We start from the raw sequence: 54341 nt of genomic DNA, 5'->3' as shown, positions 1-54341 counted from the left end.
CGCCGTTCCGCGGAATCGGGGCCAACACCGCGCTCCGGGACGCGGAGCTCCTCTGCGGGCGGTTGGTCGCCGCTTCGCGCGGTGAGTTGCCGCTCTCCCAAGCCATCGAGGGTTACGAACGGGAGATGCGCGACTACGGGTTCGCCGCCGTTCGGGCTTCAGCGCGCAGCGCGGAGCAGTTCGTCTCCGAGAACGCGGCCGGCCGGATGCTGTACAAAGGCATGTTGCGCTTCTTCAACGCCGTTCCGCCGCTGAAGCGCCGGGTCTTCGCCGACTAGCGTGCGAACTAGAGTGAGGTTGTGTCCGAGAACCTCCTGGGTCGCGCCAACCTGCTGGCAGACTGCCAGAACTGCTTCGGGCTGTGCTGCGTCGCGTTGACCTTCACGGCTTCGGCGGACTTCGCGATCGACAAGCCGGCCGGCGAACCCTGTCCCAACCTCGAACCTGACTTCGGCTGCGGCATTCACGCGAAGCTACGGTCGAAGGGGTTCCCAGGCTGCACGGTCTACGACTGCTTCGGTGCCGGGCAGAAGGTTTCCCAGGGCACGTTCGGCGGCCGGGACTGGCGCCAGGAACCGAAGACGGCGAAGCAGATGTTCGCTGTTCTGCCGGTGATGCGACAGCTGCACGAACTGCTTTGGTACCTGACCGAAGCGTCGACGTTGCCGCAGGCTCGTTCACTGCACAGCGAAATAGCGCTGGCGCTCAAGGAAACCGAAACGCTGACCGAGCGCAGCGCGGAGGCCCTCGCCGAGCTGGATGTCGCGGAGCATCGCCAAGGCGTCAACACTTTGCTGCTCCGGACGAGCGAACTCGTCCGGGCCGGTGCGCCTGGCAAGAAAAAGGACCGCCGGGGAGCGGACCTCATCGGCGCGAAGCTGAAGGGTGCCGATCTGCGGGGCGCCAACCTGCGGGGCGCGTACCTCATCGGCGCGGACCTGCGCGGCGCGGACCTGCGGCTGGCTGATCTCATCGGCGCGGATTTCCGGGACACCGACGTCCGCGGCGCAGACCTCACCGGCAGCATCTTCCTCACCCAGTCCCAGCTCAACGCGGCGAAGGGCGACGGCGAGACCTTGGTACCGCCGTCGCTCACCCGCCCGTCGCACTGGCGCTAGAGCTGTTGGGGCGCTTCGATTCCGAGCAGGGACATGCCGAGTGTCAAGGCGTCCGACGTCAGGCTCGCCAACGCCAGCCGTGAGGCCCGGACGTCTTCGGGCACCTCCGAACGCAGGATCGGGCAGTGCTCGAAGAACCCGGAGAACGCGGTCGCCGTCTCGTAGAGGTACGTGCACATCTTGTGCGGCGAGTAGGTCTGGGTCGCCGACGCCAGCGCGGCCGGGAACTGGACAAGTTTCAGCGCCAGCTCGCGTTCGGCGGGGGCGTCCAGCTTGACCGGCGCGCCGCCGGCTTCCCGGCCAGCCTTGCGCAGGATGGACCGGATCCGGGCGTTGGCGTACTGGAGGTAGACCGAGGTGTTGCCTTCGGTCGCCAGCATCCGGTCCCACTCGAAGGTGTAGTTCCGTTCGCGGTCGCCGGAGAGGTCGGCGTACTTCACCGCGCCGATGCCCACCGCCCGCGCGACATCGGCTTGCGCTTCGGGCGCGAGGTCGCTTCGCTCGGCCATGACCGCGGTCGCCCGTTCGACTGCCTCGGCGAGGAGGTCGGCGAGCTTCACCGTCTCCCCGGACCGGGTCTTCATGGCCTTGCCGTCCTCGCCGAGGACCGTGCCGAAACCGATGTGCTCGGCGTGTTGGGCGTCGGTGATCCACCCAGCCGCGCGGCTGACGGCGAAGACCATCTCGAAATGCTGCGCTTGCGGCAGGCCGACGACGTAGAGCAGGTCCGTGGCGCCGCGTTCCGCCGTCCAGTAGCGGGCTGTCGCCAGGTCGGTGATGGCGTAGCCGTAGCCGCCATCGCGTTTGCGGATGATCAGCGGCAGCCGGTCGCCTTCGCGGTTGGTGAAACCGGTCGGGAAGACGCAGACCGCGCCGTCGCTGATTTCGGTGAGTCCCTTTTCTTCCAACTCGGTGACTACCTGGGCCAGGTAGGGGTTGTAGAAGCTTTCGCCGTAGATGTCGTCTGTGGTCAGGCCGATGCCGAGCAGGCCGTACACCTTGTCGAAATGCCGGGTCGACTCGTCGACGAGATGTCGCCACAACGTCAGCGTTTCCTCGTCGCCGCCCTGCAGCAGGACGACACGTTTGCGAGCCAGTTCGGCGAAGTCCGCGTCGGAGTCGAAGCGTTCGCGGGCCCTTTTGTAGAACCGGTCGAGATCGCTGATCGTCTGCTCGCCGCCGCCGCCCTGGGCGAGGAAGTACTCGATGAGCATCCCGAACGGGGTGCCCCAGTCGCCGAGGTGGTTGTGCGGGATGACCTCGTGGCCTTCGAACCGCAGCAGCCGCGCGATCGAGTCGCCGATGACCGTCGACCGAATGTGCCCGACGTGCATCTCCTTGGCGATGTTGGGACTGCTGTAGTCGATCGCGATCCGGCGGGGGACCTCGACCGGCGCGACCCCGAGCCGGTCGTCGTCGGTCAGCGAGGTCACCTGCCCTTCGAGCCAGGCGACGGACAGTTCGAGGTTGATGAACCCGGCCCCGGCGACCTCCGCACCCTGCAGGAGGTCGTCGGAGTCCAGGTGCTTCACGATCAGTTCGGCGACTTCCCTGGGCGCTCGGCCGAGTTTCTTGCCGAGGCTCATCGCGACGTTGCACTGGTAGTCGGCACCGCGCCGGGACGAGGTCCGGATGAGCGTCTCGGCCGGTGTCAGCTCGATGCCCAGCGCGGCTTCGAGCGCGGCCGCGACCCGGCGGCCCAACTCGATACCTACGTCACCCCGTACCACGGTGTTCTCCCTGCGTTTCGTCCGAAGATGGTCGGCGTCAGGGTAACGAGCAGGTCAGGATGTCCGCGAGCGGATTTGGGTCGAGGACAAACCCGAGGTGGCTCACTGCCGGCTCGTGCACGGCGAACCGGTTGTGCGGGGTCAGTGCGTCCGCGTCGGTGATGAACCGGTTCTGCAGCGGGACCGGAGTCGCCAGGTCGAGGGTGAATTTGACGAAGGTGCGGGTGATCCGGCCCCAAGTCTGTTTGTCGACCGACGAGTCGTCGATGGAGAACCGCAAGGACTCGTGCCGAGGAACACCGGGTCCGCCGAGCGTCACCGTCACCATCGAAGACGTCTCGGTGGCCATCGCCGCGAGGTCCTGAGGTGCGCCGAACCAAGCCGCGATCCCGGTGGCCGCCAGCGCGCCGGCGCGGAGCAAGTTTCGTCGGGTAGTCATGGCTGCTTTCCTGTTCAGACGGTGGTCGGCGCAGGTTTGCCGGAGCTGAAGTGGTTTCGCACGTCGCGGCGGGTCACGGCGAACAGCAGACCGAGCAGGACCAGCGCCTGGACGACCTGGCCGACTCGCATCCACATCGGGAACTGCGCGCTCGCGACGAGATAGGCGAGGGCGAGAAAGCCCGCGACGGCGATGACCAGCACGCGGATGTAGGTGCGGCGCCTGCCGAGGTGCAGTCGGCTCGCGAGGCGCACGTAGATCACCGAGATGAGGAGTACCGAGATCGGCCTGATCCAGAGGATGTCTGCCAGGGTCCGGCGGGACGAGGCCGCGTCGGCCGGGGTCATGGTGCCGATCCCGGGCAGGTTCGCGACCTGGTAGTCGAGGATGTTGTTCTTCAGCAGGAACGTCAGCGCGGCCAGGACGAAACTGATCGCCAGGTTGAGGTAGAGCACGGTGATGACCGGTTTGAGCAGGGTGTTGGTGGTGGTAGACACGAGATCCCCCAGGGAGTCGTCGAAGGTGATTGCTTGGCTGAGCTGTTTGTTGCTCGCTTGAGCAAAACTTAGCCCGTCCGGGATCTCGCGGCAATCAGGGGCATCCCTGAGATTCGGGTCAGGTGAGCTCGGCGCCCCGGGTTTCGGGCAGGCGGAGGATGACGAAGAACGAGATCGCGGCACAGGCGGCGACGTAGTAAAAGAAGACCGTCGACGCCCCGGCACCGGCGAGGGCGCTGATCACCAGGGGCGCGGTCCCGCCGAAGACGGCGACCGTCAGGTTGTACCAGGCGCCGATCCCGATACCGCGCAGTTCGGTCGGGAACAGCTCGCTCATGATCGCCGGCGCGACCGAGGTCATCGCCGTGTACAGCACCAGGCCCACGCAGAACACCACGAGCAGGCCGCCCAGCCCGGGTTTGACCAGGTACGACAGCGGCACGATCACGATGGCCATGGCCGCCGACCAGACGAGGAGCTGGGGTTTGCGGCCGATGCGGTCGGCTAGTGCGCCCATCGGGTACTGCAGGAGCACGAACAACGCCGTCGCGATGGACAGCGCGAGGAAGACGTCGTCGGCGTCGGCCTTGCGGGTCTTCACCGCGAACGGCGTCAGCGCGCTGAAAAACGTGTAGTAGCAAAGGGTCGAGAGCATGGTGAAGCCGACGAGCTGGCCGACGGCCTTCGGGTGCTCACGCACTGTCGTCAGCAGGGGGCGGCGCACTTTCTGGGCTTTCACCTTGTTCTGTTCGAACTGTTCGGTCTCGGCCAGGCTCCGGCGAAGCCAGAACCCGGCGAAACCGAGCATCCCGCCGACGACGAACGGGATCCGCCAGCCATAGGAGTTCAGGTCGGCCTTGTCCATCGTCTTCGACAGGACGAAGCCGATCACCGAGGCCAGCAACACCGCGGAACCGGTGGAAATGTAGAAGAACGCCGAGTACCGGCCCCGACGTGCGGCCGGCGCGATTTCGCCCAGGTACGCCGACGCGTTCGAAACCTCCCCTCCCAGCGAGAGTCCCTGCGCGACTCTCGCGAGGAGCAGCAGAATCGGTGACAGCCAACCAACCTGGCCGAACGTCGGTAGGACGGCGATCGCGAGGGAACCGCCCGCCATCAGCACGATGGTGAGCAGCATCGCCGGTTTCCGGCCCTTCAGATCGGCGAATCGGCCGAGCAGCAACCCGCCGAGCGGGCGGAAGAAGAACGCCAGCGCGTACGTGGCGAAGGTGTTGATCTGCGCGAGGGTGTCGTTGCCAGACGGGAAGAAGGCCGTGGCGAAGTAGATGCTGAACGTCGCGTAGATCGTCCAGTCGAACCACTCGAGCGCGTTGCCCGCGCTCGCCGCGACCAGGATGCGGACCGGCAACCGGTGCCGGGCCGGTTTGATGGCGATCGACTCGGCCACAGGCACCTCCACGCTGGTGATCAGTGTGACGGCACCCTGCCAGAAACCGGCCTCGCGCGGAAGGTGATCCCGCCCGGCGTGCCCGGCCTCACCTCATGACGTGCTCGCGAGGGCGAACGGCAGCACTGCGGACGCTCCCGCCCGGCGGAGCAGCCGCGTGGCGACCGTGACGGTCCAGCCGGTGTCGACCAGGTCGTCGACCAGGAGGACCGGCCCACCGGCTTCGGCGACCGCTGCCGCGACGTCCGCGGGCAGGGTCAGCCGCTGTGTGAGGTCGGCCAGACGTTGTGCGCTGTTCGCGCGCCGGGGCGCGCCGCCTGCCGACTCGAGCGTGCCGAGGAACCGCAGCCTGCCGACGTCCGCTAGCCGGTGGGCCAGATCCCCGACCAGTTCGGGACGGGTGGCCGACGGGACGCCGACCACCGCCACCGGCCGTTCGGCCCAGTTCCACGAGGCGAGGACCGCGATGCACGCCTTGAAGACCGAGTCGGGTACGGGTGCGTCCTTGGCGTTGGTGCCGACGAGCTCGCGCAGCCGGGTACCCCAGCCGACGTCGGTCAGCCTGCCGAGGGTGCGCCCCGGCTCCGCCTGTTCGCCCGCGGCGATCTTGCCCGACAAGGAGACCTCGAGCTTCGCCATGCCCGTCGGCCACTGGCGGCGGGCCGCGACCTCGATGCCCGGCCGCTGCAGCTTTTCGGCGGTGGAGTCCACGACCGCCGCCGAGACCTCGGTGGACCAGCGCTGCCCGGTGCAGTTGTCGCACCGGCCGCACGGGACCGCCTCCGGATCGTCGAGCTGACGGCGCAGGAACTCCATCCGGCAGCCTTCGGTGGCGACGTACTCCAGCATTGCGGCCTGCTCGGTGGACCTCGCCTGCCGAACGCGTTCGTAGCGCTCCGCGTCGTAGTGCCAGTCCTGGCCGGTGCTTTCCCAGCCGCCGCGCACCCGGCGCACCGCGCCGTCGACGTCGAGCACCTTGAGCACCATCTCGAGGCGCGACCGGGACAGTTCCACCGTCGGCTCGAGCGCGGCCGTCGAAAGTGGACGGTCCGCATAGGACAGTGCGTTGAGGACCTGGGTGACCCGCGACTCCGGGGGGAAGGCGAGCGAGCCGAAGTACTCCCAGATCTCGGCGTCTTCCCGGCCCGGCAACAGGATCACCTCGGCCCGGTCCACGCCGCGCCCAGCACGCCCGACCTGCTGGTAGTAGGCGATGGGGGAGGACGGCGCGCCGAGGTGGATCACGAAACCGAGGTCCGGCTTGTCGAAGCCCATGCCGAGCGCGGAGGTCGCGACGAGTGCCTTGACGCGGTTGGCCAGCAGATCGTCCTCGGCCGCCTGCCGCTCGGCGGGCTCGGTCTTACCGGTGTAGGCCGCGACCGGGTAGCCGCGGTCGTTAAGCAGGGACGCGACGTCGTGCGCGGCGGCGACGGTCAGCGTGTAGATGATCCCGGAGCCCGGGAGCTCGCCGAGGTGCTCGGCCAGCCAGGCCAGCCGCGCCTGCGCCGTGGGTAGCCGGCAGACCGCCAGGTGCAGGCTCTCCCTGTCCAGCGTGCCCCGCAGCACCAGGGTGTCCGAGCCGTTGCCGATGCCCAGCTGCTCGGCGACGTCGGTGGCCACCCGGTCGTTCGCGGTGGCCGTGGTGGCCAGTACCGGGACGCCTTCGGGAAGTTCACCCAGCAGGGTGCGCAGGCGGCGGTAGTCCGGGCGGAAGTCGTGCCCCCAGTCGGAGATGCAGTGGGCTTCGTCGACCACCAGCAGCCCCGCGCTCGCGGTCAGCTTCGGCAGCACGGTGTCGCGGAAGTCGGGGTTGTTCAACCGTTCCGGGCTGACCAGGAGCACATCCACCTCGCCGGCCGCGATGGCGGCCTGGACCTCGTCCCAGTCCTGGGCGTTGGCCGAGTTCATCGTGGCGGCGTGGATGCCCGCGCGGGCCGCGGCGGAGATCTGGTTGCGCATCAGCGCCAGCAGTGGCGAGATGATCACCGTCGGCCCGCCGCCCTGCTCGCGGATCAGCGCTGTGGCGAGGAAGTACACCGCCGACTTGCCCCAGCCGGTGCGCTGCACCACGAGGGCGCGGCGGCGGTGCGCCACCAGCGCCTCGATCGCGGTCCACTGGTCTTCGCGCAAGGTCGCCGCGTCGCCGGCCAGTTCACGCAGCTTGGATTCGGCTCGTTGCCGCAGAGAATCTATGTCCACGGGTCAACCTCTACCGCATGGGACCGACGATTCGGGCATCGGCGGGCGAAGTCGCGGCGCGAAAGGGCGAGTCGTGCGATCCAGCGGTCATCAGTGTGACCCAGGTCACTTAAGAACCCGTCTGGCTGGGAACGCTCCGGCGTCGTTTCGCCGATGTATAGGCTGCTCATTCATGTCACCACGCCGGATCGGGGTCATGGGCGGCACCTTCGACCCCGTGCACCACGGCCACCTGGTCGCCGCGAGCGAGGTCCAGTCCCGGTTCGCGCTCGACGAGGTGATCTTCGTCCCGACCGGGCAGCCGTACCAGAAGACCGATCGGATGGTCACCCGCGCGGAGGACCGGTACCTGATGACGGTGATCGCCACCGCGTCCAACCCGGTGTTCTCGGTCAGCCGCGTGGACATCGACCGCGACGGGCAGACCTACACCGTCGACACGCTGCGCGAGCTGCACGCCCGGTATCCCGAAGACGAGCTGTTCTTCATCACCGGCGCCGACGCGCTCGAGCAGATCCTCACCTGGCACAACGCCGACGAGCTGTTCACCTTCGCGCATTTCATCGGCGTCACCCGGCCGGGTTACCGGCTCAACAACAACCATCTGCCCAGCGGCAAGGTCAGCCTGGTGGAGGTCACCGCGATGGCGATCTCCTCGACGGCGTGCCGCGACCGGGTCGAACGGGGTGAGCCGGTCTGGTACCTCATGCCCGACGGCGTGGTCCGCTACATCGACAAACTCCACCTCTACAGTGCGCCGGCCGCACCGGGCCGAACGGATGGACGGTGAGCCCGGGTACTCTCAACGGGCGAATCCCCCTATTCGAAGGAGCACTGTGGTAGCCACGTCCGAGGCACGAGAGCTGGCCATAGCCGCCGCACACGCGGCGGCGGAAAAGAAGGCCAGCGACGTCGTCGTGCTGGACGTCTCCGACCAGCTGGTGATCACCGACGCCTTCGTCATCGCCTCCGCGCCCAACGAGCGCCTGGTCGGCGCGATCGTCGACAACGTCGAGGAGAAGCTCCGACTGGCCGGGCACAAGCCGGTCCGCCGCGAAGGAGCCCGCGAAGGGCGCTGGGTGCTGCTCGACTACATCGACGTCGTCGTCCACGTGCAACACCAGGAGGAGCGGTCCTTCTACGGCCTGGAACGGCTCTGGAAGGACTGCCCGCCGATCGAGGTCGAAGGCCTGGAGCTCATCGCGGACGGAGAGGACGAAGGGGAAGACCTGCCATGACCCCGCGCCGGCTCGTGCTGTGGCGGCACGGCGAGACCGACTACAACGCGGCCGGCCGGATGCAGGGCCATCTGGACTCGGCGCTGACGCCCGTCGGCTGGAACCAGGCGCGGTTCGCCGCGCCAGCGCTCGCACGGTTCTCGCCGGACCTGGTGATCGCCTCCGATCTGCACCGCGCCACCGACACCGCGACGGTGCTCACCGAGGCATTGGGCGTTCCGCTGCGCATCGACAAGCGCCTGCGTGAGACCCACCTAGGCGAGTGGCAGGGGCTGACCGGCGAGCAGGTGGACGAGCGCTGGCCAGGCGAGCGGAACACCTGGCGTGTCGACTCCACCTGGGCGCCACCGGGCGGCGAGTCGCGGATCGACGTCGCGGACCGGGCGCAGGAGGTCGTGCTCGATCTGGCCCACCCGGACGAGGAACCGGCCGAGACCGTGCTGCTCGCGACGCACGGCGGCCTGATCATCGCGTTGACCGGCCGGTTGCTGGGCCTGCCGGTGGAGCTCTGGTCCTCACTCGGCGGCATCGTGAACTGTCATTGGGTCGAGCTCGGTCTCCGCGACGGCACTTGGCGACTGCTCGCCTACAACGCGGGGATGACCGGCTGACGTATGGACTCCCCGCGGCTGCTGGTGTTCTCCGACTCGCTCAGTTTCCACGGCCCGGCCGATGGTCATCCCGCCGACGATCCGCGGATCTGGCCGAACCTCGCCGCGGCCGGTCTCGATGGCAGCGCGGAGCTGTTCGCCGGCATCGGCTGGACAGCACGGGACGTGTGGTGGTCGTTGACCGGTGACCCGCGCGTCTGGGCCGAGGTGCGACGTGCCGACGTCGTCGTCCTCGCGGTCGGCAGCATGGAGACCTTGCCCTCGCCTCTGCCCACCTACCTTCGGCAGGGGCTACGATACCTGCGCCCGGACCCGTTCCGGCGCTGGGCGCGCCGTACTTACCAGTTCGCTCAGCCGCGTCTCGCCGTCGCCATGCGCGGACGGCCCACGGTGCTGCCGGCGAAGCTGACCGTGCGTTACCTCGACGACTGCGTCTCGGCCTTGCGGGCGCTGCGTCCGTCGTTGCCGATTGTCGGCACCCTTCCCGCGGTGCACCGGGCGGCCTCCTACGGCTACGTGCACACGGCGCGGGCTCAGGCTGCGGCGGCCATGGCGTCGTGGGCGCGACGCGCGGATGTCCCGCTGCTCGACCTGGCCGAAGTGGTCGGCCCGCATGTGCTGAGCGGTCAGGGAAACCCCGACGGCATGCACTGGGGCTGGGCCGGTCATGCCGAGGTCGGTGCCGCGATGGCGGCGATGATCGCCCCGCTCCTGCCCACCACCGCCCCCGGCCCCGCCACGTAGGCTGACCGCGTGCCGGTCGCCGTAATCACGGATTCCACCGCCCACCTGCCGGAGGGCTTCGCAGACCGGCATCACATCCGAGTGGTGCCCCTGCACGTCCTCATTGACGGCGTCACCGCCCTCGACGGGGTCGAGGTGGGCCCGGCCGCGCTCGCCGAAGCGCTGGGACAGCGGCGGATCGTCACCACCTCCCGGCCGACTCCGGCCGAGTTCGTGGCGGAGTTCCGCGCCGCGCTCGACGCGGGGGCGGAGGCGGTCGTGTCGATCCACCTGTCCCGTGAACTGTCCGGGACGTGGGAAGCCGCCGTCCTGGCCGCGCAGGAGGTCGGGCAGGACAGGGTGCGGATCGTCGACTCGCGCACCACCGCGATGGGGCTCGGGTTCGCCGCCCTGCACGCCGCGGCCGCGGCGATGGGTGGCGCTTCGGGCGAAGAGGTCGAAGCCGTCGCCGTGGAGACGGCGAAACGTTCGGAGACGTTGTTCGTCGTGGAAACGCTTGAGCACTTACGTCGTGGAGGCCGCATCGGTCCCGCCGCGGCACTGCTCGGTACCGCCCTCGCGGTCAAACCCGTGCTGCACATGTCCGACGGCCGGATCCTGCCACTGGAGAAGGTCCGCACGATGAACCGGGCGGTGGGGAGGCTGGTGGAACTGGCCGTTCTCGCGGGTGCGGACGAGCCGGTCGAGCTCGCCGTGCACCACCTCGCGTCGCCCGAGCGCGCCGTCGAACTGGCGAACCGGCTGGAAGCGCGCATGCCGTCGGCGTCGGGCTGCGTGGTGTCCGAGATTGGCGCGGTAATCGGGGCGCACACCGGGCCGGGTGTACTCGCCGTAGTCGTTCAGCGGTGAGGCTCCTCAGCCTGACCTCGTCGGACCGTGCTGTCACGGTCGCGGCGGGCGTGTTCAAGGCAACCCTCCAGACTCGCACACACCCCCGACAAGAACGGCTGTTGCGGCTCGTTCGTCCCCGGTTTGTCCACAGGGGGCGACCTGTCCACAGTTCGCGCAACTGCCCCTGCCGGTGACCGCGCCGAACGCCTAGCGTCGATCGTGTGTTCGAGTCATCCGCCCGTGATCCGGGCCCCTCCGCAGGCGTCGCGTCCAAGGTCAGGCTGAGCTATCTGGTGGACCACGGCCTGCCGGACGGTGAACCGGTCGAACAGCGCTCCACCAACCCGCCCCCGGCACGACTGGGCAGGCTGGTGGAGCGCTGGGTACCCAGCTCGCTGCTGGGCGGGGCGGGTTCCGTCCGGCGCCGGCGGCTCGCGATCGTGGCAGGAGCCTCCGGGGTCGCGGTAGTCGTGCTCACGACCGCGTTGCTGCTCGGCGGCCGCCCCGCGGTGGAGAGTCCACCGCCGCTGCCTCCAGCCCGGTCGACGGTCGCGCCGGCCGCTGCCGCGCCTTCGTCCGCGAAGGCGGTGCCGCTTGTCGTGAGTGTCGTCGGCAAGGTCCGGAACCCCGGTCTCGTGACCTTGTCTGCCGGAGCGCGGGTCGCCGACGCGCTGCGCGCGGCCGGTGGTGCGGAGCCCGGGATCGACCTCGGCACGCTGAACCTGGCGCGTCACGTCGTCGACGGCGAGCAGGTAGCCGTAGGTATCCCGGTGGCCCCGGCGCCGCCGGCGGACGGAGATCCGGCGGTGGCCGGGGCGCCGGCCGCCAAGGTCGACCTGAACTCCGCGAGCGCCGACCAGCTCGACACGCTGCCCGGAGTAGGTGAAGTCACGGCCAAACGGATCATCGACTGGCGCACGCAGCACGGCCGATTCACCACGGTGGAACAACTTCGCGATGTCGACGGCATCGGCGAAAGCAAATTCGCGAGATTGAGAACTCAGGTGACGGTGTCGTGAGCACGGATCCTTCGGGGACCACGCCGCCGGCCCGGTGGCAGGACTATCGGCTCGTGCCCGCCGCGTTGGTCGTCTGGAGCGGTGCGTTCGGCGGGCTGATGTGGGGCTGGTGGGCGGCACTGGTCTGCGGGGCCGTCGCCGTGTCCGGCGGGCTGGTGGCGTTGGCGTGGAAGCGTTCGCAGGTTCTCCCGGCCGCGGCCGCGGTGCTCGTGTGCGGGTTTCTGGTCGCCTGCCCGATGGCGGTCCGGCTGGTCCACGCGGAAGAGGACGCGCTCAGGCAACCTGCGACGCACGGCGCCCCCGCCGTGTTGCGGGTGACCGTCAGCGAACGGCCACGGCCGGTCGCCGGCGCCGGGTACGCCGATCAGCAAGCCGGTGCGCGGTCGGTGGTGATCACGGCAGACGTCGAGCAGGCCGTGGCCGATGGGATCGCGGTCGCTTCGACCGGTCGGGTGCTGCTGATCGCGCCGGTCGATCGTTGGTCTCGGGTGCTTCCCGGGCAGGAGGTCACCGCGACGGGTTCGTTGGCGCCGGCCGGAAAAGGTGAGCTGACGGCGGCCGCGCTGTATGTGCGCGGGCCACCGGCAGGACTCGGCACAGCGCCGTGGTTCCAGCGGGTTGCCGAGTCGATGCGGGCCGGGCTGCGCGCCGCGTGTTCCGGGCTCGACGAAGAAGCCGCGGGGTTGCTGCCCGGCCTCACTATCGGCGATACGAGTGCGTTGTCCCAGCGGGTCGAAGAGGACTTCCGTGCAGCCGGTCTGTCACACCTCACGGCGGTCAGCGGAAGTAATCTAACCATCACCTGCGGCACGGTTTTGTTGCTGCTGAGGCTGTTCCGCGTGGGACCCCGGTTGTCCGCGACGGTCGCGGGCTTGGCGCTGGTCGGGTTCCTCGTACTCGTCGGGCCCGATCCGAGCGTGCTTCGGGCCGGGGTCATGGGCTACGCGGCCTTGCTGGCGATGGCGTTGGGCAGGTCGGGCTCGGCCTTGTCCGCGCTGTCGGTCGCGGTGTGCGGGTTGGTGCTCTACGACCCGGAGATGGCGATGAGCTTCGGCTTCGCGCTGTCCGTACTGGCCACCGCCGGGCTGGTGCTGCTGGCTCCGCGCTGGGCTGCCGCGCTGATCCGGCGGGGCGTTCCGCCCGGCTTCGCCGAAGGTTTGGCCGTGCCGCTCGCGGCGTTCGTCGTGACGGCTCCGGTGATCGCCGGGATGGCGGGGAAGCTCAGCCTGGTTTCGGTGGTGGCCAACGTGCTCGCGGCACCGGTGGTCGCGCCGGCAACCGTGCTCGGGGTGCTGGCCACCGCCTGTGCGACATGGTGGCCGTTCGCCGCTCAGGTACTGGTGTCGATGGCAGGTCCGGAGGCGGACTGGCTGATCTGGGTGGCTCGCCACTCAGCGAGGCTGCCCGGCGCGGTCGTCGACTGGCCAGGCGGCTGGTGGGGCGGTCTGCTGGCCGCGATGGTTGTGGTCGTGGTGGTGCTGGTCCTGCGCCACCGCAAGCTGCGGTTGGTCGTGGCGGTCGTCCTGGTGGTCGTGCTGCTCGTGGTGGTACCGGTGCGGGTGATCGCGCCTTCGTGGCCGCCGGGCGGCTGGGCGATGGTGGCTTGTGACGTCGGCCAGGGTGACGCGCTCGTCCTCGCGACCGCTGAACCCGGTCGCGCCGTCGTCATCGACACCGGCCCCGAACCTGGTCCCGTGGACGAGTGCTTGAACCGCCTCGGGGTGACGCGGATTCCGCTGCTGGTCCTCAGCCACTTGCACGCCGACCACATCGGCGGCCTGCCGTCGGTGTTCGACGGACGGTCCGTCGGCGCCATCGCGGTAGGCCCGGGCCGGGCGCCCTCGTGGGCGTGGCGTCAGGTGTCCGAAGAGGCGGCGAAGAGGTCGATCCCGCTGCTCGAACTCGATTCCGGAGAGCGGCTGGGGTGGCCAGGGCTCGCGCTGACCGTGCTGGGCCCGCGCTATGTCTCGGCGAAGGCCGCCGATACGCAGGACGGCACCGCGATCAACAACAGCTCGGTGGTCGTGCGCGCGGACACCTCGGCGGGGCGTGTCCTGCTCAGTGGCGATGTCGAACTGGCGGCTCAGGCCGATCTGCTGGCCGACGGCGCCGACGTGCGGGCGGACATCCTGAAAGTTCCCCACCACGGTAGCCGCTATTCACTGCCGCAGTTCCTGGAACAGGTCTCACCGAGGATCGCCCTGGTCAGCGTCGGGCAGGGCAATCCTTACGGCCATCCGAGCAAGACCACTTTGGACACACTGGCCGCGGGAGGAGTACTGGTCGCCCGTACGGACACCGACGGAGACACCGCCGTGGTGCCCGGTACGCAGGGTCCGTCGGTGGTGCGCCGGGGCGATCCACGGGGTCCACCGCGGTGACGAGAGTCGCCGGGCCGTCGTTCACCAGGAAACGGGACAAACTTTGGCGCCTTCGTCGAATGGGAAGCCTTTGCCGAGGGCACCGTGATCGTCGCGGTGATCACCCGCTGAAGGTGCGCGGAATTCACCAGCGCATGGCGGTGAAATCGATCGGTTGGGGCGACATTTTCCGGGTTCGTTCGACCAGGTTCTGGAGGCGTTCGGTCATCTTGTCGGCGGCGAGTCGGTGACGGTCGCCGTGGCCCGGCAACACCCATTCGAACCGAATACGTGGCGCCGTCCGCGCGAGCGAGGCGGCCAGTTCCGTGATCGAGTACCAGGTGACGTTCTCGGCCACCTCGACGTCGCTGGTGGTCCGCGACCAGTAGAAGCTGTCGCCGCTGAAGCAGTACCTGTCGTCGGCCAGGTAGCGCACGCTGCCCTCGGTATGTCCAGGCAGCGGGTGCGCGATCACGCCCTTAGCGATCTCGATCGGCTCGATGCCTCGAATGACCACGTCGGCATCGGGCGCGGCGTCCAGGTCGCCCTCGTGAATCCACAGCCGCGCGCCGAAGCGGTCGGCGTATCGGCGGCCGTGCGCGGCATGGTCGCGGTGGGTGAGCAGCACCTCGGTCACCGGGCCGAGTGCCGCGTACTTCGTGGCCAGCGGTTCGCTCCAGCGCGGCGTGTCGATCATCAGGTTTCCACTGGGACGCTCAAGCAGATACGAGTTGGCGCCCGCGGTCTGCCGAGAGTTGTGGCCACAGAAGTACAGGCCTTCGTCCAGCGGCAACGGGAACGGGTCCAGCGTCGCGTCCAGGTCCCGCGATATCGGTCGGATCGAACGCGTTGGGCAGGCGAACGCCGCGGTGAGCATGGTTGCTTCCTCCGCATCGGTGCGCGGCTGCCGAGTGACGACCGAACGGCCGTCGACCTCGCTGATCAGGTCCGGCGCGAGTTGCCGGGCGACGTCGCAGTTCGTGCACCGCTGGTCGATGTCCCAAACGGCAGCGGTCGGCTGGCTGTTCATGGCGTGATCCCCCACCTGACGTATTCGCGATCTGTAGCTATCGGCATGAAGAGGTTGCGGATCGAAAGTGGTGTGACGTGAAGAACCCCGGGGACCACCGCGTCAGGTGATCCCCGGGGTTCTCGGAGCAGGGTTGCTGCTTCGGTTAGCGGCCGTGCTCGGCGAGCACCTTGCGGACGGCTTCGGCCGACGGCGGGATGGTGGCCATCGGGCCGACCTTGCCGTCGATCGCGTCGAGCGTCTTGAGGCCGTCACCGGTGATGAGCAGGACGGTCTCGACATCCGGGTCGAGCTTGCCGGTTTCGATCAGCTTCTTCGCCGTTGCCACGGTCACGCCGCCCGCGGTCTCGGTGAAGACGCCCTCGGTCCGCGCGAGCAGCCGGATGCCCTCGACCACCTCTTCGTCGGTGACGTCCTCGATCGCGCCACCGGTGCGGTTGACGACGTCGAGCACGTACGGCCCGTCGGCCGGGTTTCCGATGGCGAGCGAGCGGGCGATGGTGTCCGGTTTCACCGGCTGGACCACGTCGAGGCCCGCGCGGAACGCGGCCGAAACCGGGGAGCAGCCGGTGGCCTGGGCGCCGAAGACCTTGTAGGGGCTGTCTTCGACCAGACCGAGCTGCGCGAATTCGCGGAAGCCCTTGTCCACCTTGGTCAGTTGGGAGCCGGAGGCGATCGGGATGACGATCTGCGGCGGGATGCGCCAGCCGAGCTGCTCGGCGACCTCGAAGGCCAGCGTCTTCGAGCCCTCTGAGTAGTACGGCCGTACGTTGACGTTGACGAACGCCCAGTTCTCGTGCTCGCCGGCGAGCTGGGTGGCCAGCCGGTTGACGTCGTCGTAGTTGCCGTCGACAGCGATGAGCGCGCCGTCGTAGACAGCGGTGGTCAGGATCTTGGCCCGCTCGAGGGTCTTCGGGATCAGCACCACCGACTGCCAGCCCGCGCGGGCGGCCGCGGCGGCGACAGCGTTGGCGAGGTTGCCCGTCGACGGACAGGCGAGCACCTCGAACCCGAACTCGCGGGCCGCGGCGAGCGCCACGGCGACCACGCGGTCCTTGAACGAGTGCGTGGGGTTGCCGGTGTCGTCCTTGATCCAGATCTTCTTGGCGCCCAGTGCCTTGGCGAGCCTGTCCGCCTGGATCAGCCGGGTGCCGCCGGGCTCGGTGTTCGGGATCTCTTCGACGTTGGACGGCACCGGAAGGAGGCCCTTGTAGCGCCAGATGTTGTTCGGCCCGGCCTGGATGTCCTCACGGCGGATGCGGCCGAAGTCGTAGGCGACGTCGAGCGGGGAGAAGTCTTCGGCGGAGACGAACTCAGGGGCCAGCGGCTGGCGGTGACCCTCTTCCTTCGACACCAGCTCGATCGCCGGTCCGAGATCCGGCTTGCGCTTGGTGGAGGTGGTCGTGCCGAGGGCTGCAGTCATCACGAGGTCCTTCCTCATCTGCCCCACCTGAAGTGGGCCGGAATTGGCACCGTGATCGTCGGCTATTCCGCGAACGCGAAATGACAGGCTGACGCCGGTTGCCGGGGCTTCATCGGGCCGTTCCCTCTGCCCCTCTGGATGAGCGGTCTTCAGTTGTCGGCCGGGCGGACCCGTGCCGTCTTCGTGGAGCAGGCAGTCTAGCGTGGCCCCGCCTACACCGTACGACATGGCGATCGTCTTGTGCCATGCCGGTCGTCACGTGTCACCGGACAGGGGTGCGCCGCGCGCTAGTGGCAGGATCGTCCCCGTGACCGCGCCCGCCACCACCCCGCCGCCGCTGCAACTCGTCCTCGGTGAGGAGGAGCTGCTCATCGAGCGCGCGGTCCGTTCCGCGCTCGACGCCGCGCGGCTGGCCGATTCGACCGCCGATCTGACGCGGGTGAAGGTGTCCGAACTCACAGCGCCGGTGCTGGCCGAGATGGTCAGCCCGTCGCTGTTCAGCGAGGGCCGGGTCATCGTCATCGAGGCGGCGCAGGACATCTCACAGGAGATCGCCGACGCCGTGCTCGCCTACGTCGCCAACCCCGCCGACGGCATCGTGCTCGTCGTGGTGCACACCGGAGGAGGGCGGAGCAAGGCCGCGAAGGCGCTGCCCGGGGCCTTGCGCAAGGCAGGCGCGCTCATCGTCGAATGCCCGAAGCTCACCAAGCCCGCCGAGCGTGAATCCTTTGTCCGCAACGAAGTTCGCCGCGTTGGCGGCCGGATCGACGCCGCCGGTGTGGCCGCGCTGATCGACACGGTCGGCTCGGACCTCCGCGAACTGTCCTCCGCCGCGACGCAGCTGGTTTCGGACTCGGGGGGCAGCGTCGACGAGGCGGCGGTCCGCCGCTACCACCACGGCCGCGCCGACGTCACCGGTTTCGCCGTCGCCGAGAAAGCCGTCGCGGGGGACAGGGCGGCCGCGCTCGAGTCGCTGCGCTGGGCGATGCAGCTCGGGGTCCCGCACGTCCTGGTCGCCGACGCGCTGGCCGACGCCGTGCGCACGATCGCGCGCGTGTCCGCGGCCGGCCGGGGTAACCCGAACCAGATGGCGGCCGACCTCGGCATGCCGCCGTGGAAGATCCGGAAGGCCCAGGGCCAGATGCGCGGCTGGGGTCCGGACGGGATGGCCGACGCGATGCGCATCGTGGCGAGGCTCAACGCCGAGGTCAAGGGCGCGGCCGCGGACGCCGGGTACGCACTGGAACGCGCCGTGCTCCAGCTCGTCGACGCCAAGGGCGAGCACTGACGGCGGGCACTTTTCCACTTTGGTGCCCTGGTTGAAGTCTCAAGCAGGGCACTTCTGTACAAAAGTGCCCTCTTAGGACGTCGGACCGGCACGAAAAAGCCCCGGTGACCGAGGTCACCGGGGCTTTCGCTGAATCAGCTTCAGAGCGAGTTCGCGCGCTTGGCCATCGCCGACTTCTTGTTGGCGGCCTGGTTGGCGTGCAGCACACCCTTGGTGACGGCCTTGTCGAGCTTCTTGGCGGCCTCACGCTGGGCTTCGAGGGTCTTGTCCTTGTCGCCGGCGTCGGCGGCCTCGCGGAACTTGCGGACCGCGGTCTTGACCGAGGACCGGATCGCCACGTTGCGCTGACGGGCCTTCTCGTTCGTGGTGATGCGCTTGATCTGGGACTTGATATTGGCCACGGGGGCGCTCCTTGGGATCTCAGGTCTACTCGGTGTCGTTACCGCGTCTGGGTGGCACTGGCGGCGCCTTGCGGGCGACGGCAGCTTTCCTCCATTGCGGAATGCCGCACGGCAACGACCCGTAACGTTAACAGCCGCCTTCACGGTCCTCGCGACCGCCTCACCGGCGGTGGGTAGGGTCGAGTCCGTAGCGCCTGATCACGCGCTCGGAGCGCTCGGGGGAGGCTTCTTCGTGAACGGCGTGGCCCTGTCCTTGGTGCTCGTCGCGGCGGTTCTGCACGCGGTTTGGAACTTCGCCGGGAAGTGCGTCGAAGGTGGCGGAGCGCGGTTCGTCTTCCTCTACTGCTGCGCTTCCGCCGCTGTGTTCGGCCCAGCGGCAGTGATACTGCTGGTGCTGGAACCCGAACGTCCACAGTGGACATGGCTGCTCGCCGCGCTGGTGACCGCGGTCCTGCACGTGGCCTACGGGATCGTGCTGCAGCGCGGTTACGCCGTCGGCGACCTCTCGGTGGTGTACCCGCTGGCCAGAGGCACTGACCGGCGTCGCCATCGCGGCTCACACCCTCTGGGACGCGCATTCGGTGACCACGCTCGGCGTCCCGTCGCTGGTCGCCGCTCGGCTACCTGCTCGTGCTCTTCGCGCTGCGGATCGCTCCGGTGAGCTTGGTCGCGCCGGCGCGGGAGCTGAGCATCGTGCTCGGTGGCCTGGCGGCTTGGCGGATGCTCGGTGAGACCGACGCCGTGCGCCGGTCGGCCGGTTCCCTGGTCGTCCTGGCGGGGACCGTCGCTATTGCGGTGGCGTGAAATCGGGTAGACCGAAACCATGGACGTACTGAGCAGCCGGATATTGCTGAACCCCCGGGACCCCGAGGCGGCCGTCGTCTTCTACCGCGACCTCCTGGGCCTGGCCGTCGACAAGGAATTCCCCGGTGGCACCGTATTCTTCCTCGGCAACGGCTCGCTGGAGATCGTCGGCAAGGGCGAAACCGGCCCGAGCCCCGACGTGGCGCTGTGGGTCCAGGTCCGCGACCTACCGGGTGAACTCGAGGTACTGGCCGCCAAGGGCGTCACCCCGGTTCGCGGGGCCGAACGGGAACCATGGGGCCTCGACGAGGCGTGGATCAGCGATCCCGACGGCACCCGCATCGTGCTCGTCCAGATCCCCGAAGACCATCCCTTGCGCAAGGACCCTAGGGCTTGACCGCGCGGAGCTGCGCGGCCAGCGCCGAGAAGGGGCCGGGCGGCTCCCAGCGCCAGGTCTGCAGGTCCGTGAAGCCCGCTGCCGTCACTTCGGCGGCGAGCGCGTGCCGGGCCACCGGCAGCCACTTCTCATGGCCGGACAGCAGCAGGCGGCCTCCCGGCCGAAGCACCCGGAAGAGTTCGGCGAACCCGGCCGTGCGGTCGGGCCACAGCTGCACGTTGTTGACGCTGAGGACGACATCGGCCGATCCGTCCTCCTGCCCGGTCTGCTCGGCTGTGCCTTCCACCAGGTCGACGCGGTCGATCAACGCGGCGCAGCGCTGGCGGCAGAGGGCCAGCATGTCCGCCGAGGGGTCGACGCCCACCACCCGTGCCGCGCGCCTGGCGGCGGCTTCGAGCCCGACACCGGGGCCCGGACCGATGATGAGGACAGTTTCGGCTTCGGAGGGCGCGGCCACTTCCACGACATGGTGCTCGGTCGCCGCGTTGCCGTGCGCCATCAGCGCACCGCCCAGCCGGCCGAGCAGACCCCGCGGATGGCCGAACGCCCGGTCCAGCACTTCATTCATGGAATCGCTCATACCTCGAGGTCACCACGGACTCGGCGGGCTCGCATCGGGGATGACCCCCAACCGCACCCGGAGGTCCATGGGACCATAGAGGTGGCACACCCCGACCTTCGCGAGGAACACACGAGTGACTGCGCCCAAAACGTTCGCTGACACGACCTTCACGCCGCCGGAGCTCATCCGGAACTTCTGCATCATCGCGCACATCGACCACGGCAAATCCACCCTGGCCGACCGGATGCTGCAGCTCACCGGCGTGGTCGAAGGCCGGGACATGCGCGCCCAGTACCTCGACCGGATGGACATCGAGCGCGAGCGCGGCATCACGATCAAGGCGCAGAACGTGCGTCTGCCCTGGAAGGTCGGCGATCAGGACTATGTCCTCCACCTGATCGACACCCCTGGCCACGTCGACTTCACCTACGAGGTTTCCCGCGCGCTCGAGGCCTGTGAAGGCGCGATCCTGCTGGTCGACGCCGCTCAGGGCATCGAGGCCCAGACACTGGCCAACCTGTACCTGGCGCTGGAGAAGAACCTCCACATCATCCCGGTGCTCAACAAGATCGACCTGCCCTCGGCCGACCCCGACAAGTACGCCGCCGAGCTCGCCCACATCATCGGCTGCGAGCCCTCGGATGTGCTTCGCGTCTCGGCGAAGACCGGTGTCGGCGTGCGTGAGCTGCTCGACGAGGCCGTCCGTCAGGTGCCGCACCCCGTCGGCGACGCGAACGCCCCGGCGCGTGCGATGATCTTCGACTCGGTCTACGACACCTACCGCGGCGTCGTGACCTACATCCGCGTGATGGACGGCAAGATCACCCCGCGCGAGCGGATCCGGATGATGTCGACCAACGCCACCCACGAGCTGCTCGAGGTCGGCATCATCTCGCCGGACCCCAAGGTCAGCGTCGGGCTCGGCGTCGGCGAGGTGGGCTACCTCATCACCGGGGTGAAGGACGTCCGGCAGTCGAAGGTCGGTGACACCGTCACCAGCGAGCGCAACGGCGCCACGGAGGCCCTCGCGGGCTACCGGGAGCCGAAGCCGATGGTCTACTCCGGGCTGTACCCGATGGACGGCTCGGACTACCCGAACCTCCGTGAGGCGCTCGACAAACTCCAGCTCAACGACGCCGCGCTGGACTATGAGCCGGAGACCTCGGTCGCGCTCGGGTTCGGCTTCCGCTGTGGCTTCCTCGGGCTGCTGCACCTCGAGATCACCCGGGACAGGCTCGAGCGGGAGTTCGGCCTCGACCTGATCTCCACCGCGCCCAACGTCGTCTACGACGTGATCCTGGACGACGGCCGGAAGGTCCACGTCACCAACCCGTCGGACTGGCCGTCCGGCAACAAGATCTCCGAAGTGCTCGAGCCGGTCAGCAAGGTCTCCATTCTGGCGCCGTCGGAGTTCATCGGCACGATCATGGAGCTCTGCCAGGGCAAGCGCGGTCAGCTGCTGGGGATGGACTACCTCTCCGAGGACCGGGTCGAGCTGCGGTACAACCTGCCGCTCGGCGAGATCATCTTCGACTTCTTCGACACGTTGAAGTCGCGTACCCGGGGCTATGCGTCGCTCGACTACGAAGAGGCGGGCGCGGAGGCCGCCGACCTGGTCAAGGTCGACATCCTGCTGCAGGGCGAGGCGGTGGACGCGTTCTCCGCGATCGTGCACAAGGACGACGCCTACGCCTATGGGAACCGCATGGTGCTGCGGCTGCGGGAGCTCATTCCGCGGCAGAGCTTCGAGGTCCCCATCCAGGCCGCCATCGGCGCCCGGATCATCGCCCGCGAAACGATCCGCGCGATCCGCAAGGACGTGCTCGCGAAGTGCTACGGCGGCGACATCTCGCGTAAGCGCAAGCTGCTGGAAAAGCAGAAGGAAGGCAAGAAGCGGATGAAGACCGTCGGCCGCGTCGAGGTCCCGCAGGAGGCCTTCGTCGCCGCACTGTCCACAGAGGACAACGGCAAGAACAAGAAGTAGCGCGGCCCGCTCGTGAGTGGTTAGGCCGGTTACCGTGCCCTGCGGGACACCCGCACCCGGGCGTGCCTAACCACTCACGAGTCCTAGCCGACGAGGGCTTCGAGGGCCGGCAGGTAGCCGTTCTTGTGGCCCAGTGTGTTCGGGTGGTAGGACTCGTCGATCTTGTCCCACTGCAGGCTGGTCATCCATTCGGAGCCGCTGCAGATCTCGTGCCCGGTGAAGGCGGTCCGCCCGTCGAGGAAGGTGAAGCCGGCCGCGGCCGCCTGAGCCGCGATGACCCCGGCGAGCACGTCCGAGCCGGAGTCGATGGCCGAGCGCTCGGTGTCGGAGAGCCCGAAGATGCCGCAGTTGCCGCCGATCTTGTAGAACCGCGGGTACCCGATCACCACGACCCTGGCGTTCGGCGCGTGGGCGCGGATGGCGGAGTAGACCGACGCCAGCGCGCCCGGCAAGGTGGCCTGCGCGGCGGCCTTCGCCGTGTTGACGCCGTTGACGCAGTCCTGGTCGGAAATGGTCAGGATGCAGTTCTCGAGCACGCTGACGAAGCCGACGTCGTTGCCCCCGACCTGCACGGTGACCAGCGTGGTGTCGGGCGTGATCGACGCCACCTGGGAGCTGAGGATGTCCGCGGTGGTGGCGCCGGAGCAGGACGCTTCGACGAACGAGGTCGACGGATGGGCGGCTGCCCAGAGCCGGGGGTACGACAGGGGCCCGCGACGGCAATTCGTCGCGGGGCTGTCGTAGGTGTAGGTGCCGACGCCGACCGCGTACGAATCGCCGAGGGCGACGTACTTGCCGGTCGCCGCGGAGGCCGTGGCACCACCGAGCAGCGTGGCCGCCGCGAGCAGCAGCAGGGGGACGAGGACGCGTAGAGCGCGCATGTGATCTCCGGGGGGAGTGGGGAGCGACGCTATAGCAATAGCAACTCACGGCCCGCGGGAGAAGACTGTTGGGTGAGAGTTCTCGAAAGTAGGTCCGTTCAGGTTAGGCATTTTCGACAGTGTTAGCCCAGGGGTTGTGGGTAGTTTTCCCAGCTCAGCGGTTACCGCTGAGGCGGGAGACCTCGATGAACACCGCGGCACGGCGCTCCTGCGCCATCACGCGGTCGAACTCGTCCCAGTTGTCGTGAGTACCGGTCGCGGCCTTGAACACGTCGCGCAGCAGCTCAGGCAGCTTCGCGTCGTCGAAGTCGGGGTCGGCGTCGTCCGGGCCGACGATGTGCGTCGCGCCCTGGACCGCGGCCCAGTTCCAGCCCCGGCGGAACACGATCGTCGCGTGGCCGTTGCGCCGGAACAGTTCCAGCTTCCGCGTGCCGCCGATGGCCACGAAGCCGATGCTGACCTTGCCGGTGACCGGGTCTTCGATGACCCCGGCGTTGACGACCGAGGCGTGGACGGTGCCGTCCGGGCGGGTGGTGGTGATCGTGGCGAGTCCGTTTTCCGCGGTGGCGAGCTCGCGGACGGCTCCGAGGTCTGAAGGCATCGTTCAACCGTAGACCTGTTGTCCTGCCACGGGAACATGAACCCATTAGGCTGAGATGATGTTCGAGAACCTGCGCTTCCCGGTGATCGCCGCGCCGATGGCCGGTGGTCCCTCGACCCCCGAGCTCGTCGCCGCGGTGACCGGCGCGGGCGGCTTCGGCTTTCTGGGCGCGGGGTATCTCACCGCGGCCGCGCTCGACGAGCAGATCGTCAGTACGGCCGAACTGACCGGCGAGCCCTTCGGCGTCAACCTGTTCGTGCCGGGCGCCCCCTCGGAAGCCGACCTCACCGCGCACCGCGAACGCCTTGCCGCCGAAGCCCGGCGCTACGGCGTCGAGTTGGGCGATCCGCGCTGGGAGGACGACGCGTACCCGGCCAAGCTGGACGTCGTGATCGCACGTCGTGTCCCGGTGGTGTCATTCACGTTCGGCCTGCCCTCGGCCGACGACGTCGCTCGCCTGCGGGCGGCGGGAGCACAGCTGATCGCGACAGTCACCAGTCCTGAAGAAGCGCGGCTCGCCGCTGAACTCGGCGTAGACGCGCTGTGCGTCCAGGGGTTCGAGGCCGGCGGGCACCGCGGCCTCTTCGTGGACGACCCGGCGTCGCCCGCCGGGGGAGAGGTCTACGGGCTGCTCGCGGCGTTGCGGCTGATCTCGTCCGTCGTGGACCTGCCGCTGATCGCCGCAGGAGGGCTCGTCCACGGCGCTGACGTCGCCGCTGTGCTGGTGGCGGGGGCGGCGGCCGCTCAGTTGGGCACTGCCTTCCTGCGGGCGGATGAGGCCAAGACACAACCCGCGCAGCGCCAGGCCGTCGCCGACGGCGGACGCGCGACGGCGTTCACGCGCGCGTTCACCGGCAGGCCCGCCCGAGGCCTGGTCAACCGCGTGCTGAGCGAACTGTCGGAGCAGGCGCCGTCGGCGTACCCCGAACTGCACCATCTGAGCAGGCCGGTCCGGGCCGCCGCGGGCCAGGCGGGCGACCCGGAGGCCATGTCGCTGTGGGCAGGCCAGACCTACGCCCTGACCGGGGCAGGCCCGGCCGCCGAGATCTTCGCGAAGCTCGAAACCGAAGCCCGCGAAGCGTTCGCCAGGGCGGGCCGGTCACTTGGTCCGAGGACCCGGGGGCATTCCGGCAAGTAGCGGCGGACCTGCGAAAGAAGATCTCGGCAGGCGAGTACGCGCCCGGCGACAGGCTCCCGAGCGAACGAGGTCCCGGTTGTCCCGCGAGGCTCGGGCGCGCAATCAGGGTGCGTTTTTGGCCGACGCGGCGGCCCGGGGATTCACTCCCTCGACCTCGGTCAAGGTCTGGTTCGAGCCCGCCGACACCCGGACCGCCGATCAGCCCGCGACGTTATCGCGGTCCGCGGCGTCGATGGTGCTCGCCACGGCGTGGTCGGCGGCGTTGACGGACCGCCCGACACCCGCGGCGAAGTAGCCGAGCAGCTCGGCGACCTCGACCGGGTCGTCCAACTGGGGGCAGTGGCCCCAGTCCTCGCGGACGAGCAGCCGGCTGTGCGGGACGAGCACGTGCAGTTGACGGCCCGAAGCCGCGCTGACCAGCTTGTCTTTGCCGCAGGCGACGACGAGCAGCGGCGTCCGCACGTTTTCGAGGCGATATGCGTCAGCCAGCTCCGAGACCAACTGGCGGGCCTGCTGCAATCGCGTCGCCGTCGAGCGGTAGTCCGGGAACAGGTCGAGGAACCGCTTGACCTGGGCCGCGTCGGCGGCGCCGGCCTCGGCGTAGAGCAGCCGTGGGACGACCTGCTCGGCGACGGCCCGGACCACGAAACCGGGGATCGGCAGCGGCAGCGAGGAGTACAGCCGCAGCGGGATCGGATACCGCGCGACCGTCCTGATCAGCCACGAATCGACGAAACCGGGTGCGGCGATCGAAACGACCCCGGCCAGCGGCAGGCGCGAGTTCTGCGCGGCGCGGAGCCCGGTGGTGCCGCCGAGGGAGTTTCCCGCCAGCACGACCGTGCCGAGGACGGCCTGCTCCTTGATCACCGCGGCGGCGAAGGCGTCGAGCTGCGGCAGCATCGGGCCGGGACGCAGCTCCTCGGCCTCGCCGAAGCCCGGGAGGTCGACCGCGATCGCGGGGATCCCGGCGGCGCCGAGCTCTTCAAGTACCGGGCGCCAGGTGTCGGCGCTGTCGCAGTAGCCGTGCAGGAGCACGATGCGGACCGTCGAGGGCCTCGCGACGTGTCCCGTGGAGCGCTTACGTCGTGAAGACCGTCCGGTACCGGTGTCGACGACGACCTGCGGGCCGGTCTCGAGCACACGGGTACGAACGCCGGCAAAGCGCCGGTAGGAGACCCGGATCTGGTCGTCCGGGCCGGTGGCTTCGTGGCCGGCCGACGGGGCGGTTACCGGCCGCTTCGTCGCGGTCATGTCTACAGGTTAAACGTCGGATGTCACTTTTTGGTGGAAAGTCTTTAGTGACAACACGACAATTTTCCGAGTAGCCGTGGGGTCCCGACCAGCGGAACTGCCCAAAGCGACGCTCGAGGGTCTGAACCATTAGGCCGATCAGGCGGTGAAGACGATCTTCCCGGCCGTCTCGCCGGACTGCATGCTCCCGAAGCCCTGCGCGGCCTCGGTGAAGGGCAGTTCGGCGCCGATCTGGGGCCGGATGCCGGTCAGGTCGAGATATTCCAGCAGGTCAGCCAGTTCGTCACGAGTCCCCATCGTCGAGCCGGCGACCCGCAGCTGGAGGAAGAACACCCGCTGCAGCTCGGCGTTGGCGTCCGGTCCGCTCGTCGAGCCCGAGACGACGATGATCCCGCCCGGCTTGAGCGATTTCACCGAGTGTGACCACGTCGCCTTGCCGACCGTCTCGAACACCGCATCGACCCGCTCGGGCAGCCGGGCGCCGGATTCGAAGGTCTGGTGCGCGCCGATCTGTTCGGCGAGCGCGCGCTTCTCCTCGCTGCGGCCGGTGACCCACACGCGGTAACCGGCGGCGCGGCCGAGCTGGATCAGCGCGGTCGACACCCCGCCGGACGCGCCCTGGACGAGCAGCGTCTGTCCCGGGCGCAGGCCGGACTTCACGAAGAGCATGCGGTACGCGGTGAGCCAGGCCGTGCCCATCGTGGCGGCTTCGGCGAACGAGAGGCCGGCTGGCTTCGGCAGCACGTTGCGCGCCGGGACTACGACGTAGTCGGCGAAGGAGCCCTGGTGCTTCTCGGTGAGCAGCGTCCGCTTCGGGTCGAGTGTGTCGTCGCCCTGCCAGCCCGGGGCGTTGATCACCGAGTGCAGGACGACCTCGGTGCCGTCGTCAAGTACTCCAGCGCCGTCGCAGCCGAGGATCATCGGGAACTGGTCCGGTTTGATCCCGACGCCGCGCAGCGTCCAGATGTCGTGCATGTTGAGGCTGGCGGCTTTGACGGCGACGCGTACCCAGCCGTCCGGTACCTCGGGTTCGGGTCGCTCGCCGACGACCAGCGAGTCGAGGGGACTGTCCATGTTGGGCTCACTGGCGTAAACGGCGAACATGGCTGCAACGTACCCGGGTTGTGCTTCGGGGGCAGCACAGTGAGCGTAGGCTCACTTCGTGTTCAACGGGATGGCCGATTGGTGGGACGGCGCGGAGCTGTGGCTCGCGCAGCTGTGGTTCCCCGTGCAGTTCGTCCTGGTCATGGCCGTACTCGTGCCCCTGTGCCTCGGCCTCGCGTGGGCGATCGACCACCTGGTCGGCAAGGTCGCCGAATGGTTCGCCCAGGGCCGGGGCGGCGACCGCTCCGACCGGTCGTCCTAAGCTCCCCGCCATGGTCAACCGAAGGCGGATCACCGCCGCCCTGATCGGGCTCATCGTGCTCGTGATCGGCGGCTGGGCGGTCAAGAACGCCGTCTCCGACAACAAGCCGCAGAGTTCGTCGTCGGTCACGGGCACTCAGCTGCCCCAGAACAGTCACGCCTCGACGCCGGTCCCCGGGTTCGACTCGGGGCTCCAGGTCAAGGCGCTGTCGAGCCTGCCGTCCCAGGCCGCCGACACCTGGAAGCTGATCCGGGCCGGTGGCCCGTTTCCCTATCCGCGCAATGACAACGTCGTGTACCAGAACAGGAACAAGGTCTTGCCGATCCGGCAGGCGGACTTCTATCACGAGTTCACCGTCAAAACGCTCGGCAGTTCGGATCGCGGTGCGCGGCGGCTGATCACGGGGCAGGGCAACGAGTTGTTCTACACCGCCGACCATTACGACACGTTCGTCGTCGTGGACCCGAACCGATGAGCACCCCCGCCCATCCGGACGCGAAAACCGCCGCCGAGCGCGCCCGGGCAAGGAAGGCGTACGTCCATCTCGTGGACGGCGAGCGCGCCCTCGACAAGCTGTCCACGCTGGACGCTGTCGCCGCCGCACTGTCCTTCCCGGACTACTTCGGCCGCAACCTCGACGCGCTTTACGACTGTCTCACGGACCTTTCGTGGCTGCCACCCGGTGAGCACGTGCTGATCTGGCCGGGCTCGGACCGGCTGAAGGCGGCCGACCCCAAGGCGTACCTGGGTATCCGGAGCGTGCTCTCCGACGCCCAGCGCGCGCTCGGCCCCGGTGGCGAACGCGCCGACGACCGACGCCTCACCGTCGTCCTCACCACCTCGTGAGTGTTCCGGCCGGTTAGAACCTGGTTAGAACCGGCCGGAACGCTCACGAGCGGGGGTCAGGGGACCCAGTTGGGCTTGCGCTTTTGGGCGAACGCGGTGATGCCCTCCTGGCCTTCCTCGCTGGCGAAGAAGCCGACGGACAGGGCGTTCATCGCTTCGAAGCCGTCACTTGGTGTGGCCGGTCGAGGGCTGCTGAGCAGCGCTTTCGTCGCGGCGAGTGCCTTCGGGCCGCCCAGCGCGAGCGACTTGACGTACCGCTCGACCGTCCCGTCCAACTCCTCGGCGGTGACCGCGGAGTTGATCAGCCCGATGGCGGCGGCGCGCTCGGCGCCGAAAGTTTCGCCGGTCAGGAACAGTTCGTGCGCGGCGCGCGGGGTGAGCCGGGGGAGCACGGTCAGGGAGATGATCGCGGGCACCACCCCGATCCGGACCTCGGTGAAGGCGAACGTCGCCTCCTGCGCGGCGACGGCGATGTCACAGGCCGCGACCATGCCGACCCCGCCCGCGCGGGCCGGTCCGGCGAGCCGGGCCACGACCGGCTTGGGGCTGGTCCACAGCTGGTCGAGGATCTGCGGGAACTCGTTGACCCCCTGATCACCCGCCCCGGCTCCGCGGGCCTCTTTGAGGTCCATGCCCGCGCAGAAGACCGGCCCGGTGTGAGTGAGCACAATCACCCGCACGGCGTCGTCTTCGCGGGCGTTCGTCAGCGCCGCGCTCAACTCGCGCCGCAGCTGCGCCGACAGCGCATTGCGGTTGTGCGGGGAGTCCAGCGTGATCGTGGCCGTGCCGCCAGCCACCGCGTAGTGCACCAATTCGTCAGCCATGGCCACACTTTCGCACATGGCCCGCCCTCAGGCGCTCACGAGTCCTGGGCCGCGCGGTCAAGCTGTGGCGGCTCGGGAGGTCAGAGTGGTGTCGTAGCGGCGCAGGACGACGTCGACGACGCCGGGATGGTCGGCCAGTGGGGCCGCGAGGAGCGCGTCCGGGGCGGCAGCGTGGGCCAAGGCGGCGATGCGGTCGGGGAGCAGGCCTGGGGCCAGGAACCACGACGCGACGGCGAAGCGCCGGGCGCCGTGCGCGCGGAGTTTCGCGATGGCACTGGACACGTCCGGCTTCGACGCACTGGCGAAGGCCGGTGTCACGGGGATGCCGAGCCGCGTCTGCCAGCGAGAAGCCAGCGACGCCACGGCCGCGATGGCGCCGGCGTTCGACGAACCGACCGCGGCCAGCACGATGCCCAGCCGGGGATCGTGCAGGTCGGCACCTGACTCGGCGATCCGTTCCAGCGCAACGGTTTCAAGTCCGGTACCCAGCACGTCGGAGATCGACACGTTCAATCCCGGGCACTCCGCCGTGACCCCGTCGACGAGCGAGGGCAGGTCGACGCGGGCGTGGTACGCGCTGCCCAGAAGCAGTGGCACCACAATGGCTTCGCGGTGGCCTTCGGCGTGCAGGCCGCGCAGGACGTCGGTCACCCGCGGTTCGGACAAGTCCAAGAAGGACACACGCACGTCGAGTCCGGGTGCCTCGGCCGAGATCCGTGCCACCAGCGCGCGCACGGTGGCCGCGGACCTGGGGTCGCGGCTGCCGTGCGCGACGGCGACCAGCGGCACGGAAACGGCGTTCACGCGAACCGCGAACCGACCATGCCGGCAGCGAGCGTGTCGCCGTCCTGGGGATCGATGACCAGGAACGCGCCCGTGCGGGGGCTGGTGCCGTAGTCGTCGACGGGGATCGCCTCGGACGTCCGCAGCACGACGCGGCCGATGTCGTTCAGCTCCAGCGAAGCTGGATCGTCCACACTGGACAGTGTCTGCTCGTCGAAGCGCGCGGTGAGCTCCTGCACCAACGCCTGCACGGTCCGCGAACCGTGCTTGAGGAGCACTCGCGCACCGGGCAGCAGCGGTTTGCCGGACAGCCAGCACACGGTCGCGGTGATCTCGTCGGTCACCGTCGGCTGCCGGTCCGCCGCGGCGATCAGGTCACCGCGCGAGATGTCCAGGTCGTCGGTCAGCAGGATCGTCACCGAGCTGCCGGCGCCCGCCTCGGCCAGCGGCCCGTCCGCGGTGTCGATGCGCTCGACCTTCGTCCGGAGGCCACGCGGCAGGACGACGACCTCGTCGCCGGGCCGGATCGTGCCGGCCGCGATCTGACCGGCGTACCCGCGGTAGTCGGGGTACTCGGGCGTGCGTGGGCGGATCACGTACTGCACGGGGAACCGGAACGCCGCGTCATGCGGGTCCGCCGCGACAGGCACTGTTTCCAGGTGCTCCAGCAAGGTAGGGCCGGTGTACCACGGCGTCTGCGACGACGGCGTCGCGACATTGTCGCCCTGCAGAGCAGAAACCGGAACGGAGAGCACGGATCCCTGCGGGTAGCCCAGCGATGCCGCGTGCCCGGCGAACTCCTTGGCGATCACGCTGAAGGTCTCTTCGTCGTAGCCGACGAGGTCGATCTTGTTCACCGCCAGCACCAGGTTCGGCACGCCGAGCAGGGCGAGCACGGCGGCGTGCCGCCGGGTCTGCTCGATGACGCCCTTGCGCGCGTCCACCAGGAGCACAGCGAGCTGCGCGGTCGACGCGCCGGTGACCGTGTTCCGCGTGTACTGGACGTGTCCCGGGGTGTCGGCGAGCACGAAACTGCGCCGCGGGGTGGCGAAGTACCGGTACGCGACGTCGATGGTGATGCCCTGCTCGCGCTCGGAGCGCAGGCCGTCGACAAGCAGTGAGAGGTCCGGTGTGGACAGTCCGCGGTCGACGCTCGCGCGGGTGACCGCGTCGAGCTGGTCGGCGAGCACGGACTTCGTGTCGTAGAGCAGCCTGCCGACGAGCGTCGACTTGCCGTCGTCGACACTGCCGGCCGTCGCCAGCCTGAGCAGACTGCTCATCAGAAGTAACCCTCTCGTTTGCGGTCTTCCATGGCGGCCTCGGACAGCCTGTCGTCGGCCCGCGTGGCACCGCGCTCGGTCAGCCTGCTCGCCGACACCTCGGCGATGACTTCGTCCACTGTGGACGCCGTGGACTCGACGGCGCCGGTGCACGAACCATCGCCGACCGTGCGGTAGCGGACGGTCAGCTCCTTGATCTCCTCCCCCGGCCGCGGGCCGCCCCACGGGCCTTCGGCGAGCCACATGCCGTCGCGCTTCCAGACCTCACGCTGGTGCGCGTAGTAGATCGACGGCAGGTCGACGTCTTCCCGAGCGATGTAGTTCCAGACGTCCGCCTCGGTCCAGTTGGACAGCGGGAACACCCGGACCTGCTCGCCGGCGCGGTGCCTTCCGTTGTAGAGGTTCCACAGCTCGGGGCGCTGGCGCTTCGGCTCCCATTGGCCGAAAGCGTTGCGCAGGCTGAAGATGCGCTCCTTCGCACGGGCACGTTCCTCGTCCCGCCGGCCGCCGCCGAACACCGCGTCGTACTTGTTCGCGGCGATCGTCTCCAGCAGGGGCGTGGTCTGCAGCGGGTTGCGAATACCGTCCGAGCGCTCTTCGAGCCGCCCGTCGTCGATCCAGTCCTGCACCTTCGCTACGACCAGGCGCAGCCCGTACTTCTCGACGACGCGGTCGCGGAACTCGAGCACCTCGTCGAAGTTGTGGCCGGTGTCGACGTGCAGCAGCGGGAACGGCACGGGAGCCGGCCAGAACGCCTTGATCGCCAAGTGCAGCAGCAGCGTCGAATCCTTGCCGCCGGAGAACAGGATCACCGGGCGGTCGAACTCACCGGCGACCTCCCGGAAGATGTGGATGGCTTCGGATTCGAGCGCGGCCAGGTTGTCCTGTGCCGCGTCGGTGGCTGGTTCGAGCGTGGTCATCGTTCCCTTTCTCAGCCGTGCAGTCCGCACTCGGTCTTGGACTGGCCGACCCAGCGGCCACTGCGCGGGTCGGCGCCGAGCTCGACCTTCGCCGTGCAGGGCGCGCAGCCGATGGACGGGTATCCCGCCTGCACCAGCGGGTTCTCCAGGATGCCGTGCTCGTGGATGTAGCCGTTGAACTCGTCGTCGGTCCACGGCGCGATCGGGTTGATCTTCACCAGGCCGTTACGGTCGTCCCAGGTGACGATCGGGGTGTTCGCCCTGGTCGGCGCGTCCACCCGGCGAACGCCGGTGACCCACGCGGAGTACTTGCCCAGCGTCGCCTGGAGCGGCACGACCTTGCGCAGGTTGCAGCACAGCGACGGATCCCGGTCGTGGAGCTTCGGCCCGTACTCGGCGTCCTGCTCGGCGACACTCTGCGCGGCCTGGGCGTTGACGATGCGCACGTCGGGATACACCGTCTCGACGGCGTCGCGCGTGCCGATCGTCTCGGCGAAGTGGTAACCGGTCTCGAGGAACAGGATGTCGACGTTCGGCTTGACCTTGGTCGCCAGGTCGATCAGCACCGCGTCCTGCATGTTCGACGCCACGATGAAGTCATCGCCGAACGTCTCCACGGTCCAGCGCAGGGCCTCTTCGGCGGTGGCGTCCGCGAGCTCCTGCATGGCCCGCGTCGCGAGCGTCTTGTAGTCGGCCGTAGTGGTCATTTCTTTACCTCCACTGGTGACAGACCGAGGAACTTCACTGAGAAGACCCTCCGACAACCAGAACACAGCCAGCCGCCGTCTTCTTCCGGCCTTAGATCTTCATCACCGCAGTAGGGGCAATAAAACGGCGTCGCGCGTTCCGTCACTGCAGGTCACTCTCATCCGCCCTCGCGACCCACTGGGCGAAACGCTCGCCCGGCTCACGACCGGCGACGAACGCGCGGACGAGCTTCTCGACATACCCGGTGAGATCTGCGCTGGTGACCTTGTGACCACGCAGTTTCCGGCCGAACCCGGTGTCGAGACCGAGGCCGCCACCGAGATGGACCTGAAAGCCTTCGACCTGGTTGCCGTCGGCGTCGGTGACGATCTGGCCCTTGAGCCCGATGTCGGCGGTCTGGATGCGGGCGCAGGAGTTCGGGCAGCCGTTGAGGTGCACGCTGACCGGGGTGTCGATCTCGGACTGGATGTCCGCCAACGACTTTTCGAGCTCGTTGACCAGCGCGTTCGCCCTGGCTTTGGTCTCCACGATCGCCAGCTTGCAGAACTCGAGCCCGGTGCACGCCATGATTCCGCGACGCCAAGGCGACGGGTCCGTCTGCAGGCCCAGGTCGGCCAGCTCAGTGGTGATGGCCGGGATTTCGGCCTCCGGCACGTCCAGCACGACGAGCTTCTGGTGCGGGGTGAAGCGCACCCGGGTCGACCCGGCACGCTCGGCGGCCTTCGCGACCGCGATCAGCGTCGAGCCGGACACCCGGCCCGCGATCGGCGCGGCGCCGACGTAGAACTTCCCGTCGGTCTGCGGGTGCACGCCGATGTGGTCGAGCGGCTTCGACGGAACCTCCGGCGCGGGGCCGTCGATCAGTGTGCGCTTGAGGTACTCGGTTTCGAGGACCTGCCTGAATTTTTCGGCACCCCAGTCCTTGACCAGGAACTTGATCCGAGCCCGGGCGCGCAGCCGCCGGTAGCCGTAGTCGCGGAAGACGCTGATGACGCCTTCCCAGACGTCCGGCACCTCGTCGCGCGGGACCCAGGCGCCGAGCCGCTGCCCGATCATCGGGTTGGTGGACAGCCCGCCGCCGACCCAGAGGTCGAAGCCCGGACCGTGCTCGGGGTGGTTCACCCCGACGAAGGCGATGTCGTGGATCTCGTGGGTGACGTCGGCCTGCCCGGAGATCGCCGTCTTGAACTTGCGGGGCAGGTTCGCGTACTCGGGCTTGCCGATGAAGCGGCGCTTGATCTCGGCGATGGCCGGTGTGCCGTCGATGATCTCGTCCGCGGCGATACCGGCGACGGGGGAGCCGAGGATGACCCGGGGGCTGTCGCCGCAGGCCTCCATCGTGGTCATCCCGGCGTTCTCCAGCTTTTCCCAGATCGTGGGCATGTCCTCGACCTGGATCCAGTGGTACTGGATGTTCTGCCGGTCGGTGATGTCCGCGGTGTCGCGCGCGTGGGTCTGCGAGATCTCGCCGAGGACGCTGAGCTGCTCGGTCGTGAGCGCGCCGCCGTCGAGGCGGACGCGGAGCATGAAGTAGCGGTCGTCGAGCTCTTCGGGCTCCAATGCGCCGGTGCGGCCGCCGTCGATGCCGGGCTTGCGCTGGGTGTAGAGCCCGAACCAGCGGAAGCGGCCACGCAGGTCACCGGGGTCGATCGAGTCGAAGCCGCGGTGGGCATAGATGTTCTCGATGCGCTCGCGGACATTGAGCGGGTGGTTGTCCTTCTTCGCGCGCTCGTTGGGGTTGAGCGGCTCGCGGTAGCCCAGGGCCCACTGACCTTCGCCGCGCTTCTGCTTGACGCGAGCGGGGCGGGGCGCGGTGGGGGTTTCGCGCGGTGGCGAGGCCATGGGGTGTCCTCCGGGGCTGTCGAAGGCGCCGGTCGCGCGTGAACGCCCTGGTCGAGACCGTGGTGGGGGCTGTTCGGCGCGGCCGATGCCTGCTGGTCCGTCTTCGTGGAAAGCGGTGGTGGCAGGAAGTTCAGCGGGAAGCCCGGCAGAGGGCGCTGGCGACACGGACGAGGTCGACGTGGCGACGGGCCACGAGGCGAACACCGGCATGAGTCACCCGGCAAGAGTGCCACGTGCCCACGATGTGATCCAACGAAGTCCGGATGGTGGGAGGAGGGTCACCTCTGAAGCCCGCTGTTGACGTTCCGGGGGAGGCAGGCTACGGTTCAGAGCAGAACGAACGTTCTGTCTCTCGCCTTCGCTCAAGTCCATCACTCAAGGGGTTTTCATGAAGAGCACTCGGGTTTTCGGAAGCTTCAAGCGCGCGTTCGGCGTCTCCACCGCCGTCATCGGGCTTGTCGGCCTGCTCGCGCTGTCCGGCTCGACCGCTTCGGCCGACCCGGCTGCCACGCAGCACGGCAAGAAGCCGACCGTGGTCCTGGTGCATGGCGCGTTCGCGGATTCGTCGAGCTGGGAGGGTGTCGTCGAGCGGCTTCAGGGTCGCGGCTACACCGTGGTCGCTCCGGCCAACCCGCTGCGTGGCCTGGCGTCGGACGCCGCGTACCTCGAGAGCTTCCTGAAGACGGTTCAGGGGCCGGTCGTCCTGGTAGGCCACTCGTACGGCGGCGCGGTCATCTCCGAGGCCGCGACGACCGACCCGCAGGTGAAGGCGCTGGTCTACATCGCCGCGTTCCAGCCGGAGACCGGTGAATCGGCCGGCGCGCTGTCCGCTCAGTTCCCGGGCAGCAAGCTGGGCCCGGACACCACGACCGTGGTGCCCTACTCGGGCGGCGCCGACCTCTACCTCAACCAGGCGGACTTCCACGCGGTCTTCGCCGCCGACGTTCCGGCGGACAAGGCCGCCGAGATGGCCGCGACCCAGCGGCCGGCTGACACAAGGGCGCTGAGCGAGACGATCCAGGGCGCGCCCGCGTGGCACACGATCCCGTCGTGGGCACTGGTCGCCACCCAGGACCAGGCCATCCCCGCAGCCGCTGAGCGGTTCATGTCAGCGCGGGCGCACTCGCACACCATCGAGGTCAAGGCTTCGCACGCCGTGGCGGTCTCCCGGCCCGACGTCGTCACCGACCTGATCAGCGACGCCGCTCGCAGCGTCAAGTAACCACCGCAACTCGCCGTCGAGTTGCGATCGTTGCGCCCTGCAACTACCGCAACTCGCCGTCGACTTGCTGTAGTTGCGTAGTCAGGTAGCGCAGTAGGAGGGTGCTTCCGTCGGCCAGCACCGAGGCGAGCTCGAGTTCCGCCGGGTCGACCGGCAGTCCGGCGGTGATCCGGCTGGCGTCTCCGGAGACCAGGAGCGGTGAGAGGGTGAGCCGGAGCTCGTCGACCAGGCCCGCGCTCAGCAGCGAGGCGAACAACCTCGGCCCGCCTTCACAGTCGATCCGTCCCAAGCCGTCTTCGGTCAGCATGGCCACCGCGGCGGCGAGATCCACCGCCTGGTCCCCGGCGACGAAGACCCTCGCCCCCGCGGCCTCCCACGCCTTGCGGAGGTCCTGCGGTGCCGCGCCGCATGTGATGACGATCGTCGGTGTCACAGCCTCCGTGATCACCGGCGCCGTCGGCGGCAGCGAGAGGCCGGTCGTGACCACCGCGGTCGGCGGGACCGGGGCGAGCCCGTGGCGCCGGCGGCGCTCCGCGGTCTGCTCGTCGGGATGGACGCCGTGGAACTTCTTGACGGTTCCGGCGCCGCGGAGCACGACGTCCGCGAGGTCGCTGCCGAGCTGGAACACGACGCGGTCGGCGGGATTGGACAGGCCTGCCGACCGCCCGCGGATCGCGACGGCACCATCCGCGCTGGACACGAAGTTGACGGCCAGCCATGTCGGCTCCGCGGGATAGCTGTACAGCCGTTCCAGCTCGGGTTCGTCGACGACGCGGGCGTGTTCGCCGGGCCAGATGTGGTGCATCACGACAACCACCGGACCGCGCGGCCGCTGGTGAGGTATCGGCCTCGAGAGACGAGGTCGGGGGTGGTCATAGAACCTCCTATGTTGTCCACCCTGAGCTAACCATGCACACGCAGAGTACCGGATTGTCCGGCGCGCTACTCGGTGTGCACGGTCGGGTCGGAAGCGTAGGAGCCGAACTCGAGGTCTTCGAGGATGTCGTGGCGAGTGGGTGACCAGCCGAGCAGTTTGCGAGTCCGCTCGGATGAGAGCCGTTTGTTGAGACACAAGCTGATGCCCGTGGCGACCCGCGCGTCGTCGGGTCCGAACATCCGGTCCATGGTGAAGCTGTCGGTCCGGTCACCGGCGCCGATCATCCGGCCGGCCGCGGCTGCCAGCTCACGCTGGCTCACCTCTCCGGACACACCGTGCACGACCGTGCCCGGCGGCGCGTTTTCCACCGCCAGGCAGAAAAGCTCCGCAAGATCGTCCAGGTGGACGTAGCCCTGAACCGTCGCTCCCGCTCCCCAATGAGCACCACGAGCGTTGTCCCGGGCCAGCTTCACGAGCGCGGGGAGGTCGTAACTGCCGCCGTAGCCGTAAACCAGCCCAGGTCGCACGACGATCCCGCGGACCCCCGGCGCCGCCAGCACGAGCTTTTCCGTTTCGACACGCGCTGCCATCGATCCGCCAAGGCCCTCGACCACTAGGGGATGCACCTGCGCCGAAGCGGGTGCGAACACCGATTCCGCCAAGGGCAGTTCGGTGTCTTCGCGATAGACGACGTCTGTCGCGTCACCGCCGTTGAAAACTCCGAAGACGGCCGTGCCGCTCGTGAGGATCAGCGTCTTTCCCTTGTTGCCCAACGCCTTCAGCGCAACTTGGCCGCCGAGCTTTCCGATCGAGCCAGGCCGAGTACTTCGTGGCCCTTGGCGAGCATGACTTTTGCCGCCGCGCCACCGATGTAGCCCGTAGCGCCGGTAACGAGAATCTTCATCGCAGTTCTCCCAGTGTGGTATCGAGCCAGTCGAACAGGGCTTGGTGCGCCCGGGCCGGTGCGCCCGCGTGCGTGTGTTCGCCGGCGCCTTCGGCTTCGGTGAGGGTGACCAACGTGGTGCGGGCTCGGGTGAGTGCCTTCTCGGCCAGTTGTGGCTGTCCTTTGAGGAACTGGTCGTTTTCGCCGTCCAGGATCAACGTCGGCGCGGTGACCCGGCCGCCGATCCCGGCGAGGGTGTACGCCTGCGTTTTCCGCACCAGATCGGCGAACGAGTGCGCTCCCAGCGCCCAGACGCCGTTTCGCAGACCCCAGCCTGCCTCGGCGTTGAGCCGCGCGACCAGGGACAGCGCCCGATTCGCGCGGCGGTCCCGGCCGTTGTCGATCCACGACTTGAGGAACCCTGGCAGCGCCCGCTCGAACGGGGGCGTGGAGGTCGAAGATGCCGTCGTCGAGGATCACCGCGGCCACCCGGTGCTCGAACGCCGCAGCCCTGGCGACGAGGTAGCCGCCGAGGCTGTAGCCGAACAGTGCGCCACTGTCGCAGCGCGGTGGGCAGGACACCGGCCGCGATCGAAGTGATCGTCGCGATCTCCAGGTCACCCGCCAGCCCCGACACCGAGGCCTGCACCGCGCGCCGCGCCCGGGACGCCGCGAGCAGCGCGGCGCGCGCCTCGGGGAGGTATACCCGACCGGCCTCGGTGAGTACCACCGAGCGCGGCAGGCGGTCGATGAGACGGGCGCCGACCTCCCGTTCGAGCTGCCGCAGTTGCTGCGACAAGCCCGGCTGCGAGACGTTCAGCTGCTCGGCGGCCCAGGAGAACGACCCGCTGCCGGCCACCGCCACGAAGTACTCCATCTGCCGAAGCGTCATGCCGCCATCATGCTGCAGCCGCGCCGGATGTGCCCGCTCGTCAGGCTGTCGTCTCGCGTGTCCCGGCAGCGAGTTTTGCCAACGACTCCACAGTGCCGTTCCGTCGAGCCTGTCGAAGTCCGTGTTTCGCGGCCAGGCCGTTCGCCAGCATCATCAGGTTCTTCATCGGCGGAGCGGAAAGCACGCGGAAGGTGTGCGGCGCATAGCGGGCGCCGTTCCCGGACACCTCGAGCCAGCCCGTGCACATACACACCGTCAGGCCGACACACTTCGCGTTGTACTGGTGCGTCACCAAACCAGCACGGCGAGCGCCTTCTGGCAGCAGTCCCTCGGGCGCTTCGAGCTGAACTCCCTCCGGTCCCTGTCCGGTAATCCCGACGGGTACGACAACCGGGTAGCCGTCGGCGCCTTGGAACGCGAGGAGGCGGTGAGGCGGTTTGCGCAGCCGCTTGCCGATCTTGGCGATGTCCACCCGGGGGCCGGTGCCCTTGGCGGGCGCCGGCTGAGAATCCGGGGCGGTCGGCCAAGCCGGTTCGCCGGTCGACCTCGCACCGGCGGCCGACAGATCCGGCCAGGTCGTCACCCGGTCGACCTGGATGTCGACGACGACCCGTTCCTGGTGGTACTCGCGCAGGATCCAGTCCCACACCCGCCCGCTCGGTGCCTCGCCCAGGTATCGGGCCATCTGGACTTCCAGCGCGTCCAGCCGTTCGGGGGATGGGGTGAGCTTCACCGACGCGTGGCCCTGCACCAGAACCAGCGAGCTGCTGGTGCTGAAGCCGTGGTCGCGGGCGTGGTAGCAGATCGCCATCCGCGGGTTGCGCAGAATGTGCTCCAGCTTCTTGCCGAAGCCCAGCGACGTGGTGAAACCGACCGTCCCCGCGGCACGGTCGACGATGCCGAGCGGCGAAACGGTCGTGACCACGGCGCCTCCGGCCGGGGTCAGATAGGAGATCGCGGCGGTCAGGTCGCCCACCATGATGTTCTGGACTTCGTCGGACCACTCGACTTTGTTCATGACAGTCCTCGTTTCGTCGTGCCGGCTGGGGTGTTCGGCGCCCGGAGGAGGGAGTGCCGGGCTGCGTCTCCGAGCCACGCTTGCGCGCGATCGAAACTCCAGCCCCGGTCTCCGACGAGGGTGAACCACGCCTGCTGGCCCAGGTGGAACCACAGCAGGTCCACCGCGTCGCCGACGTTGATCCCCGGCGCAAGCCCGTTCAGGTCGTCGAGGCGGTCGACGATCCTGGTCAGGGCCTCGTTGTAGGCGACGATGCTGCTCGCGATCACTTCCTGGGCGGCGGGTTCGGCCGGAGCATTGCGCAACAACCCGTACAGCAGCTCCCAATGCCGCTCGTGCGCGAGCCGAGTGCCTTGCGCGGTCGCGTCCACGATCAGCTGGGGATCGTCGCTCTCCGCGATCGCGGAGAGCGTCTCCTCGACGGCCGGGTCCTGCACGGCGGACTGGATGAGCTGCGCCAGAATCGCCGTTTTTCCGCCCACGCTGGAATACACCGTCGGGGCGGCCACCTGGGCTGTCTGCGCGATGTCGTTCACGGTCACGTTGTTGTAGCCGTGGCTGAGGAACAGTGTTCGCGCGCTGGTCAGGATAGCTGCCTTAGTGACCTCGGCGGTCTGTTTACGGCGCGTGGAGTCGTATGAGCGGGTCATTGCGACTCAGTCTAACATAGGTGGCTATATTGATTATGTAACCATATGATCAACTCCCTCAGCGGTCGGCGACGGGGAGCGTCGAGCGCAGGTAAGAATCGGCTAGCGCGCGAAGCCGCGACTGGTCGAAGCTGCGCCCGTGGCCCGGGTGGACGACGGACACCTCCAACCGCACCGGTGGAACACCCGCGCGGGCGTCACCATCCTCGGCGATGCCGCGCACGTGATGTCCCCGTTCTCCGGGCTTGGTGCCAACACCGCCTTGCTCGACGGCGCCGACCTCGCCGAAGCCGTCATCACCGCGCCGGATCTGCTCACCGCGTTGGTCAGGTACGAGGCTGAGATGCTCCCGCGCGCAGAGAGGAACGCGGCCGGTTCCCATGAAGGACTCCACACCGCTATCAGTGACGGCCTTCTCGACCTGAGCCACCTGTCTGAGGAATACCAGCAAGGTCGGCGCCGTGGGTCGAGAAGTACGTCACCGCGCCCGGGCGTGCCTCGTACCACCCCACTCCCGGGGAGATGACCGTCGCCGCAAAGCTCATTGCCGATCGTCTTTAAGGGCGCCAGCCGTTTTCGAGGAGGTCGAATGCCGCGTTGACGGCGCTGGTCGGGTCGGCATGGACTCGGGCGAGTTGGCGGGTTTGCAGAGCGAAGTGGGCGAGTGCGGCGCAGGCGAGGTCTCCGTCGGGGCGTCCTGACTGGGCGGCGATGGTGGCCGCGAGCGCGGTCTCGTGTCGTGTCCACATGCGATCGTTGTAGTCGCGCAGAGCGTCGCTGGACTCGATCAGACCGTGAAACGCGGCCTGGCGCGGGTCGTTCTTCACGCGTCGCAGAATCCGAAGTAGATAGTCGCGCAGGGCGTCGGGGATCGCCTGCCCGGTGGGCCTGTTTTCCACGCACGCCTTGAGTTCGGCTTCGTGGTCGATTTCCTCGTCGAAGATCAGCGCTTCCTTGCTGGGGAAGTGTTTGAACAGCGTGGTCGTCGACACGTCAGCGGCTTCGGCGATTTCGCGGACGCTGACCTGATCGAAGCCCCGCTCGAAAAACAGCTCCAGCGCGGTGAGGTTCTTGACCTCGACCTTGGTTGAGCTCTTAGCCTTCGATCATGCTTGCGATGATGGCCAACCGATTCGGGGGCCCCGATGTTCTGGAGCTCGTCGACCTGCCCGCGCCGGAACCGGGCCGGGGTGAGGTCGTTGTCGACGTGGCCGCGATCGGGGTGGGATGGCTTGACACCCTGATCCGATCGGGGCGCGGGCCGGACGTGTTCGCGGTCGAGCCGCCGTATGTGCCGGGAGGTGCGGTCTCGGGGACAGTGGTTGCGATCGGTGCGGAAGTGGACAGCACGTGGCTCGGTGCGCGTGTGGTCACCCGGTCGGCCGCGGATTATGGCGGCGGATATGCGGATACTGTGGTCGCCAACGTCGACTTCGCTTTCCTGGTACCCGACGAGCTCGGCCTGGACAGTGCGGTGGCTCTGCTCGACGACGGTGCCACCGCACTCGCGCTGTTGGAGAAGACTCCTGTCCGGCCAGGGGATCGAGTCCTGATTGCGCCGGCGTTGGGTGGCCTGGGAAGTCTCGCGGTGCAGTTGGCCAGCGCGGCAGGGGCGCGGGTCATCGCCGCGGTTCGTGGCGAGGAAAAGCTTGCCCTCGCGAGGGAACTGACCGACGTCGTGGTCGACTACTCGACGGCGGATTGGCCTGAGCAAGTGCGGGCGACGACTGATGGGCACGGGCTCGACGTCGTGTTCGACGGGCTCGGCGGCATGGTCGGCGCTGCCGCCGTGGCTCTGCTTGCGGACGGCGGCCGGTTCTCCGGGTATGGCATGGCCAGCGGCGCACCCACGGAGCTCGACGACGCAGACCGGCAGCGGTTGACGGTGGTGGACATGGCGCAGCTGGTCGAGTTTTGGCCGGACAACGCCCGCCGGGTGGCACGCGTGCTGAACGAAGCCGCCGCGGGCAGGGTGACCCCGATCATCGGCCGGACCTACCCGCTGGCCGAAGCTGCGGCGGCGCACGTCGACATCGAGGCACGTCGGTTCACCGGCAAACTCCTGCTCCTGCCGTAAGGCTCCCTCCCGGTTGCGAGCTCGGGCACAGGGGGGAAGCGCGAGATCGAACACGGCAACGCCGAACGCCTGACTCGGACCTTCAGCCGGCGGTCCGCACGAGGGCGAGCCCGCCGCGCAGGAGGGTCGCACTGACAGCGACGGCGTCGTCGAGTTCGCCGCCGACGAGAGCGCCATCGTTGAACATCACGAGTATCGAAGCGGCGTAGTCCGGGTCCGGGTGTCCGAGTTCGGTCGCGAGTTCGGTAAGGGCGGCGCGGAACCAGCGACGGTGGTCGGTGACCGCGACGTGCACCGGGTGAGCCGGGTCGGGGTACTCCGCGGCGGCGTTGAGGAACGGGCAACCGCGGAAGCCCGGGCTGCAGGTGAAGTCGCCGATGAATTCGAGCACGGCCCGCAGGCTCCGGTTGGAGGCTTCGAATCCGCCACGAACCTCGGCGGACTTCGCCCGGACGTACGCGACGACGAGGTCTTCCTTGGTGGGGAAGTGGCGGTAGAACGTGGAGCGCGTGACGCCGGCTTCGGTGATCAGCTTGTCCACCGGCGACATGTGGATGCCCTCGGCGTAGAAGAGCCGCGTTGCGGTGTCCAGCAGACGATCGCGGGGGCTGAGTACGGCGGTCACCCCGCCAGTATAGAGAACGAACGTTCTACTTGCCCGGATTCGGCAGAATCCGGTCGACGAGCTGCTCGATGACCTCGGCGTCGGTGATCTCGGTCACCAGTTCGGTGAGCCTGGCTCGTGACGGCGGCTCTGACCTGGGGTTCTCCTCGAAATCAGCTTCATCCGCCGTGGCCACAAGTCGACACCTGCGGGCTACCGGGCTCAGGACGCGTCGGGCGTGATGTTCGGGTACATCGTCGAAGACGCCGCGGCCGAGGAAAAACGGCTCCGCGCCGAGGGAGTCGAGATCGTGCGGTCGGTGCGTGACGAGGACTACGGGCAGCGGCACTTCTTCGCGCTCGACCCGAATGGCATCCTGCTCGATGTGATCGAGCCCATTCAGCCGACGCCGGAGTGGCTGGCCGCGAAGGGGTTGGCTTGACCGGTCGCGGGTCCGGCCGCTCGCTGGGGGAGACTGGGGTGTGCCCGCGCTCCCGCTCGAAGTGACCGACCCGGTGGATTCCGCCCTGCCCGAGACCGCCCTCGAAGGGCTCGGGACCAGGCCGTTCGGCGTCTACGTCCATGTGCCCTTCTGCGCGACGCGGTGTGGTTACTGCGATTTCAACACCTACACGGCCGGGGAACTCGGTTCGGATTCCTCGCCGACGTCGTGGTTGGAGGGCCTTCGCCGTGAGCTCGACCTGGCCGCCGGCGTGCTCGGCACCGCGCCTGCCGCCGACACCGTGTTCATCGGCGGCGGCACCCCGTCGCTGCTCGGCGCGGACGGCCTGCGGTCAGTGCTCGACGCCGTGCGCGGTGCCTTCGGCCTGGCGCCGGATGCCGAAGTCACCACCGAGTCCAATCCCGAATCGACGTCGCCGGAGTTCTTCGCCGGCATCCGCGACGCGGGGTTCACCCGGGTTTCGCTGGGCATGCAGTCCGCCGCCCAGCATGTGCTGAAGATCCTCGACCGCGTGCATACGCCGGGTCGCCCGGTCGCCGCCGCCGGTGAGGCGCGCGCTGCCGGTTTCGAGCACATCAACCTCGACGTCATCTACGGCACGCCGGGGGAGCGCGTCGAGGATCTGCGCGCGTCGCTCGACGCTGTGCTCGCGGCGGGGGTCGACCACGTTTCGGCGTACGCGCTGATCGTCGAGGAAGGCACTGCCCTGGCGCGGAAGGTGCGGCGCGGGGAGTTGCCCGCTCCCGACGACGACGTCCTCGCCGCGGACTACGAACTGATCGACGAGGTGCTCGCGTCGGCCGGGCTCACCTGGTACGAGGTGTCGAACTGGGCGTCTTCGGAGGCTGCCCGGTGCCGCCACAACGTCGGCTACTGGCGCGGTGGCGATTGGTGGGGGGCCGGCCCCGGCGCGCACAGCCACGTCGGCGGCGTCCGCTGGTGGAATGTCAAGCACCCGGCGAAGTACGCGTCGCTGCTCGCTCAGGGCGCGTCGCCGGCGGGTGGGCGAGAGGTGCTCACCGAAGCCGATCAGCACCTCGAACGAGTCATGCTCGAACTCCGGCTCTCCGAAGGGCTGCCGCTCGACGCGTTGACCGCCGAAGGAGTGGCTGAAGCGCGGCTGGTGGCCAAGGAAGGCCTTCTGGTGGAGTCCCTTGTGGACATCCAGCAACGGGCGGTGCTCACCGACCGCGGCCGGCTCCTCGCCGACGGCGTCGTCCGGCGTTTGGTGCCCTAGACATTCTTGGCTGCAAGGTGGGTCAGCCCGGCGATGAACATCTCGAGCGCGAGGTCGAAGCGCTCTTGCGCGTTCTCGGCGTTGAACAAGCCGAGGAGCTGGAGCATGTTCGGGAAACTCGTCTCCGGTAGCGAGCTCATGTACGCATGCATTTGCCGGGAACGTTGGGCGACTTCGGTTTCGTCGACCTCGCCGAAGGTCCACATGCTCGCCTCGTAGGCGTTGGCCTTGACGTAGAGGGCAAGCGCGTCGCCGGCGAAAGCCGCTTGCCGCAGGGAAAGTCCGCCCGCACGCAGGATCGCCAGCAGCCCTTCGGCGTGGAGCAGGGCGTTGGGGCCGACCGGTATCATCGTCTGCCACGCCACCCGCGCAATCCCCGGGTATGCGACCATCGCCCGTACCTCGGCACGCAGGAGCTCGGCGAGCTGCTCGGCCCACCGTGCGGGATCAGCTTCGGGGACCGGCGCCTCGCCGAGGATCTGGTCGTACATCAGCTCGCCCAGTTCGTTCTTGTTCGCCACGTGGGCGTACAGGGACGCGGCACCGGTCTCGAGGTCCTGCGCGACACGGCGCATGTTGACCGCTTCCAGGCCTTCGGCGGCCAGGATCTTCAACGCGGTCTCGACGATCAACTCCTGCGAGAGCTGGGGTTTAGTCGCCCGTCGCCGTGGTTCGCGATGCCAAGGGGGCTTCGGTGCCTCCACGTGATCACCTCCGTTTCGCCAGAGCCTAGCGAACACCGTACTTGACGCGAACGACGTTCGATAGTAGAACTGTGTTCGTCGAACGAACGACGTTCGAAACTGGAGGGTTGGACATGGTTGATCAGGCAGCCGAAGTCTTGGTGCCGCTGGGGAAGATGGCCCAAGCTTGGAACGACGGAGACGCGACGGCTTATGCGAACCTCTTCACCGAGGACGCTGACTACGTCACGTTCTTCGGCATGAACATGCCTGGCCGGGCAGCCATCGAAGCGTCCCATCGCGCGCTCTTCGAGGGCCTGCTCAAAGGGTCGAAGCTGATCGGAAGCGATGTCCAGCCCAAGGTTCGCTTCCTGCGGCCGGACGTCGCGGTCGTCGTCGCCGGGGGCGGTGGCTCGTCGCTCGACGGCGGGAGCGTGGTCACTGCCGGGCGCGAGTCGACTCAGACGTACGTCCTGGTGAACAACGGCGAAGGCTGGCAGATCGCTTCCTTCCAGAACACCCGCGTGTCGGACCCGCGCGCGGCGTCATGAACGAGCCGATGGTCGAGGTCTCCGCGATCGTCGCCGCACCGACGGACGTCGTGCTGGAGCGGGTCGCAGGCCATCTCGGCGGGCATGGCTGGACGTTCGACCGCGATAGCCGGATGGTGTTCCTGCAGGGCGGCTGGTGGTACCGCGGCGAGTACACCGCCACGGACGTCCCCGGTGGAAGTCGTCTGACACACCGGGTCTTCAACGTCGCATCGCGCGGTCGCTGGGCGGTCCCCTTGGCGAACCGCCTGTTCATCGGCTTCCGCGGCAAGGTCGCGGCGAGCTTCGCCGACCTCGTCAGTGCGCTCGGGGAGGGACAGGACTCGTGAGCGTTCCGGCCGCTTCTAACCGGCCGGAACGCTCACGAGTCGGACGGTAGGGACAGCCCTACCCCGCGCCGGGGGTGCGCACTGGTGAGTTTTCCGCCTGTTCCGGGTGGGATGGAAGCCATGACGACAGCCATGGGAACAACCCCGTCGCCCATCGAGGCGGGAGCCGCGACAACGGCGGTCGAGTTGCGCGGGGTCAGCAGGGAATACGGGGGCAAGCACGCCAGGGTCCGCGCGCTCGACGACGTCAGCTTCGGCTTCCCGTCGGGTTCCTGGACGGCGGTGATGGGGCCGTCGGGGTCGGGCAAGTCCACGCTGCTGCACTGCGCGGCCGGGCTGGAGCAGGTCACGTCCGGGCAGGTCTTCTTGGCAGGCAAGGAGATCACCGACGCCTCGGACCGCGAGCTGACGGCGTTGCGTCGCAGCGAGGTCGGGTTCGTGTTCCAGAACTTCAACCTCATCGGCTCGCTGACGGCGGAGCAGAACGTCACGCTGCCGCTGAAGCTCGCCGGCCGCCGGGTGTCCAAATCGGACGTCCACGAGGTGCTGCGCGCGGTCGGGCTCGCCGACCGAGTACGGCACCGGCCGCGCGAGCTCTCGGGCGGGCAGCAGCAGCGGGTCGCGATCGCGCGGGCGATGGTGACGCGTCCTGGGGTGCTGTTCGCCGACGAGCCCACCGGCGCGCTGGATTCGACCTCGGCCCGCACCGTGCTTTCGCTCCTGCGGGACATGGTCGACTCCGCCGGGCAGAGCATCGTCATGGTCACGCACGACCCGGCTGCGGCCGCGAGGGCCGACGCGGTCGTGTTCCTCTCCGACGGCCGGATCGTCGACCAGCTCATCTCCCCGACCGTCCGCGACGTTGCCGAGCGCCTCGCGCAGCTGGAGGCCTGAGCCGTGTTTTCGTTGTCACTGACCACTTTCCGCGACCGCTGGCAGCTGTTCATCGGCGCGATCCTGACCGTGGCGATGGGGGTCGCACTGGTCCAGTCGTCGCTGCTCATCCTCGTCTCGGCGGCCTCCCCTGACATCCCGGCCGGGCTTGGCCCGCAGGCCGCAGGCGACCTTCGCGACATCTACACGGCTGGGATCGCTTTGCAGGCCATGACTTTGGGGCTCTCGGCGTTCCTGGCGGTCTTCATCGTCAGCTCCACTTTCGCCTTCACCGTCGCGCAGCGGCGCAAAGACCTCGCGCTGCTGCGCCTGGTCGGCGGTGACCGTCGGCAGGTTCGGCGGCTCCTGTTGTCCGAAGCCCTGCTCCTCGGTGTGATCGGGACTGTGTTGGGAGTGCCGTTGGGACTGCTCGCCATGCGCTTCCAGACGTGGCTCCTGACCGACCTTGGGTTCGTGCCCGGCGGTTTCACCCCGCGGTGGCAGGACTGGATTCTCGCCGTCTCGGCCGGTATCGGGGTCGGCGTCGCGCTGATCGGTGTGCTCGCGGCTTCGCGGCGGGCGTCGAAGGTACGACCGCTGGAGGCGCTGGGCAACGTCGGCGCGGCCACCCGGGTGATGACCGCGCCCCGCTGGCTCCTCGGATGCCTGTTCCTGGCCGGTTCGATCACGCTGATGATCACCTCGAGGTTCGCGCCGCCGGACGGTGCCGTGCCGATGTCGATCTTCGTCGCGATCACCGGCGCGGTCGCGTTGACGCAGCTCAGCCCGTTGATCGTGCCGCTCGTCGGCCGGGTCGCCGGACTTGTCCTCCGCGGCAGCACGCTGGGTACATTGGCGCAGGCGAACCTCCGCGACGGCGTCCGGCGCAGCGCGTCGACCGCGGCGCCGCTGTTGGTGCTGGTCGCGTTGGTGGTCGGGCTGTCCGGCACGCTGGCGTCCATCGCGAAGGCGGACAAGGACGAGCAGACCCAGTCGGTCTCCGGCGACCTCATCGTGAACACGACCGGGGCGAACGGAATCCGGGTGGCCGCCGTCCCCGGTGTCGCGGTCGCGGCTCAGCAGGTCTCGGTGCCGGTGACCGTGACGTCCGGCTTCGAGAAGAACGGCAAGCCGAAGCAGAAGGTCAAGGACGGCACCGCGCTCGCCATCGACGCGGACACTTACACGCGCACGCACCTGCGCAGTCCGGTGAGCGGCTCGATGGCCGACCTGCACGGCGAAACGATCGCGCTGGGCCCGGGAAACAAGGACGCCGGCACGACGCCGGTCGGGTCGACGGTCACCGCCGACATCGACGGTCGCACGCACAGGCTCAAGGTGGTCGCGGTACTGCCGCAGGCGCTGAACGGCGGCACGGACTTCCTGCTGCCGCGGGAGCTCGTCGGAGATTCCGTGCTCGCCGGCGCGGCTTCCCAGGTCGTCGTGCAGGTGAAGCCAGGCACCGATCCGGCGGCGGTGGCCGCCGGGATCAAGGCGGCCGGCGCGGGCCGGCCGGTCTCCGTCGCCGAGTCCATCGCGGCGCAGTCGGCGAACGACGACGGCGCCAACTCCGGGATCATGCAGGTCCTGATGGGACTCGCCGGGTTGTACGCGCTGGTCGCGGTGGTCAACTCGGTGGTGATCGCGGCGGCCGAGCGCAAGGCGGAGTTCGCCGCGGCGCGCGTGACCGGGCTGAGCCGGTTCCAGGTGGTGAAGATGGCGCTCGTGGAATCCTGGGCGGTGACCGGGATCGGCTTGCTCCTCGGTGGAGTGGCCGCCGCGGGCGCGCTGGTAGGCATCCGCTCGGTCACCGGGAGGATCACCGGACTACCGGAAACGGTCCTGCCGGGGCAATTGGTCGGTTTCGTCGTATTCGGTGCGTTCCTGGTCGTCGGCGCGACGAGCGTCTGGACGTCGTTGTCGGCGACAAGGGTTGTGCCCGTCTCACTCGTCGGCGCCCGCGAGTGAGTTAGGCTAGCCTTAGTGGCCTAACAGGGTTCAACCGTAGCGAGGAGCTTGCACATGGCGGACACGCCGAAGCGCAGCGCGAGGCCGGTGACGCGGCTGAAGGTGCTGCGCAAAGAGCAGCTCACGCCGCACATGATCAGGATCATCGCGGGCGGGGACGGGATAGCGGCGTTCACGCCCAACGAGTTCACCGACGCCTACGTCAAGGTGCTCATCCCGATCCCCGGGGTGACCTACCCGCAGCCGTTCGACATGGGCGTCATCCGCGCGGAGCTGCCGAGCGAGTCGTGGCCGAAGATGCGTTCGTACACCGTTCGCGCCTTTGACCCGGTCGCCGGTGAGCTGACGATCGACTTCGTCCACCACGGTGACGAGGGCTTGGCCGGTCCGTGGGCCGCTGCCGTGCAACTCGGCGACGAGTTGCTGCTGAACGGTCCCGGTGGTGGGTACGCGCCCGGCACCGAGGCCGACTGGCACCTGCTGGTCGGGGACGAGAGTGCCCTGCCCGCCATCGCGGCGAGCCTGGAGGCGATCCCACCCGGCGCGCGCGTGCACGCCGTAATCCTGGTTTCGGACGCGCGAGAGGAGCAGGCGCTGGCGACCAAGGGCGACGCGCAGATCACCTGGCTGCACCGGTCCGCCGGCGGCGACGTCGTCGGAACCGTGCGGGCGCTCGAGTTCGGCGGGGGTGTCGTGCAGGCGTTCGTCCACGGGGAAGCCGGGTTCGTCAAGGAGCTTCGGCGTCACCTGCTCGACGAGCGAGGTGTCCGCAAGGACCTGCTGTCGATCTCCGGGTACTGGCGTGAGGGCAAGGACGACGAGGCCTGGCGCGCGGAAAAAGCGGCCGAGCGGGCACGGGAGCAAAACGCGTAGGGTCGCCGGCATGGCGATCGAGTTGAAGGTGGACGTCGACCCGGCCGAGGTCGGTTTCGACGCGGAGCGGCTGACCCGGATCGATCGGCGGTTCTCCCGCTACGTCGACGAAGGGCTGCTCCCCGGTTATCTCGCGGTCGTCACGCGGCACGGCAAGATCGTGCACGTCGCGAGCGCGGGTCATCGGGATGTCGAGGCGGGCCTGCCGATCGAGCAGGACACCGCCTGGCGGATCTTCTCGATGACCAAACCGATCACCTCGGTCGCCGCGATGATGCTCTTCGAAGCCGGCGCGATCGACCTCGCGGACCCGATTTCGACCTGGCTGCCCGAGTTCGCCGAGCCGAGGGTCTACGTCAAGGGGTCTGCGCTTCGTCCGGTCACGGAGCCCGCGACCGAGCCGATCCGGCTGTGGCACCTGCTGACTCACACCTCGGGGCTGACCTACGGTTTCCACCACACGCACCCGGTCGACGCGATCTACCGCGCCGCCGGGTTCGAGTGGGGGACACCGAAGGGGCTTGACCTGGCCGGCGCGAGCGAGGCGTTCGCGCGGCTGCCGCTGGTGTTCCAGCCTGGCAGCGAGTGGAACTACTCGGTGTCGACGGACATCCTGGGCCGGCTCGTCGAGGTCGTTTCGGGGCAGTCGCTGGACGAGTTCTTCGCCGAGCGGATCTTCGGGCCGCTGGGGATGACGGACACGGCGTTCTTCTACGAGGGCGAAGACCGTCAGCGCGTTGCGGCGATGTACGTGCCGACGCCGGGAACCGGGAAGGCTGTCCGGAGCGAAGCTTTCGGCGCCGCCGGCCTCAGCCGCCCGGCGTACCTGTCCGGTGGTGGCGGGCTGGTGTCCACCGCCGGTGACTACCACCGCTTCACGCAGATGCTGCTGCGCGGTGGCGAACTGGACGGTGTCCGGCTGCTGTCTCCTCGCACGGTGCAGTCGATGGCGAGCAACCACCTGCCTGGCAACGCCGATCTGGAAGCCTTCGGGCGTCCGCTGTTCGCCGAGTCGCCGTTCGACGGGCACGGGTTCGGCCTCGGCTTCTCCGTGCTGCAAAATCCGGTCGCGGCGAAAACCCTTGCCAGCGCTGGGGAATTTGCCTGGGGCGGGGCGGCGAGCACGGCCTTCTGGGTCGACCCCGACGAGGACATCACGGCCATGTTCTTCACGCAGCTGCTGCCGTCGAGCACTCACCCGATCCGGCAACAGCTGCGCCAACTCGTCTACCAGGCCCTGATCGACTGACCGCGGCCCTACAGTCAGGTCGGGGAAGTGGGACGGGTGGCGGTCAGGGCGAGCTGCTGCTTGAGCATCCGGCCGCCGTCGGCGGTCAGTCGCAGGTAGTAGTCCGAAGAGCACGCCGTCCCGTCCTCGTCGAGAGCCCACAGACCGGAGCCGGCCGGAACCATCGACCCGTTCTCGGCGGTTTTCGCGATCTGGTTCCCCTCGTTGTACTCGTCGAACATGGAAATGTAGATCCCCTGCGCTCCGGCGCGGACCACGTTGTAGAACTGGCGCCACATGAAATCCCCGTGCGCTCGTTGCCGGGCGGAAGTGTCGCCGGGCAGTACGCACGGTTGGTAGTCGATCCCGTGGGAGTTGCAGTCAGCCTGGTCCGGCACGGTGCAGGAATTGTAGAAATTGTCCGAGTCGCCCGCGTTTCCGATTCGGCCGACCATCCACGGCGAAAGCATGTTGAAGGCGTGATAGACGTCGAGATAGCCGCCCCGCGAGTCGCTCACTCCGGTCCGCCAATAGGTCGGCACCCCGCCCATCACGTAGCAGCCCTGGCTTTGGAACCACTTGATGACGTCGAGGCACACATCCGGGGCCCAGGGGTGGTTTCCGTCGTTGAAACCGAAGCCCCAGATGCCCACGACGGGTTTGCCGTTCTGCTTCGCGTAGGCGCCGGACGACGTGTGCGTCGCCATCTTCGACGTCCAGTCCGTCTTGATCTCCGACTGCATGTTCGTCCAGCCGCTGACGTCGTACATGATGTAGAACTTTCGGCCGGTGGACTCCGCAGACGACCGGACCTTGGCGGTCATCGCGTCGCGGGTGGGACCTTCACCGCCGGTGGGGTTGAACCGCTGCAAGGCTGCTGTGTCACACCCGTTCTGCTGCATCCAGCGGAAATGCGTGTCGACCGTCTGCTGGTCGTAGGAGGAGAAAAGCGTCGCGGGCTGGCCGTTGTTCAAATTCGAATACGCGGTTTGGTAACCCTTGCCGTATTCGCGCGTGTCGGGCCAGGATTTGATCCCGGTGTTGCTCGGCGACGGGGGTTTGCTCGCATCCTGGGCCCAATGCCACCAGGCGTTGATAGGCGCGCCGTCGCCGATACAGGCAAACCAGCCTTGGTAACCGACGGTGATCTTTCCGACGACGTCGCCGGCCGGGCTGGCCGCGCTCGCCGTCATTTTCGAGGACAACACGCCTAGTGCGGCGCCCGTTGCGGACAGGGCCAGGAACGACCTGCGGGAAAAGGGCATGTGACGCATGGGGACCGCTCCTTCTCGCTTCATTGCGGACGGAAGGGGTCGCAGCCTATAAATTACGAACAGGATTAAGCAAGGGTTCGCCGACTTCTGGCCGATGTCCGCTGTGGACAGGATTTGTCAGTTCTTGTCATCGTCTCGCCGCTAGGATCAAGCAGCGTGACCCCGCCCCTCGCTGCCGTCGCGGCAGCACACCAGCAGCTGAATGACGTGCTCACAGACCTGACTGACGCCCAAGTCGCCCAACCGACACTGCTGCCCGGGTGGACGCGCGGCCACCTGCTCGCCCACATCACGGATGCCGCCCGCGCGCGTGCCCGCGTCGTCGAACATGCTTTGCGCGGCAAGCACGTCGATATGTGGATACCCGGTGAGCGGGACGCCATCATCGAGACGACCGCGTCCCGGACCGCGGCCGAGCATCGCGCCGCCGTGGCCGAACACGCCGGTCACCTCGATGAGGTGTGGGCCGGCGTCGACGATTGGTCATTGCCGGGCTTCACCTCAGCAGTGTTCACTCGCTGGCGCGAGGTGTGGATCCACCTGGTCGACCTCGATCTGGGTGTCCGGCCGGCAGACTGGACCGCGGACTTCTCCTGCCACGCCGTCGACTTCCTGCAAGCGCGGCTGCCCACCGGTGTCGCCGCGGTGGCGACCGACCTGCCTCGCCGGTGGGGGACCGGCGTCGACGTGTCGGGCACCGTCCGTGACCTTGCCGCTTGGCTCGCCGGTCGCGACGCCGCAACGCCACCCGTCTTCGCCGCGGCACTACCCGACCTCGGCCCCTGGCCCGCGAACCCGCAGTTCTGACGGCCGTCCATCACCGGCCGTTGAGCCCGGGCGTCACCCACATTCCTCCGCCGTAGTTCCAGACAGTGACGTGAATGAAGCGACTGCGTGGTCTGGCGACCTCCTGATATCACTCTAAAGAGATTCGAATACCTGTTCTAATCGAGGTATCATAGACAGGTGACCAGCACCGATGCCTCCGCAACACCCACCGAATGGTGGCGTGTCGACGGGCCTGTGCTGGTAACCGAATACATCAACCTCGAGGAAAACCGACGCCGCACAGAAGCCGAACAAGGCCGGATCCTCGCGGAGATCAAGCGCCGCGGCGTCCGTGACACCACCGGCTACGGCACCCTGCCCGCGCTGATCCGCGAGACCGTCCACGCCTCCACCACCGACGCCCTCGCCCGCGTCAAACGGTCCGACGCCCTGCACCCAGGGTGTGATCTCACCGGCACACCCACGCCGCCGCTGGCGCCCGCCACCGCGGATGCTGCGCGGGAGGGAGTCATTGGGAACGCACAGATTGACGCCATCACCTCGATCCTGGGCAAGATCCCCGCCACCGTGTCCGACCACGACCGCGAACAAGCCGAGAAGATCCTCGTCGGCCTCGCCCGCTCCGCCGGAGTCCGCGAGATCCTCAAAGCCGGTCGGCAACTGCTGGACCGGTTGGATCCGGACGGGCCGGAGCCGAAACCGAAAGACCCGAAGCCGGTGCGGCGGGAGTTGGCGTTCGTTAACCACCGTGACGGCAGCCTTGGTATCACAGGCACCCTCGACGATGAGACGTTCGCGCGGCTGAAAGCGGCGTTGGAACCGATGGCGAAACCGAAACCCGCAAACGAGGAAGGCCGCGACCAGCGGTCACAGTGGGAACGCTACGGCGACGCCTTCAGCGAATTCGTCCGCATCGGCATGGGCAACCCCGACCTCCCCAACCAAGCCGGAGACACCACCCACATCGTGGTCACGCTGTCCTACGACCAACTGCTTACCGGCCTCGGCAGGGCATGTCTCGATCTGGTCGGGGACATCACCGCGACCCAGGCCCGCATGCTCGCCTGCGAAGCAAAGATCATCCCCGTTGTTCTCGGCGGCCATGGGGAACCGCTGGACGTGGGACGTTCCCGACGAAGCGCGACCCCGGCTCAACGCTGCGCGCTCGCGATCCGAGACGGCGGATGCGCCTTTCCCGGGTGCGATGCACCACCGCAGCGATGCATCGGGCACCACATCGTTTTGTGGGCCCACCACGGGGAAACACGCATCTCGAACCTCGTGTTCCTCTGCGCCGCGCACCACAATCTCATGCATTACTCGGAAT

The 54341-nt window shown here is 68.5% G+C and carries 62 protein-coding genes, 2 pseudogenes and 1 riboswitch (1 of these 65 running past the window's edge); of the genes and pseudogenes, 31 read left to right on the top strand and 33 right to left on the bottom strand.

Annotated elements, in window-relative coordinates:
• Both JWQ81_RS09885 and JWQ81_RS09880 read left to right on the top strand, forming a co-directional pair.
• Positions 1-278: the 3' end of an NAD(P)/FAD-dependent oxidoreductase gene (locus JWQ81_RS09885; RefSeq protein ID WP_297539838.1), read on the top strand. It extends 1009 nt beyond the left edge of the window; only the last 278 of its 1287 coding nucleotides appear in the window; its start codon lies beyond the left edge, outside the window; the stop codon is at positions 276-278.
• A 21-nt stretch (positions 279-299) separates the two neighbouring features.
• Positions 300-1118 (top strand): pentapeptide repeat-containing protein, encoded by an 819-nt coding sequence (locus JWQ81_RS09880; RefSeq protein WP_297539837.1) that lies wholly within the window; start codon positions 300-302, stop codon positions 1116-1118.
• Here the strand turns inward: JWQ81_RS09880 and argS are convergent.
• The 5 genes from argS to JWQ81_RS09855 form a co-directional block, all read right to left on the bottom strand.
• Positions 1115-2848, bottom strand: coding sequence for an arginine--tRNA ligase (argS, locus tag JWQ81_RS09875; protein ID WP_297539836.1), 1734 nt, complete (start codon positions 2846-2848; stop codon positions 1115-1117). The genes JWQ81_RS09880 and argS overlap by 4 nt on opposite strands.
• 37 nt (positions 2849-2885) lie before the next feature.
• Positions 2886-3287, bottom strand: a complete 402-nt coding sequence (locus JWQ81_RS09870; protein ID WP_297539835.1) for a hypothetical protein — start codon at positions 3285-3287, stop codon at positions 2886-2888.
• A gap of 14 nt (positions 3288-3301) precedes the next feature.
• Positions 3302-3784: a hypothetical protein gene (locus JWQ81_RS09865; protein WP_297539834.1), complete on the bottom strand. Its 483-nt coding sequence runs from the start codon at positions 3782-3784 to the stop codon at positions 3302-3304.
• Between the two features lie 118 nt (positions 3785-3902).
• A complete protein-coding gene (locus JWQ81_RS09860) occupies positions 3903-5192 on the bottom strand; it encodes an MFS transporter (protein ID WP_297539833.1) in 1290 nt (429 codons plus the stop codon).
• A 93-nt stretch (positions 5193-5285) separates the two neighbouring features.
• Positions 5286-7391 carry a RecQ family ATP-dependent DNA helicase gene (locus JWQ81_RS09855; RefSeq protein WP_297539832.1) on the bottom strand — a complete coding sequence of 702 codons (2106 nt, stop codon included), beginning with the start codon at positions 7389-7391 and terminating at the stop codon, positions 5286-5288.
• A 172-nt stretch (positions 7392-7563) separates the two neighbouring features.
• Between JWQ81_RS09855 and nadD the strand changes: the two genes are divergently transcribed.
• From nadD to JWQ81_RS09820, 7 genes are all read left to right on the top strand, one after another.
• The gene (gene nadD / locus JWQ81_RS09850; protein WP_297539831.1) at positions 7564-8181 is read left to right on the top strand and encodes a nicotinate-nucleotide adenylyltransferase; all 618 of its coding nucleotides are present in this window, start codon (positions 7564-7566) and stop codon (positions 8179-8181) included.
• 46 nt (positions 8182-8227) lie between these two features.
• Entirely contained in the window at positions 8228-8629 is a 402-nt protein-coding gene (gene rsfS, locus JWQ81_RS09845) for a ribosome silencing factor (RefSeq protein ID WP_297539830.1), read from the top strand.
• On the top strand, positions 8626-9240 hold the full coding sequence (locus JWQ81_RS09840) for a histidine phosphatase family protein (RefSeq protein ID WP_297539829.1): 615 nt from the start codon (positions 8626-8628) through the stop codon (positions 9238-9240). The genes rsfS and JWQ81_RS09840 overlap by 4 nt, the downstream gene beginning before the upstream one ends.
• A gap of 3 nt (positions 9241-9243) precedes the next feature.
• A complete protein-coding gene (gene octT / locus JWQ81_RS09835) occupies positions 9244-9984 on the top strand; it encodes a diglucosylglycerate octanoyltransferase (protein WP_297539828.1) in 741 nt (246 codons plus the stop codon).
• A 9-nt stretch (positions 9985-9993) separates the two neighbouring features.
• Positions 9994-10833, top strand: coding sequence for a DegV family protein (locus JWQ81_RS09830; protein WP_297539827.1), 840 nt, complete (start codon positions 9994-9996; stop codon positions 10831-10833).
• Between the two features lie 287 nt (positions 10834-11120).
• Complete coding sequence (locus JWQ81_RS09825) at positions 11121-11834, top strand: ComEA family DNA-binding protein (protein WP_297539941.1); 714 nt, start codon at positions 11121-11123, stop codon at positions 11832-11834.
• Positions 11835-11932: 98 nt separating this feature from the next.
• Entirely contained in the window at positions 11933-14215 is a 2283-nt protein-coding gene (locus JWQ81_RS09820) for a ComEC/Rec2 family competence protein (RefSeq protein WP_297539939.1), read from the top strand.
• A 124-nt stretch (positions 14216-14339) separates the two neighbouring features.
• Here the strand turns inward: JWQ81_RS09820 and JWQ81_RS09815 are convergent, their stop codons facing one another.
• Positions 14340-15224 carry an MBL fold metallo-hydrolase gene (locus JWQ81_RS09815; protein WP_297539826.1) on the bottom strand — a complete coding sequence of 295 codons (885 nt, stop codon included), beginning with the start codon at positions 15222-15224 and terminating at the stop codon, positions 14340-14342.
• Between the two features lie 145 nt (positions 15225-15369).
• The gene (gene thrC / locus JWQ81_RS09810; protein WP_297539825.1) at positions 15370-16647 is read right to left on the bottom strand and encodes a threonine synthase; all 1278 of its coding nucleotides are present in this window, start codon (positions 16645-16647) and stop codon (positions 15370-15372) included.
• 11 nt (positions 16648-16658) lie between these two features.
• Positions 16659-16792, bottom strand: a riboswitch (SAM riboswitch).
• 162 nt (positions 16793-16954) lie between these two features.
• On the opposite strand from thrC, the gene holA reads away from it, so the two are divergent.
• Positions 16955-17935, top strand: a complete 981-nt coding sequence (gene holA / locus JWQ81_RS09805) for a DNA polymerase III subunit delta (protein WP_297539823.1) — start codon at positions 16955-16957, stop codon at positions 17933-17935.
• A 140-nt stretch (positions 17936-18075) separates the two neighbouring features.
• Here the strand turns inward: holA and rpsT are convergent, their stop codons facing one another.
• Complete coding sequence (rpsT, locus tag JWQ81_RS09800) at positions 18076-18336, bottom strand: 30S ribosomal protein S20 (RefSeq protein ID WP_297539821.1); 261 nt, start codon at positions 18334-18336, stop codon at positions 18076-18078.
• A 232-nt stretch (positions 18337-18568) separates the two neighbouring features.
• Here rpsT and JWQ81_RS09795 point away from each other — a divergent pair.
• A pseudogene (locus JWQ81_RS09795) lies at positions 18569-19140 on the top strand (hypothetical protein).
• Between the two features lie 19 nt (positions 19141-19159).
• Positions 19160-19537, top strand: a complete 378-nt coding sequence (locus JWQ81_RS09790) for a VOC family protein (RefSeq protein ID WP_297539818.1) — start codon at positions 19160-19162, stop codon at positions 19535-19537.
• On the opposite strand, the gene JWQ81_RS09785 is transcribed toward JWQ81_RS09790, so the two are convergent.
• Complete coding sequence (locus JWQ81_RS09785; protein ID WP_297539816.1) at positions 19527-20105, bottom strand: class I SAM-dependent methyltransferase; 579 nt, start codon at positions 20103-20105, stop codon at positions 19527-19529. The genes JWQ81_RS09790 and JWQ81_RS09785 overlap by 11 nt on opposite strands.
• A gap of 127 nt (positions 20106-20232) precedes the next feature.
• Between JWQ81_RS09785 and lepA the strand changes: the two genes are divergently transcribed.
• Positions 20233-22083: a translation elongation factor 4 gene (gene lepA, locus JWQ81_RS09780; protein ID WP_297539814.1), complete on the top strand. Its 1851-nt coding sequence runs from the start codon at positions 20233-20235 to the stop codon at positions 22081-22083.
• 83 nt (positions 22084-22166) lie between these two features.
• Here lepA and JWQ81_RS09775 read toward each other — a convergent pair whose 3' ends face one another.
• Both JWQ81_RS09775 and JWQ81_RS09770 read right to left on the bottom strand, forming a co-directional pair.
• Positions 22167-22964 carry an SGNH/GDSL hydrolase family protein gene (locus JWQ81_RS09775; RefSeq protein WP_297539812.1) on the bottom strand — a complete coding sequence of 266 codons (798 nt, stop codon included), beginning with the start codon at positions 22962-22964 and terminating at the stop codon, positions 22167-22169.
• Positions 22965-23118: 154 nt separating this feature from the next.
• On the bottom strand, positions 23119-23565 hold the full coding sequence (locus tag JWQ81_RS09770; RefSeq protein ID WP_297539810.1) for a pyridoxamine 5'-phosphate oxidase: 447 nt from the start codon (positions 23563-23565) through the stop codon (positions 23119-23121).
• Positions 23566-23623: 58 nt separating this feature from the next.
• On the opposite strand from JWQ81_RS09770, the gene JWQ81_RS09765 reads away from it, so the two are divergent.
• Both JWQ81_RS09765 and JWQ81_RS09760 read left to right on the top strand, forming a co-directional pair.
• Positions 23624-24703, top strand: coding sequence for a nitronate monooxygenase (locus JWQ81_RS09765; protein ID WP_297539808.1), 1080 nt, complete (start codon positions 23624-23626; stop codon positions 24701-24703).
• Positions 24704-24711: 8 nt separating this feature from the next.
• Positions 24712-24899: pseudogene (locus tag JWQ81_RS09760) on the top strand (transcriptional regulator); the annotation flags it as partial.
• 2 nt (positions 24900-24901) lie between these two features.
• On the opposite strand, the gene JWQ81_RS09755 reads toward JWQ81_RS09760, so the two are convergent.
• Positions 24902-25954 carry an alpha/beta fold hydrolase gene (locus tag JWQ81_RS09755; RefSeq protein WP_297539806.1) on the bottom strand — a complete coding sequence of 351 codons (1053 nt, stop codon included), beginning with the start codon at positions 25952-25954 and terminating at the stop codon, positions 24902-24904.
• Positions 25955-26092: 138 nt separating this feature from the next.
• The gene (locus JWQ81_RS09750; protein WP_297539804.1) at positions 26093-27058 is read right to left on the bottom strand and encodes a zinc-binding dehydrogenase; all 966 of its coding nucleotides are present in this window, start codon (positions 27056-27058) and stop codon (positions 26093-26095) included.
• A gap of 58 nt (positions 27059-27116) precedes the next feature.
• On the opposite strand from JWQ81_RS09750, the gene JWQ81_RS09745 reads away from it, so the two are divergent.
• Genes JWQ81_RS09745 through JWQ81_RS09735 form a run of 3 tightly spaced genes read left to right on the top strand, consistent with a single transcriptional unit; the run spans position 27117 to position 28166 of the window.
• Positions 27117-27320 (top strand): hypothetical protein, encoded by a 204-nt coding sequence (locus JWQ81_RS09745; protein ID WP_297539802.1) that lies wholly within the window; start codon positions 27117-27119, stop codon positions 27318-27320.
• Between the two features lie 10 nt (positions 27321-27330).
• Positions 27331-27795: a ribonuclease domain-containing protein gene (locus JWQ81_RS09740; protein ID WP_297539800.1), complete on the top strand. Its 465-nt coding sequence runs from the start codon at positions 27331-27333 to the stop codon at positions 27793-27795.
• Positions 27792-28166 (top strand): barstar family protein, encoded by a 375-nt coding sequence (locus JWQ81_RS09735; RefSeq protein WP_297539798.1) that lies wholly within the window; start codon positions 27792-27794, stop codon positions 28164-28166. The genes JWQ81_RS09740 and JWQ81_RS09735 overlap by 4 nt, the downstream gene beginning before the upstream one ends.
• Before the next feature lie 56 nt (positions 28167-28222).
• Here JWQ81_RS09735 and JWQ81_RS09730 read toward each other — a convergent pair whose 3' ends face one another.
• The 8 genes from JWQ81_RS09730 to JWQ81_RS44850 form a co-directional block, all read right to left on the bottom strand.
• Positions 28223-28990, bottom strand: coding sequence for an enoyl-CoA hydratase family protein (locus tag JWQ81_RS09730; RefSeq protein WP_297539796.1), 768 nt, complete (start codon positions 28988-28990; stop codon positions 28223-28225).
• Between the two features lie 57 nt (positions 28991-29047).
• Positions 29048-29794 (bottom strand): sirohydrochlorin chelatase, encoded by a 747-nt coding sequence (locus JWQ81_RS09725; RefSeq protein WP_297539794.1) that lies wholly within the window; start codon positions 29792-29794, stop codon positions 29048-29050.
• Entirely contained in the window at positions 29791-31053 is a 1263-nt protein-coding gene (locus tag JWQ81_RS09720; RefSeq protein ID WP_297539792.1) for a GTP-binding protein, read from the bottom strand. The genes JWQ81_RS09725 and JWQ81_RS09720 overlap by 4 nt, the downstream gene beginning before the upstream one ends.
• On the bottom strand, positions 31053-31973 hold the full coding sequence (gene cysD, locus JWQ81_RS09715) for a sulfate adenylyltransferase subunit CysD (protein WP_297539790.1): 921 nt from the start codon (positions 31971-31973) through the stop codon (positions 31053-31055). The genes JWQ81_RS09720 and cysD overlap by 1 nt, the downstream gene beginning before the upstream one ends.
• Before the next feature lie 11 nt (positions 31974-31984).
• The gene (locus tag JWQ81_RS09710; RefSeq protein WP_297539788.1) at positions 31985-32680 is read right to left on the bottom strand and encodes a phosphoadenylyl-sulfate reductase; all 696 of its coding nucleotides are present in this window, start codon (positions 32678-32680) and stop codon (positions 31985-31987) included.
• Entirely contained in the window at positions 32677-32826 is a 150-nt protein-coding gene (locus JWQ81_RS09705; protein ID WP_297539786.1) for an Insertion element protein, read from the bottom strand. The genes JWQ81_RS09710 and JWQ81_RS09705 overlap by 4 nt, the downstream gene beginning before the upstream one ends.
• Positions 32823-34523 carry a nitrite/sulfite reductase gene (locus JWQ81_RS09700; protein ID WP_297539784.1) on the bottom strand — a complete coding sequence of 567 codons (1701 nt, stop codon included), beginning with the start codon at positions 34521-34523 and terminating at the stop codon, positions 32823-32825. The genes JWQ81_RS09705 and JWQ81_RS09700 overlap by 4 nt, the downstream gene beginning before the upstream one ends.
• A 130-nt stretch (positions 34524-34653) precedes the next feature.
• A complete protein-coding gene (locus JWQ81_RS44850; protein ID WP_366942279.1) occupies positions 34654-34740 on the bottom strand; it encodes a putative leader peptide in 87 nt (28 codons plus the stop codon).
• Between the two features lie 171 nt (positions 34741-34911).
• Here JWQ81_RS44850 and JWQ81_RS09695 point away from each other — a divergent pair, with 171 nt between their 5' ends.
• A complete protein-coding gene (locus JWQ81_RS09695) occupies positions 34912-35745 on the top strand; it encodes an alpha/beta hydrolase (protein WP_297539782.1) in 834 nt (277 codons plus the stop codon).
• 43 nt (positions 35746-35788) lie between these two features.
• On the opposite strand, the gene JWQ81_RS09690 is transcribed toward JWQ81_RS09695, so the two are convergent.
• The 7 genes from JWQ81_RS09690 to JWQ81_RS09660 all read right to left on the bottom strand — a co-directional run bounded on the left by JWQ81_RS09690 (position 35789) and on the right by JWQ81_RS09660 (position 40065).
• The gene (locus JWQ81_RS09690) at positions 35789-36550 is read right to left on the bottom strand and encodes a pyrimidine reductase family protein (RefSeq protein WP_297539937.1); all 762 of its coding nucleotides are present in this window, start codon (positions 36548-36550) and stop codon (positions 35789-35791) included.
• A gap of 137 nt (positions 36551-36687) precedes the next feature.
• Entirely contained in the window at positions 36688-37395 is a 708-nt protein-coding gene (locus JWQ81_RS09685) for an NAD-dependent epimerase/dehydratase family protein (RefSeq protein WP_297539780.1), read from the bottom strand.
• 5 nt (positions 37396-37400) lie between these two features.
• Complete coding sequence (locus tag JWQ81_RS09680; RefSeq protein ID WP_297539778.1) at positions 37401-37526, bottom strand: NAD-dependent epimerase/dehydratase family protein; 126 nt, start codon at positions 37524-37526, stop codon at positions 37401-37403.
• Positions 37523-37783: an alpha/beta hydrolase gene (locus JWQ81_RS09675; protein ID WP_297539776.1), complete on the bottom strand. Its 261-nt coding sequence runs from the start codon at positions 37781-37783 to the stop codon at positions 37523-37525. The genes JWQ81_RS09680 and JWQ81_RS09675 overlap by 4 nt, the downstream gene beginning before the upstream one ends.
• Positions 37720-38382, bottom strand: coding sequence for a LysR family transcriptional regulator (locus tag JWQ81_RS09670; protein WP_297539935.1), 663 nt, complete (start codon positions 38380-38382; stop codon positions 37720-37722). Before JWQ81_RS09670 ends, JWQ81_RS09675 begins: the two co-directional genes overlap by 64 nt.
• A gap of 55 nt (positions 38383-38437) precedes the next feature.
• Positions 38438-39415 (bottom strand): hypothetical protein, encoded by a 978-nt coding sequence (locus JWQ81_RS09665; RefSeq protein ID WP_297539774.1) that lies wholly within the window; start codon positions 39413-39415, stop codon positions 38438-38440.
• Positions 39412-40065, bottom strand: a complete 654-nt coding sequence (locus JWQ81_RS09660) for a TetR/AcrR family transcriptional regulator (RefSeq protein WP_297539772.1) — start codon at positions 40063-40065, stop codon at positions 39412-39414. Before JWQ81_RS09660 ends, JWQ81_RS09665 begins: the two co-directional genes overlap by 4 nt.
• Before the next feature lie 226 nt (positions 40066-40291).
• Here JWQ81_RS09660 and JWQ81_RS09655 point away from each other — a divergent pair, with 226 nt between their 5' ends.
• Positions 40292-40591, top strand: coding sequence for a hypothetical protein (locus tag JWQ81_RS09655; RefSeq protein WP_297539933.1), 300 nt, complete (start codon positions 40292-40294; stop codon positions 40589-40591).
• A 31-nt stretch (positions 40592-40622) separates the two neighbouring features.
• Here JWQ81_RS09655 and JWQ81_RS09650 read toward each other — a convergent pair whose 3' ends face one another.
• Positions 40623-41117, bottom strand: coding sequence for a TetR/AcrR family transcriptional regulator (locus JWQ81_RS09650; RefSeq protein WP_297539931.1), 495 nt, complete (start codon positions 41115-41117; stop codon positions 40623-40625).
• Between the two features lie 56 nt (positions 41118-41173).
• Here JWQ81_RS09650 and JWQ81_RS09645 point away from each other — a divergent pair, with 56 nt between their 5' ends.
• Positions 41174-42142, top strand: coding sequence for a zinc-binding dehydrogenase (locus JWQ81_RS09645; RefSeq protein WP_297539770.1), 969 nt, complete (start codon positions 41174-41176; stop codon positions 42140-42142).
• An 82-nt stretch (positions 42143-42224) separates the two neighbouring features.
• Here JWQ81_RS09645 and JWQ81_RS09640 read toward each other — a convergent pair whose 3' ends face one another.
• Positions 42225-42767 carry a TetR/AcrR family transcriptional regulator gene (locus JWQ81_RS09640; RefSeq protein WP_297539768.1) on the bottom strand — a complete coding sequence of 181 codons (543 nt, stop codon included), beginning with the start codon at positions 42765-42767 and terminating at the stop codon, positions 42225-42227.
• Between the two features lie 25 nt (positions 42768-42792).
• On the bottom strand, positions 42793-42942 hold the full coding sequence (locus tag JWQ81_RS09635; RefSeq protein WP_297539766.1) for a hypothetical protein: 150 nt from the start codon (positions 42940-42942) through the stop codon (positions 42793-42795).
• On the opposite strand from JWQ81_RS09635, the gene JWQ81_RS09630 reads away from it, so the two are divergent.
• Complete coding sequence (locus tag JWQ81_RS09630; RefSeq protein WP_366942278.1) at positions 42919-43188, top strand: VOC family protein; 270 nt, start codon at positions 42919-42921, stop codon at positions 43186-43188. The genes JWQ81_RS09635 and JWQ81_RS09630 overlap by 24 nt on opposite strands.
• Positions 43189-43228: 40 nt before the next feature.
• The gene (gene hemW, locus JWQ81_RS09625; protein WP_297539763.1) at positions 43229-44446 is read left to right on the top strand and encodes a radical SAM family heme chaperone HemW; all 1218 of its coding nucleotides are present in this window, start codon (positions 43229-43231) and stop codon (positions 44444-44446) included.
• Here the strand turns inward: hemW and JWQ81_RS09620 are convergent.
• Positions 44443-45150, bottom strand: coding sequence for a TetR/AcrR family transcriptional regulator C-terminal domain-containing protein (locus JWQ81_RS09620; RefSeq protein ID WP_297539761.1), 708 nt, complete (start codon positions 45148-45150; stop codon positions 44443-44445). The two genes, hemW and JWQ81_RS09620, sit on opposite strands and share 4 nt — an antisense overlap.
• 113 nt (positions 45151-45263) lie before the next feature.
• On the opposite strand from JWQ81_RS09620, the gene JWQ81_RS09615 reads away from it, so the two are divergent.
• The 6 genes from JWQ81_RS09615 to JWQ81_RS09590 all read left to right on the top strand — a co-directional run bounded on the left by JWQ81_RS09615 (position 45264) and on the right by JWQ81_RS09590 (position 50972).
• Positions 45264-45680 (top strand): SgcJ/EcaC family oxidoreductase, encoded by a 417-nt coding sequence (locus tag JWQ81_RS09615; RefSeq protein WP_297539759.1) that lies wholly within the window; start codon positions 45264-45266, stop codon positions 45678-45680.
• A complete protein-coding gene (locus JWQ81_RS09610; RefSeq protein ID WP_297539757.1) occupies positions 45677-46009 on the top strand; it encodes a hypothetical protein in 333 nt (110 codons plus the stop codon). The genes JWQ81_RS09615 and JWQ81_RS09610 overlap by 4 nt, the downstream gene beginning before the upstream one ends.
• A 120-nt stretch (positions 46010-46129) precedes the next feature.
• Positions 46130-46903, top strand: coding sequence for an ABC transporter ATP-binding protein (locus JWQ81_RS09605; RefSeq protein WP_297539755.1), 774 nt, complete (start codon positions 46130-46132; stop codon positions 46901-46903).
• A 3-nt stretch (positions 46904-46906) separates the two neighbouring features.
• A complete protein-coding gene (locus JWQ81_RS09600) occupies positions 46907-48850 on the top strand; it encodes an ABC transporter permease (protein ID WP_297539752.1) in 1944 nt (647 codons plus the stop codon).
• A gap of 54 nt (positions 48851-48904) precedes the next feature.
• Positions 48905-49723, top strand: a complete 819-nt coding sequence (locus JWQ81_RS09595) for a siderophore-interacting protein (RefSeq protein ID WP_297539750.1) — start codon at positions 48905-48907, stop codon at positions 49721-49723.
• 10 nt (positions 49724-49733) lie between these two features.
• Positions 49734-50972 (top strand): serine hydrolase, encoded by a 1239-nt coding sequence (locus JWQ81_RS09590; protein ID WP_297539748.1) that lies wholly within the window; start codon positions 49734-49736, stop codon positions 50970-50972.
• 14 nt (positions 50973-50986) lie between these two features.
• Here the strand turns inward: JWQ81_RS09590 and JWQ81_RS09585 are convergent, their stop codons facing one another.
• On the bottom strand, positions 50987-52225 hold the full coding sequence (locus JWQ81_RS09585; RefSeq protein ID WP_297539746.1) for a glycoside hydrolase family 71/99-like protein: 1239 nt from the start codon (positions 52223-52225) through the stop codon (positions 50987-50989).
• A gap of 156 nt (positions 52226-52381) precedes the next feature.
• On the opposite strand from JWQ81_RS09585, the gene JWQ81_RS09580 reads away from it, so the two are divergent.
• Both JWQ81_RS09580 and JWQ81_RS09575 read left to right on the top strand, forming a co-directional pair.
• The gene (locus JWQ81_RS09580) at positions 52382-53032 is read left to right on the top strand and encodes a maleylpyruvate isomerase family mycothiol-dependent enzyme (RefSeq protein ID WP_297539745.1); all 651 of its coding nucleotides are present in this window, start codon (positions 52382-52384) and stop codon (positions 53030-53032) included.
• Positions 53033-53191: 159 nt separating this feature from the next.
• Positions 53192-54341, top strand: a 1150-nt coding sequence (locus JWQ81_RS09575; RefSeq protein ID WP_297539743.1) for an HNH endonuclease signature motif containing protein, incomplete at its 3' end; no start/stop codon positions are given.

Source organism: Amycolatopsis sp., assembly GCF_025464955.1.
Taxonomy (GTDB): Bacteria; Actinomycetota; Actinomycetes; order Mycobacteriales; family Pseudonocardiaceae; genus Amycolatopsis.
This window is presented reverse-complemented; position numbering and strand designations above follow the sequence as displayed.

Bases quoted from the DNA above. Each gene is read 5' to 3' on its own strand.
- JWQ81_RS09870 (WP_297539835.1), bottom strand. From the start codon at position 3,287: ATGACTACCCGACGAAACTTGCTCCGCGCCGGCGCGCTGGCGGCCACC.
- nadD (WP_297539831.1), top strand. From the start codon at position 7,564: ATGTCACCACGCCGGATCGGGGTCATGGGCGGCACCTTCGACCCCGTG.
- JWQ81_RS09840 (WP_297539829.1), top strand. From the start codon at position 8,626: ATGACCCCGCGCCGGCTCGTGCTGTGGCGGCACGGCGAGACCGACTAC.
- octT (WP_297539828.1), top strand. From the start codon at position 9,244: ATGGACTCCCCGCGGCTGCTGGTGTTCTCCGACTCGCTCAGTTTCCAC.
- JWQ81_RS09820 (WP_297539939.1), top strand. From the start codon at position 11,933: ATGTGGGGCTGGTGGGCGGCACTGGTCTGCGGGGCCGTCGCCGTGTCC.
- JWQ81_RS09815 (WP_297539826.1), bottom strand. From the start codon at position 15,224: ATGAACAGCCAGCCGACCGCTGCCGTTTGGGACATCGACCAGCGGTGC.
- thrC (WP_297539825.1), bottom strand. From the start codon at position 16,647: ATGACTGCAGCCCTCGGCACGACCACCTCCACCAAGCGCAAGCCGGAT.
- JWQ81_RS09790 (WP_297539818.1), top strand. From the start codon at position 19,160: ATGGACGTACTGAGCAGCCGGATATTGCTGAACCCCCGGGACCCCGAG.
- JWQ81_RS09785 (WP_297539816.1), bottom strand. From the start codon at position 20,105: ATGAATGAAGTGCTGGACCGGGCGTTCGGCCATCCGCGGGGTCTGCTC.
- JWQ81_RS09775 (WP_297539812.1), bottom strand. From the start codon at position 22,964: ATGCGCGCTCTACGCGTCCTCGTCCCCCTGCTGCTGCTCGCGGCGGCC.
- JWQ81_RS09770 (WP_297539810.1), bottom strand. From the start codon at position 23,565: ATGCCTTCAGACCTCGGAGCCGTCCGCGAGCTCGCCACCGCGGAAAAC.
- JWQ81_RS09765 (WP_297539808.1), top strand. From the start codon at position 23,624: ATGTTCGAGAACCTGCGCTTCCCGGTGATCGCCGCGCCGATGGCCGGT.
- JWQ81_RS09755 (WP_297539806.1), bottom strand. From the start codon at position 25,954: ATGACCGCGACGAAGCGGCCGGTAACCGCCCCGTCGGCCGGCCACGAA.
- JWQ81_RS09750 (WP_297539804.1), bottom strand. From the start codon at position 27,058: ATGTTCGCCGTTTACGCCAGTGAGCCCAACATGGACAGTCCCCTCGAC.
- JWQ81_RS09740 (WP_297539800.1), top strand. From the start codon at position 27,331: ATGGTCAACCGAAGGCGGATCACCGCCGCCCTGATCGGGCTCATCGTG.
- JWQ81_RS09735 (WP_297539798.1), top strand. From the start codon at position 27,792: ATGAGCACCCCCGCCCATCCGGACGCGAAAACCGCCGCCGAGCGCGCC.
- JWQ81_RS09730 (WP_297539796.1), bottom strand. From the start codon at position 28,990: ATGGCTGACGAATTGGTGCACTACGCGGTGGCTGGCGGCACGGCCACG.
- JWQ81_RS09720 (WP_297539792.1), bottom strand. From the start codon at position 31,053: ATGAGCAGTCTGCTCAGGCTGGCGACGGCCGGCAGTGTCGACGACGGC.
- cysD (WP_297539790.1), bottom strand. From the start codon at position 31,973: ATGACCACGCTCGAACCAGCCACCGACGCGGCACAGGACAACCTGGCC.
- JWQ81_RS09710 (WP_297539788.1), bottom strand. From the start codon at position 32,680: ATGACCACTACGGCCGACTACAAGACGCTCGCGACGCGGGCCATGCAG.
- JWQ81_RS09700 (WP_297539784.1), bottom strand. From the start codon at position 34,523: ATGGCCTCGCCACCGCGCGAAACCCCCACCGCGCCCCGCCCCGCTCGC.
- JWQ81_RS09695 (WP_297539782.1), top strand. From the start codon at position 34,912: ATGAAGAGCACTCGGGTTTTCGGAAGCTTCAAGCGCGCGTTCGGCGTC.
- JWQ81_RS09690 (WP_297539937.1), bottom strand. From the start codon at position 36,550: ATGCACCACATCTGGCCCGGCGAACACGCCCGCGTCGTCGACGAACCC.
- JWQ81_RS09680 (WP_297539778.1), bottom strand. From the start codon at position 37,526: ATGAAGATTCTCGTTACCGGCGCTACGGGCTACATCGGTGGCGCGGCG.
- JWQ81_RS09670 (WP_297539935.1), bottom strand. From the start codon at position 38,382: ATGGAGTACTTCGTGGCGGTGGCCGGCAGCGGGTCGTTCTCCTGGGCC.
- JWQ81_RS09665 (WP_297539774.1), bottom strand. From the start codon at position 39,415: ATGAACAAAGTCGAGTGGTCCGACGAAGTCCAGAACATCATGGTGGGC.
- JWQ81_RS09660 (WP_297539772.1), bottom strand. From the start codon at position 40,065: ATGACCCGCTCATACGACTCCACGCGCCGTAAACAGACCGCCGAGGTC.
- JWQ81_RS09655 (WP_297539933.1), top strand. From the start codon at position 40,292: ATGTCCCCGTTCTCCGGGCTTGGTGCCAACACCGCCTTGCTCGACGGC.
- JWQ81_RS09645 (WP_297539770.1), top strand. From the start codon at position 41,174: ATGCTTGCGATGATGGCCAACCGATTCGGGGGCCCCGATGTTCTGGAG.
- JWQ81_RS09615 (WP_297539759.1), top strand. From the start codon at position 45,264: ATGGTTGATCAGGCAGCCGAAGTCTTGGTGCCGCTGGGGAAGATGGCC.
- JWQ81_RS09610 (WP_297539757.1), top strand. From the start codon at position 45,677: ATGAACGAGCCGATGGTCGAGGTCTCCGCGATCGTCGCCGCACCGACG.
- JWQ81_RS09605 (WP_297539755.1), top strand. From the start codon at position 46,130: ATGACGACAGCCATGGGAACAACCCCGTCGCCCATCGAGGCGGGAGCC.
- JWQ81_RS09595 (WP_297539750.1), top strand. From the start codon at position 48,905: ATGGCGGACACGCCGAAGCGCAGCGCGAGGCCGGTGACGCGGCTGAAG.
- JWQ81_RS09590 (WP_297539748.1), top strand. From the start codon at position 49,734: ATGGCGATCGAGTTGAAGGTGGACGTCGACCCGGCCGAGGTCGGTTTC.
- JWQ81_RS09585 (WP_297539746.1), bottom strand. From the start codon at position 52,225: ATGCGTCACATGCCCTTTTCCCGCAGGTCGTTCCTGGCCCTGTCCGCA.